This window comes from Burkholderia sp. KL41 (assembly GCF_057005415.2).
Genome location: NZ_CM174447.1, coordinates 2289884 through 2347554 on the forward strand (window position 1 = coordinate 2289884; position 57671 = coordinate 2347554).

The 57671-nt window shown below is 66.5% G+C and carries 48 protein-coding genes and 1 pseudogene (2 of these 49 running past the window's edge); 26 read left to right on the forward strand and 23 right to left on the reverse strand.

What is annotated here, in order from left to right:
- The 6 genes from aepY to PQB87_RS27695 form a co-directional block, all read left to right on the forward strand.
- Window positions 1–851, forward strand: partial view of a phosphonopyruvate decarboxylase gene (aepY, locus tag PQB87_RS27670; RefSeq protein ID WP_489242985.1) — the 3' portion only. The gene continues 331 nt to the left of window position 1, outside the view; the window shows 851 of its 1182 coding nt (coding positions 332–1182); its start codon lies beyond the left edge, outside the window; its stop codon occupies window positions 849–851.
- Window positions 851–1915 (forward strand): 2-aminoethylphosphonate aminotransferase, encoded by a 1065-nt coding sequence (locus tag PQB87_RS27675; RefSeq protein WP_059683152.1) that lies wholly within the window; start codon window positions 851–853, stop codon window positions 1913–1915. The genes aepY and PQB87_RS27675 overlap by 1 nt, the downstream gene beginning before the upstream one ends.
- A 226-nt stretch (window positions 1916–2141) precedes the next feature.
- Window positions 2142–3095, forward strand: coding sequence for a LysR family transcriptional regulator (locus PQB87_RS27680; RefSeq protein WP_059485101.1), 954 nt, complete (start codon window positions 2142–2144; stop codon window positions 3093–3095).
- 63 nt (window positions 3096–3158) lie between these two features.
- Window positions 3159–4568 carry an FAD-dependent tricarballylate dehydrogenase TcuA gene (gene tcuA, locus PQB87_RS27685; protein ID WP_489242986.1) on the forward strand — a complete coding sequence of 470 codons (1410 nt, stop codon included), beginning with the start codon at window positions 3159–3161 and terminating at the stop codon, window positions 4566–4568.
- A complete protein-coding gene (tcuB, locus tag PQB87_RS27690; RefSeq protein ID WP_489242987.1) occupies window positions 4555–5769 on the forward strand; it encodes a tricarballylate utilization 4Fe-4S protein TcuB in 1215 nt (404 codons plus the stop codon). The genes tcuA and tcuB overlap by 14 nt, the downstream gene beginning before the upstream one ends.
- Window positions 5770–5827: 58 nt before the next feature.
- Window positions 5828–7147: an MFS transporter gene (locus PQB87_RS27695; RefSeq protein ID WP_059683145.1), complete on the forward strand. Its 1320-nt coding sequence runs from the start codon at window positions 5828–5830 to the stop codon at window positions 7145–7147.
- Window positions 7148–7286: 139 nt separating this feature from the next.
- On the opposite strand, the gene PQB87_RS27700 is transcribed toward PQB87_RS27695, so the two are convergent.
- Window positions 7287–8624, reverse strand: coding sequence for a hypothetical protein (locus PQB87_RS27700; protein ID WP_489242988.1), 1338 nt, complete (start codon window positions 8622–8624; stop codon window positions 7287–7289).
- Window positions 8625–8961: 337 nt separating this feature from the next.
- Between PQB87_RS27700 and PQB87_RS27705 the strand changes: the two genes are divergently transcribed.
- The 3 genes from PQB87_RS27705 (at window position 8962) to PQB87_RS27715 (ending at window position 10659) form a co-directional block, all read left to right on the forward strand.
- Window positions 8962–9348 (forward strand): hypothetical protein, encoded by a 387-nt coding sequence (locus tag PQB87_RS27705; protein ID WP_489242989.1) that lies wholly within the window; start codon window positions 8962–8964, stop codon window positions 9346–9348.
- A gap of 8 nt (window positions 9349–9356) precedes the next feature.
- Window positions 9357–9758 carry a hypothetical protein gene (locus PQB87_RS27710; protein WP_489242990.1) on the forward strand — a complete coding sequence of 134 codons (402 nt, stop codon included), beginning with the start codon at window positions 9357–9359 and terminating at the stop codon, window positions 9756–9758.
- Window positions 9759–9870: 112 nt separating this feature from the next.
- Window positions 9871–10659, forward strand: coding sequence for a PA3715 family protein (locus tag PQB87_RS27715; RefSeq protein WP_489244294.1), 789 nt, complete (start codon window positions 9871–9873; stop codon window positions 10657–10659).
- A gap of 9 nt (window positions 10660–10668) precedes the next feature.
- Here PQB87_RS27715 and PQB87_RS27720 read toward each other — a convergent pair.
- The 3 genes and pseudogenes from PQB87_RS27720 to PQB87_RS27730 form a co-directional block, all read right to left on the reverse strand.
- Window positions 10669–10803: pseudogene (locus PQB87_RS27720) on the reverse strand (carboxymuconolactone decarboxylase family protein); the annotation flags it as partial.
- A gap of 107 nt (window positions 10804–10910) precedes the next feature.
- Window positions 10911–12065 carry an acyltransferase family protein gene (locus PQB87_RS27725; protein ID WP_489242991.1) on the reverse strand — a complete coding sequence of 385 codons (1155 nt, stop codon included), beginning with the start codon at window positions 12063–12065 and terminating at the stop codon, window positions 10911–10913.
- A 111-nt stretch (window positions 12066–12176) separates the two neighbouring features.
- Window positions 12177–15482 (reverse strand): DEAD/DEAH box helicase, encoded by a 3306-nt coding sequence (locus PQB87_RS27730; RefSeq protein ID WP_489242992.1) that lies wholly within the window; start codon window positions 15480–15482, stop codon window positions 12177–12179.
- 215 nt (window positions 15483–15697) lie between these two features.
- Between PQB87_RS27730 and pip the strand changes: the two genes are divergently transcribed.
- Entirely contained in the window at window positions 15698–16630 is a 933-nt protein-coding gene (pip, locus tag PQB87_RS27735) for a prolyl aminopeptidase (protein ID WP_059683142.1), read from the forward strand.
- A gap of 75 nt (window positions 16631–16705) precedes the next feature.
- Here the strand turns inward: pip and PQB87_RS27740 are convergent, their stop codons facing one another.
- The 7 genes from PQB87_RS27740 to PQB87_RS27770 all read right to left on the reverse strand — a co-directional run bounded on the left by PQB87_RS27740 (window position 16706) and on the right by PQB87_RS27770 (window position 27944).
- Window positions 16706–16978: a hypothetical protein gene (locus PQB87_RS27740; protein WP_027791308.1), complete on the reverse strand. Its 273-nt coding sequence runs from the start codon at window positions 16976–16978 to the stop codon at window positions 16706–16708.
- A 184-nt stretch (window positions 16979–17162) separates the two neighbouring features.
- Window positions 17163–18212, reverse strand: a complete 1050-nt coding sequence (locus PQB87_RS27745; RefSeq protein WP_153489716.1) for a transglutaminase family protein — start codon at window positions 18210–18212, stop codon at window positions 17163–17165.
- Window positions 18206–20812: a circularly permuted type 2 ATP-grasp protein gene (locus PQB87_RS27750; RefSeq protein ID WP_048026059.1), complete on the reverse strand. Its 2607-nt coding sequence runs from the start codon at window positions 20810–20812 to the stop codon at window positions 18206–18208. Before PQB87_RS27750 ends, PQB87_RS27745 begins: the two co-directional genes overlap by 7 nt.
- Before the next feature lie 214 nt (window positions 20813–21026).
- Window positions 21027–24440 carry a transglutaminase family protein gene (locus tag PQB87_RS27755; RefSeq protein ID WP_489242993.1) on the reverse strand — a complete coding sequence of 1138 codons (3414 nt, stop codon included), beginning with the start codon at window positions 24438–24440 and terminating at the stop codon, window positions 21027–21029.
- Window positions 24441–24536: 96 nt separating this feature from the next.
- Window positions 24537–25514, reverse strand: a complete 978-nt coding sequence (locus PQB87_RS27760) for a transglutaminase family protein (protein ID WP_059683134.1) — start codon at window positions 25512–25514, stop codon at window positions 24537–24539.
- A gap of 8 nt (window positions 25515–25522) precedes the next feature.
- Complete coding sequence (locus PQB87_RS27765) at window positions 25523–26464, reverse strand: alpha-E domain-containing protein (protein ID WP_059683132.1); 942 nt, start codon at window positions 26462–26464, stop codon at window positions 25523–25525.
- A 64-nt stretch (window positions 26465–26528) separates the two neighbouring features.
- On the reverse strand, window positions 26529–27944 hold the full coding sequence (locus tag PQB87_RS27770) for a circularly permuted type 2 ATP-grasp protein (protein ID WP_059683130.1): 1416 nt from the start codon (window positions 27942–27944) through the stop codon (window positions 26529–26531).
- Between the two features lie 588 nt (window positions 27945–28532).
- Between PQB87_RS27770 and PQB87_RS27775 the strand changes: the two genes are divergently transcribed.
- From PQB87_RS27775 to PQB87_RS27815, 9 genes are all read left to right on the forward strand, one after another.
- Window positions 28533–29531: a LysR substrate-binding domain-containing protein gene (locus tag PQB87_RS27775; protein ID WP_489242994.1), complete on the forward strand. Its 999-nt coding sequence runs from the start codon at window positions 28533–28535 to the stop codon at window positions 29529–29531.
- 727 nt (window positions 29532–30258) lie between these two features.
- On the forward strand, window positions 30259–30669 hold the full coding sequence (locus PQB87_RS27780) for a hypothetical protein (protein WP_059683124.1): 411 nt from the start codon (window positions 30259–30261) through the stop codon (window positions 30667–30669).
- Window positions 30670–30732: 63 nt separating this feature from the next.
- Window positions 30733–31524: a hypothetical protein gene (locus tag PQB87_RS27785; RefSeq protein WP_489242995.1), complete on the forward strand. Its 792-nt coding sequence runs from the start codon at window positions 30733–30735 to the stop codon at window positions 31522–31524.
- A 105-nt stretch (window positions 31525–31629) separates the two neighbouring features.
- Window positions 31630–33996, forward strand: coding sequence for a poly-beta-1,6 N-acetyl-D-glucosamine export porin PgaA (gene pgaA, locus PQB87_RS27790; protein WP_489242996.1), 2367 nt, complete (start codon window positions 31630–31632; stop codon window positions 33994–33996).
- Between the two features lie 15 nt (window positions 33997–34011).
- Complete coding sequence (pgaB, locus tag PQB87_RS27795) at window positions 34012–36102, forward strand: poly-beta-1,6-N-acetyl-D-glucosamine N-deacetylase PgaB (protein ID WP_489242997.1); 2091 nt, start codon at window positions 34012–34014, stop codon at window positions 36100–36102.
- Window positions 36099–37370, forward strand: a complete 1272-nt coding sequence (pgaC, locus tag PQB87_RS27800; protein ID WP_489242998.1) for a poly-beta-1,6-N-acetyl-D-glucosamine synthase — start codon at window positions 36099–36101, stop codon at window positions 37368–37370. The genes pgaB and pgaC overlap by 4 nt, the downstream gene beginning before the upstream one ends.
- A complete protein-coding gene (locus PQB87_RS27805) occupies window positions 37348–37836 on the forward strand; it encodes a hypothetical protein (RefSeq protein WP_059683115.1) in 489 nt (162 codons plus the stop codon). Before pgaC ends, PQB87_RS27805 begins: the two co-directional genes overlap by 23 nt.
- Before the next feature lie 124 nt (window positions 37837–37960).
- Window positions 37961–39790 carry a glutamine--fructose-6-phosphate transaminase (isomerizing) gene (glmS, locus tag PQB87_RS27810; RefSeq protein ID WP_489242999.1) on the forward strand — a complete coding sequence of 610 codons (1830 nt, stop codon included), beginning with the start codon at window positions 37961–37963 and terminating at the stop codon, window positions 39788–39790.
- Window positions 39787–41052: a hypothetical protein gene (locus tag PQB87_RS27815; RefSeq protein ID WP_489243000.1), complete on the forward strand. Its 1266-nt coding sequence runs from the start codon at window positions 39787–39789 to the stop codon at window positions 41050–41052. Before glmS ends, PQB87_RS27815 begins: the two co-directional genes overlap by 4 nt.
- 46 nt (window positions 41053–41098) lie before the next feature.
- On the opposite strand, the gene PQB87_RS27820 is transcribed toward PQB87_RS27815, so the two are convergent.
- Complete coding sequence (locus tag PQB87_RS27820; RefSeq protein WP_489243001.1) at window positions 41099–41296, reverse strand: hypothetical protein; 198 nt, start codon at window positions 41294–41296, stop codon at window positions 41099–41101.
- A gap of 146 nt (window positions 41297–41442) precedes the next feature.
- Here PQB87_RS27820 and PQB87_RS27825 point away from each other — a divergent pair, with 146 nt between their 5' ends.
- Together PQB87_RS27825 and PQB87_RS27830 are read left to right on the forward strand one after the other, a co-directional pair.
- Complete coding sequence (locus tag PQB87_RS27825) at window positions 41443–42279, forward strand: c-type cytochrome (RefSeq protein ID WP_489243002.1); 837 nt, start codon at window positions 41443–41445, stop codon at window positions 42277–42279.
- 29 nt (window positions 42280–42308) lie between these two features.
- Window positions 42309–42791, forward strand: coding sequence for a GNAT family N-acetyltransferase (locus PQB87_RS27830; protein WP_153489725.1), 483 nt, complete (start codon window positions 42309–42311; stop codon window positions 42789–42791).
- Window positions 42792–42878: 87 nt separating this feature from the next.
- Here PQB87_RS27830 and PQB87_RS27835 read toward each other — a convergent pair whose 3' ends face one another.
- From PQB87_RS27835 to PQB87_RS27845, 3 genes are read right to left on the reverse strand one after another with little or no spacing between them, the layout of a single operon-like run.
- Window positions 42879–44144, reverse strand: coding sequence for a Zn-dependent hydrolase (locus tag PQB87_RS27835; protein WP_301860387.1), 1266 nt, complete (start codon window positions 44142–44144; stop codon window positions 42879–42881).
- A complete protein-coding gene (locus PQB87_RS27840; RefSeq protein WP_021160901.1) occupies window positions 44137–44661 on the reverse strand; it encodes an L-2-amino-thiazoline-4-carboxylic acid hydrolase in 525 nt (174 codons plus the stop codon). The genes PQB87_RS27835 and PQB87_RS27840 overlap by 8 nt, the downstream gene beginning before the upstream one ends.
- A 54-nt stretch (window positions 44662–44715) precedes the next feature.
- Window positions 44716–45882 carry a branched-chain amino acid ABC transporter substrate-binding protein gene (locus PQB87_RS27845; protein ID WP_489243003.1) on the reverse strand — a complete coding sequence of 389 codons (1167 nt, stop codon included), beginning with the start codon at window positions 45880–45882 and terminating at the stop codon, window positions 44716–44718.
- A gap of 177 nt (window positions 45883–46059) precedes the next feature.
- On the opposite strand from PQB87_RS27845, the gene PQB87_RS27850 reads away from it, so the two are divergent.
- The 5 genes from PQB87_RS27850 to ahpF all read left to right on the forward strand — a co-directional run bounded on the left by PQB87_RS27850 (window position 46060) and on the right by ahpF (window position 50315).
- The gene (locus PQB87_RS27850; protein ID WP_048026027.1) at window positions 46060–46956 is read left to right on the forward strand and encodes a LysR substrate-binding domain-containing protein; all 897 of its coding nucleotides are present in this window, start codon (window positions 46060–46062) and stop codon (window positions 46954–46956) included.
- A 125-nt stretch (window positions 46957–47081) separates the two neighbouring features.
- Window positions 47082–47300 (forward strand): ribbon-helix-helix protein, CopG family, encoded by a 219-nt coding sequence (locus PQB87_RS27855; RefSeq protein WP_048026026.1) that lies wholly within the window; start codon window positions 47082–47084, stop codon window positions 47298–47300.
- Entirely contained in the window at window positions 47294–47659 is a 366-nt protein-coding gene (locus tag PQB87_RS27860; protein ID WP_489243004.1) for a type II toxin-antitoxin system VapC family toxin, read from the forward strand. The genes PQB87_RS27855 and PQB87_RS27860 overlap by 7 nt, the downstream gene beginning before the upstream one ends.
- Window positions 47660–48024: 365 nt before the next feature.
- Window positions 48025–48588 carry an alkyl hydroperoxide reductase subunit C gene (ahpC, locus tag PQB87_RS27865; RefSeq protein WP_006488685.1) on the forward strand — a complete coding sequence of 188 codons (564 nt, stop codon included), beginning with the start codon at window positions 48025–48027 and terminating at the stop codon, window positions 48586–48588.
- Window positions 48589–48716: 128 nt separating this feature from the next.
- Window positions 48717–50315, forward strand: a complete 1599-nt coding sequence (ahpF, locus tag PQB87_RS27870) for an alkyl hydroperoxide reductase subunit F (protein ID WP_059552487.1) — start codon at window positions 48717–48719, stop codon at window positions 50313–50315.
- Window positions 50316–50410: 95 nt separating this feature from the next.
- On the opposite strand, the gene PQB87_RS27875 is transcribed toward ahpF, so the two are convergent.
- The 8 genes from PQB87_RS27875 to PQB87_RS27910 all read right to left on the reverse strand — a co-directional run.
- The gene (locus PQB87_RS27875; protein WP_489243005.1) at window positions 50411–51169 is read right to left on the reverse strand and encodes an extensin; all 759 of its coding nucleotides are present in this window, start codon (window positions 51167–51169) and stop codon (window positions 50411–50413) included.
- A gap of 160 nt (window positions 51170–51329) precedes the next feature.
- Window positions 51330–51884 carry a carboxymuconolactone decarboxylase family protein gene (locus PQB87_RS27880; protein WP_060315218.1) on the reverse strand — a complete coding sequence of 185 codons (555 nt, stop codon included), beginning with the start codon at window positions 51882–51884 and terminating at the stop codon, window positions 51330–51332.
- 29 nt (window positions 51885–51913) lie between these two features.
- Window positions 51914–53248, reverse strand: a complete 1335-nt coding sequence (locus PQB87_RS27885; protein WP_489243006.1) for an aspartate aminotransferase family protein — start codon at window positions 53246–53248, stop codon at window positions 51914–51916.
- A gap of 15 nt (window positions 53249–53263) precedes the next feature.
- Entirely contained in the window at window positions 53264–54313 is a 1050-nt protein-coding gene (locus PQB87_RS27890; RefSeq protein ID WP_489244296.1) for a C45 family autoproteolytic acyltransferase/hydrolase, read from the reverse strand.
- Window positions 54314–54333: 20 nt separating this feature from the next.
- Complete coding sequence (glnQ, locus tag PQB87_RS27895; RefSeq protein ID WP_021160891.1) at window positions 54334–55062, reverse strand: glutamine ABC transporter ATP-binding protein GlnQ; 729 nt, start codon at window positions 55060–55062, stop codon at window positions 54334–54336.
- Entirely contained in the window at window positions 55059–55766 is a 708-nt protein-coding gene (gene glnP, locus PQB87_RS27900) for a glutamine ABC transporter permease GlnP (RefSeq protein WP_021160890.1), read from the reverse strand. Before glnP ends, glnQ begins: the two co-directional genes overlap by 4 nt.
- A gap of 15 nt (window positions 55767–55781) precedes the next feature.
- On the reverse strand, window positions 55782–56534 hold the full coding sequence (gene glnH / locus PQB87_RS27905; RefSeq protein WP_059683087.1) for a glutamine ABC transporter substrate-binding protein GlnH: 753 nt from the start codon (window positions 56532–56534) through the stop codon (window positions 55782–55784).
- 510 nt (window positions 56535–57044) lie between these two features.
- Window positions 57045–57671: the end of an ABC transporter ATP-binding protein/permease gene (locus PQB87_RS27910; protein WP_111942105.1), read on the reverse strand. 2913 nt of this gene lie beyond the right edge of the window; the window shows 627 of its 3540 coding nt (coding positions 2914–3540); the start codon falls outside the window, past its right edge; the stop codon is at window positions 57045–57047.

Sequence of the window (57671 nt, forward strand, 5' to 3'; positions counted from 1 at the left end):
CGCTGATGGGCCCGATCACGCCCGCGATGCTCGACACGATGGAGATCCCGTGGGAGACGTTCCCGACCGACCCCGAACAGGTCGGCCCGGCACTCGACCGCGCGATCGCGCACATGGACGCGACGGGCCGCCCGTACGCGCTCGTGATGCAGAAAGGCAGCGTCGCGCCGTATGAGCTGAAGGCAAACCCGGCGGCCAAGCCGCGCGCGCATGTCGTCGCGCAATCGTCGACGCGCGCCGCGTCGGCCGAAGCCTGGCCGACCCGCCAGGACGCGCTGCAGCGCGTGATCGCGCACACGCCGGTCGATTCGACCGTCGTGCTCGCATCGACCGGCTTCTGCGGCCGCGAACTCTACGCAATCGACGATCGCCCGAACCAGTTGTACATGGTCGGTTCGATGGGCTGCGTGACGCCGCTCGCGCTCGGCCTCGCGCTCGCGCGCCCCGACCTGAAGGTCGTTGCGGTCGACGGCGACGGCGCCGCGCTGATGCGCATGGGCGCGTTCGCGACGCTCGGCACCTACGGCCCGGCGAACCTCACGCACGTGCTGCTCGACAACGGCGCGCACGAATCGACGGGCGGCCAGGCAACGGTGTCGCAGCACGTGTCGTTCGCGGGTGTCGCGGCGGCATGCGGCTACGCGTCGGCGGTCGAAGGCGACACGCTCGACGTGCTCGATACGGCGCTGGCCGGGTCGAGCGACGGTGCGCAGTTCGTGCGCCTGGCGATCCGCACCGGCGTGCCCGACGGCCTGCCCCGCCCGACCGTCACGCCGGTCGAGGTCAAGACCCGTCTGATGCGGCACATCGGCGCCGCGCAGACCGAAGCCCACGTTGAAGGAGCCCATTGATGCTGCTGCTGAACCCCGGCCCGGTCACGCTCACCGAACGCGTGCGCCGCAGCCTGCTGCAACCTGACCTGTGCCATCGCGAAAGCGAATTCTTCGATCTGCAGGACGAAGCACGTGCGCGCCTCGTTGCCGCGTACGAGCTCGATCCGGCCGAATGGGCCGCCGTGCTGATGACGGGTTCGGGCACGGCCGCCGTGGAAAGCATGATCGCGGCACTCGTGCCGCAGGACGGCAAGCTGCTGGTGATCGAGAACGGCGTATACGGTGAACGGATCACGCAGATCGCGACGCAGTACGGGATCGCGCATGAGGTGCTGAAGCATGAGTGGATGCAGGCGCCCGATCTCGCGCAGATCGCCGCACGGCTCGATGCGGGTGGGTACTCGCATGTCGCCGTGATTCATCACGAGACGACGACGGGCCGGCTGAACGATCTCGGCGCGATTGCCGGGGTGTGCCGTTCGCGCGGCGTGAAAATGCTCGTCGACGGCGTCAGCAGCTTCGGCGCGGAAGCGATCGACTTCGCCGGCGGCGACATCGACGCGGTGGCCGCGACCGCGAACAAGTGCCTGCACGGCGTGCCGGGCGCGGCGTTCGTGATCGTGCGCCGCAGCGCGCTCGCGAAGGCTGCAAGCCGCACTTACTACCTCGATCTCGGTCGCCTGGCAAAGCTGCAGGATCAGCGCAATACGCCGTTCACGCCTTCCGTGCATGCGTATTACGCGCTCGTCGAGGCGCTGCGCGAGTTTGACGAGGCTGGCGGCTGGCGTGCGCGTCATGCGCATTACAAGGCGCTCGCCGATCAGGCGCAGGCCGGGCTGGCGGCGCGCGGGATGCCGCTCGTGCTGCCGGAAGGTGAATCGTCGGTCGTGCTGCGCGCGTATCGGCTGCCCCAGGGGGTGACCTACGAGACGTTGCATGACGGCTTGAAGGCACGCGGTTTCGTGATCTACGCGGGGCAAGGCGGGCTGTCGAAGGAACTGTTCCGGATTTCGACGATGGGCGCGATTCAGGCGGCTGATGTCGATCGGTTGCTGGAAGGGTTCACGGCGCTGACGCGGTAAGCGGCGCTCGTACCTTCGTCCATGAAAGGCCCTTCTCGGAAGGGCCTTTTTTATTCTTTGCGGATTTTTCGGAACCTCCGGACGGTTGAGCCCGCAACCATTACGAGGCTTGAGCCGAGCGACTGCCTCAAAGGCGCACGCGCGGTAAAACCCCGACCTCGAAGCGGAGGATTGTCCGCCGACGTTCTGTCAAAATACCCGCTTGATCCTCCTGACCGACCGCGGAATGGAACTCAGACAATTACGCTATTTTCTCAGCGTCGTGGAACATGGAAGCATGGGCAAGGCAGCGCTGGAACTCGGCGTGGTGACCTCGGCATTGAGTCAGCAGATCAGCCGTCTCGAAGGCGAACTGTCCACGCGTCTGCTGCAACGCACCTCGTCGGGCGTCGTCCCGACCGACGCAGGTTTGGCGTTCTGGCGTCAGGCGCAACTCGCGCTGCGTCATATCGACGACGCCGCGCTTGCTGCACGCTCGGCCCGCCTGTCGGGCCATGTCAGCGTCGGCATGGCGCCGAGCACGGCGAGCGTGATGGGTGTCGCATTCATGCAGGCCATGCGCGCGCGCTATCCCGACGTACGGTTGCACATGGTCGAAAGTCTCTCCGGCTATCTGGCGTCCATGTTGAGCGCGCGTCAGATCGATCTCGCCGTGCTGTTCCGCGAGGAGTCCGCGCAACGCTGGAGCGTGATGCCGCTGCTGGACGAGCGGCTGTTCCTGATCGGCGCGGGCGATCTCGATGGCATGCCGACGAGCGCATCCGTCCGGCTGAAAAATCTCGGCAGGCTTCCGCTGATTCTCCCCAGCGGCACGCACGGGCTGCGTTCGCTGCTGTTGTCCGCATTCAGGCGCGCCGAGTACGAGCCGAACATCGTCGCCGAAGTCGACGGCCTCGCGCTCCTGATGGACTTCGTCCGCGCCGGCATCGGCGCGACGATACAGCCGGGCGCGGCGCTCGCAAGGCCCGAGAACGTGATACTGACGAGCGTGCCCGTCGCCGAGAAATACGCCACGCGCCCCAACATGCTCGCCAGCATCTCCGATGACGAACTGTCTCCCGCCGGTCTCGCCGCGCGCGTGGTGCTCGCCGATGTCGCCCGTCAACTGGTGCGGGAAGGCCGCTGGCCCGGCGCACGGCTGCGGGAACCTCAGCCTTCACAAAAAGTGAACACCCGTTGACGGCTGGCTGGTAGCGGCGCGGACACGAGGCCTTTACGATTTGCCCAAAAGGAGGCAAGTCTGATGGTCGATGTGCTCGTAATCGGAGGAGGCAATGCCGCGCTGTGTGCCTCATTGATGGCGCGCGAAGCGGGCGCCTCGGTCCTGCTTCTCGAATCCGCGCCGCGCGAATGGCGCGGCGGCAACTCGCAACACACGCGCAATCTGCGCTGCATGCACGATGCGCCCCAGGACGTTCTCGTCGAGGCCTATCCGGAAGAGGAATTCTGGCAGGACCTGTTGAAAGTCACCGGCGGCATCACGAACGAGCATCTCGCACGGCTGACGATCCGCGCGTCGTCGTCGTGCCGGCCGTGGATGCGGAAGCACGGCGTGCGCTTCCAGCCGCCGCTGTCCGGTGCGCTGCACGTGGCACGCACCAATGCGTTCTTCATGGGCGGCGGCAAGGCGCTCGTCAACGCGTATTACCGCAGCGCCGAAGCACTCGGTGTCGATATCCGCTATGAAACACCCGTCGATTCGCTTGAACTCGACGGCAGCCGCTTCATCGCAGCGCGCAGCGGCCGCCAGCGCTTCGAGGCGCGCGCCTGCGTGCTGGCGGCAGGCGGCTTTGAATCAAATCGCGAATGGCTGCGCGAAGCGTGGGGGCAAAACGAGCGCGGCGAATGGCCCGCCGACAACTTCCTGATTCGCGGCACGCGCTTCAACCAGGGCGTGCTCATCAAGCATATGGCCGACGTCGGTGCCGACATGATCGGCGACCCGTCGCAGTCGCATTGCGTCGCCATCGATGCACGCGCCCCACTGTATGACGGCGGCATCTGCACGCGCATCGACTGCGTGTCGCTGGGCGTCGTGGTGAATCGTGACGCCGAGCGCTTCTACGACGAAGGCGAGGATTTCTGGCCGAAGCGCTATGCAATCTGGGGACGGCTCGTTGCGCATCAGCCGGCGCAGATCGGCTATTCGATCATCGACTCGAAAGCAATCGGCCGCTTCATGCCGCCGGTGTTTCCGGGGGAAAAGGCCGACACGCTGCCGGAACTCGCGCGCAAGCTCGGGCTGCCGGAAGCACGCTTCATGGAAACGCTCACGCGCTACAACGATTCGTGCCGCGACGGCACCTTCGATCACACCGCACTCGACGACTGCCACACCGAAGGGCTCGAGCCGCCCAAGACGCATTGGGCGCGTCGCATCGAGACGCCGCCGTTCTACGGTTATGCGTTGCGGCCAGGCATCACGTTCACGTATCTCGGACTGAAGACCAACGACCGCGCGCAGGTTCACTTCGGCGGCACCGCCAGTGAGAACCTGTTCGTGGCCGGCGAAATGATGGCCGGCAACGTTCTCGGCAAGGGCTATACAGCGGGCGTCGGCATGTCGATCGGCACGGCCTTCGGGCGCATTGCCGGGACGCAGGCCGCGCGCGCCGCACTCAAAACAACGGAGGCAACCCGTGCAGCAGTCTGACCCGCTCGCGCCCGAACACGCGCGCACGGCCTTTTCGGTCGATACGAAAAAAACGCCACGCGACAGCATGGCGCGCGTGATTCCCATTGTGCCGATGAGCACCAGCGAAACCGAAGTCGCCCGGCAGATGCAGATCTGCAACGCCTGCCGCTACTGCGAGGGCTTCTGTGCCGTGTTCCCTGCCATGACGCGCCGCCTGGAATTCGGCAAGGCGGACGTCAACTATCTGGCGAATCTCTGCCACAACTGCGGAGCGTGCTATCACGCATGCCAATACGCGCCGCCGCACGAGTTCGGGGTGAACGTGCCGAAAGCGATGGCCGAAGTCCGGCTCGAAACCTACACCGAGTACGCGTTTCCCGCGTCGTTCGGCGCGCTGTACAAGCGCAACGGCTTGACTGTGTCGGTCGCGCTGGCGGCCGGACTCGCGCTGTTTCTGCTGCTCGGTACGGCATTGCACGGCGGCTTGTCCGGCGATGTCGCGCCCGCGAACTTCTACGCGATCTTCCCGCACAACCTGCTCGCGGCGATGTTCGGCATCGTTTTCCTGTTCGCCATTCTCGCGCTCGGTATGGGCGTCACGCGCTTCTGGCGCGACGTGTCGGAAGGAACGGCGAGCGCGAGCGCGCCGGCCGTCGCGGAAGCGGCCAGGAACGCACTGACGCTCAAGTACCTGGACGGCGGCCACGGCGACGGCTGCAACGAAGAGAACGATACGTTCACGCTGGCGCGGCGCCGTTTCCATCACCTGACGTTCTACGGCTTCATTCTGTGCTTTGCGGCGACCGCCGTCGCGACGCTCTATCACTACGCCTTCGGCCTGGAAGCGCCGTATTCGTTTCTGAGCGCGCCGGTGCTGCTGGGAACCGCAGGCGGCATCGGACTGATTGCGGGGCCAGCGGGACTGCTGTGGCTGAACCTGAAACGCGTTCCGGAGCGCGGCGATGCCCGTCAGCGTCCGATGGACCGCGGCTTCATCGCGCTCCTGCTTCTGACGAGCACATCCGGTCTCGCGCTGCTCGCCCTCCGCACGACCTCGGCGATGCCGTCGCTGCTCGCCATTCATCTCGGCATCGTGATGGCGCTGTTCGCCACGCTGCCTTACGGCAAGTTCGCGCACGGCATCTTCCGATCGGCGGCGCTGCTCAAATCGTCGATCGAGAAGCGTCAACGCAACACACTGAGCCTCGGTTCGGATTAGCCCGTTACCCGGGTGCGCGTTGCGCGCCCATCACTATAGACAAGAAGCAGGAGACGCAATGAACCGTACCGAACCGATCGCCGCTACGCCCGGCGTTTCGCGCACGACAAGGGCCGCCGCCGTGTTGCGTGTGACGAGCGGCAACTTCATCGAACAGTTCGATTTCTTTCTGTTCGGTTTCTACGCGACCTCGATCTCGAAGATCTTCTTTCCGTCTACCAGCGAGTTCGCGTCGCTGATGCTCACCTTCGCGGTGTTCGGCGCGGGCTTTCTGATGCGTCCGCTCGGTGCAATCTTTCTCGGTGCGTATATCGACAAGGTCGGACGGCGCACCGGGCTGATCGTTACGCTGTCGATCATGGCGAGCGGTACCATTCTGATTGCCTGTGTGCCCGGGTACGCGACCATCGGCCTGCTCGCGCCGGCGCTCGTGCTGCTCGGGCGTCTGTTGCAGGGTTTTTCCGCAGGAGCCGAACTCGGCGGCGTATCCGTCTATCTTGCGGAAATGGCAACGCCCGGCAACAAAGGGTTCTACACGAGCTGGCAGTCGGCGAGCCAGCAGGTGGCCATCGTCGTGGCGGCGGCCATCGGTTACAGTCTGAACGAGTGGTTGTCCGCACAGCAGATCGCCGCATGGGGCTGGCGCGTGCCGTTCTTTATCGGCTGTGCGATCGTGCCGTTCCTGTTCGTGTTGCGCCGCTCGCTGCAGGAGACCGCGGCGTTCGAAGCGCGGCGGCATCATCCGCAGGCACGCGAAATTTTTGCGATGCTGCTCGGCAACTGGCGCACCGTGATCGGCGGCATGCTGCTGACGGCCATGACCACCACCACCTTCTATCTCATCACGGTCTATACACCGACCTTCGGCAAGTCGGTACTGAAGCTGTCCACCTCGGACAGCTTGATCGTGACGCTGCTGGTGGCTGCATCGAATTTCATCTGGCTTCCGATCGGCGGCACGATCTCCGACCGCATCGGCCGCAAGCCGTTGCTGCTCGCCATTTCCGTACTGGCGATCTTCACGGCTTATCCGGCGCTGTCCTGGCTTGCCGATGCGCCGAGCTTTGCGCGCATGCTGATCGTGCTGCTGTGGTTCTCGTTCTTCTTCGGCATGTATAACGGCGCGATGGTCGCCGCGCTCACCGAAGTGATGCCGGTCGAAGTGCGCGTCGCCGGTTTCTCGCTGGCGTTCAGTCTCGCGACGGCGCTGTTCGGCGGCTTTACGCCGGCGGTATCGACGTATCTGATTCAGGTTCTGCACGACAAGGCCGCACCCGGCTACTGGCTGAGCTTCGCCGCGCTCTGCGGCTTGTGCGCGACGCTCGGGCTGTACCGTCGCCGCGCGGACAGCAACGCGTCGGCGGCATCATCGGCCTGATAGCGATTGCATCGGCGCGAGTCGGTCACCCCGGCTTCGCGCCGGACTTTCGTTTTTCCAGCGGTGGCAAGAACGGGCGACGCGGTCCGGCTTGCGCAGCAACACAGGCCACTCCGTCTTGCCGTAAGAGCGGCGTCGGTCAAACGTCCGAATCACCGCTCTCGTACTGATGCGGGGGGCTATTTCCGAGGGTCCAGTGTTCGTCCGTCAACGGCGCTGGTTCGAATACGCCGATGTCTTCGAGCACGGCCGCCAGGCGGCTCGCATTCGGCGGGTTTTTTCGGGTCGCCTCAAAGTAAGCGGTACCCAGGCCGAAAGGCACTGTTTTTTTACGAACGCCCGTCGCGCTATTGGACAACGGAAACGGACCCGTGCCGAAATGGGCTGCCAGTCTCCGCAGGGTTTCGTCAATTTCGGAATGCGGAAAACGGATGACGCTCCCACCACCCGGCTTCCGGGTATCGATGGCATCCTGCCCGAGGTGATACTCGAATTGACGCCCTCGCTTCCGCGTCTCACATTCAATCCATTCATACACCTCTCCGCCCCCCGGGCGCCGGGTCTGTGGGCCGACAGGTTCGTGCCGCCGCGTCGCGCTGCCCGCCGCGTCGCTATCGCCGCCCAGGTCATAGCCGACCATGAACAATGCTGCCTCCAGGGCGCGCAGACGCCGCGTTCTGGATTCGATCCGCGTCGCAAATGCACTGCTGCGTGTGCATTCGTGATCGGCAATTGCCGTCAGCAGCCAACTCGCGAGCATGTTCCATTTTGCGTAGACTCGCCCGCTGGTCAGCCGGGGGAAAGCCAATCGAGCTCGACCCGCACAGCGCTCGGGCGGGTTTATTGCGTTCGGTGCGCTTTTGGCCGGCGCCCACGCAAGGTCCAGCCCTTCCGGCACCTCCGTCAGGCCCGTCGCCCGGCAGAACTGCACGACCGCTCGCCCCAGCGCAGCCGCCACGCGACTGTCATAGATTACGAAGTCGTCGCATACCAGTGAATAGACCTTGCTCATACCCGACGTGAAGCGCAAATCCCCGTCTGCAAGCAACGGATTCTCCGTGTCGCCCGCGTTGATCGCGTCACGCGTTCTGCTGATGATGTGACACAGCTCGCTTTTATGGTCGTTGAGCCATTTCCTGTTGCCGTTCGTGACACCACCCCAAATCATCACACCGAGCGCCGCGCGGTGAACACGCTCGTTGTTGCCGACGGCCAGCCCCGCATTGAGTTCCTTTTGCAGTGTCTCGAGCGCATGCAGGCTCGAATCGAACGAACTGCCGGCACGAATGCCATACCCGGACAGGTCGCCATACGTCCAGTGATAGCGCTCGTACGCATCAAACAGGTTTTCACAGGCCCAGTGCGTCCTGGTACGGCGCGATGTATAAGCGTGCTTAAAGGTGTCGTCGTCCAGACGCCTACTCATCCACGTCACGAATTTCCCGACTTGCCCCCGGATGTAATCGTTTTGTTTCATCTTGTTGGTCCTGTTGAGTGATGGCTGCCGCCGCCCACGGCGCGATTCGAGTGTGCAAAAACCCCCTTCGGTAATAACGGCAGCGGATACGCGATCCTGAATACGTCATCGCGCAACGGTCCGCACGTCGCCGTCCACGTGAAAGGGTCTGCGCTACACTTGCGAAGCTTTCGGCGGAACGCAGAAAAATGACAATCCAGAATCACCTGCCAGCCATACTGACCTATGTTGATGATCCGGAGGACAAGCAGCGAGCGGCCTCCAGATTGGCGATATCCACGCTCGGATTTGCGCACGTCTGAACGCGCAGTCGCCGCGCCGCAGTGTCCGCCGCGCGATGAGCAAGAAGCCGGACTACGTCGAGCACGTGGGCCACACGCAGGGCGTCCGCTGGTTCAAAGTCCGAGATACGGTCATGCTGCGCAGCGAGGAACGCATGTATGTCAACACCGCGATTGCCCTGTGCGCATTGCAGCGCGTTGCGGCACATCAGTTGCCGGACGTCGTCTTCGCAGAATTGGAGCACAAGTTCGTGCAGGCCCGAACGACGCTCGACCTCAGCACCGACGACCTCGCGCGGCAAGGAAGCTCATGGGAAGCGAAGTCCATGAAGATCGAGAGCACGCAGCCGTTGATTTTTCCGTCGATTGGCCCCGAAATCCATCGATGTCTGACGGACGCCCTGCTGCATGACAGGAAGGACCGCCACCCTATTCCCAAATAAAGGAAACCATGGAAGCCAGGCGCATATTTGAAGGCAATACTCTGCCTACCGTGGAGCAGGGTGTTGGCATGATCTCGATCGACACCATTGAACGCCAGTGGGATCTTGTCCACTGCGAACCGAAGACTAACCGCATGGTTTTAGTCTCCCGTTCCAGGGAGGTCGGGATCGTCGGCAAAATGGCCATCCGCGATGACGGGAAGTTCTGTCTTGTGTTTGAAATCTGGGCGACGATTGATCCCAATTTCGGTCTCTGCGAGATACAACAGTGGCATATCGATCGTTCCGAATATCAGGCACGCTTGGCCGAGCTGCAGCACGCACTCAAGGCCAACGGTTATTTGGCCTGTTCGCAGGCGAAGCTCAACGCGGTAGCCAGGCGGTTCAACGAGCCGTCCGCGGGACGCTAGACTTCGATACACCGGCTGAGCGAGTTCATCAATTCGTTGCATCGACGGGTTGAATCCGCCGTCAGTAAGCGACATCCACGACATCAATGAAGAACCTCTTTCCATCGTGACCGTGAGAATCCTCCATTTCGCCCCGTTGCTGGCGCTCGCCGCCTCCCCCATCGTTCACGCCGCCGACAGCCAGCCTTGCGACGACGACACCGTGACTGCCGTCGCCCGCTGGGCCGGCATCGCGAGCGCCCGCATCGCCACACGTGACGCGGACCGGCTCGTCGTCGCGGCGGCCTGCAAGGTCATGCCGAATGCGCCCGGAACGACAATCGCGGCCGTCGCGTTCGATTCGCTGCCGAAGAGCAGGAACCCGGACGAAAGCAGGAAGTTGCAGGTCGTCGCGCTCATTGAAGGCGGCAAGGTTGTTGCGGCCGAGCGGTCGGTGGTCGAAGAGGATGCGATCACCGCGGTCGACCCAAACAGCTATCGCATCGACACCGCACCATACCGGCTGTCGCCCGATGTCCGCGCATTCGGCGTCGTGTTCACGAGCAGCGCAAATGTACCGCACTGCGCCGAGGCTTATGCGGAAAACGAGCTGACGCTGTGGGTTCGAGAAGGCAATCGTATTCGTCCCGTGTTCGGAACGAACCTGAACGGCTGGACCATCGTCAAAGGCAGTCCCTGCGGCCCCGAAATCGGCGACACGCTCACGGAATCGGCGCACATGACGATCGCCGTCGAAAGGACCTCGAGCCACGGCTTCGCCGACCTGTCGATCACCGCACGTGTCGATCCGCCGCGGAACAAGGACAAGCGCCAGATCCGCACGACCGTCCGCTACGACGGCAAGTCGTACGGCATCGACATGTTCCGGACCTTCTGGTATCCACCTTCCGTAATGAAATAACGTGGCGCGTCAGCGCGCGTTCGACAGGTCGTTGTATGCATCCATCACGCGCCAGGAAAACGCCAGCGCCGCACCGGCGTTCATCGCCACGGCTACGCCCAGTGCTTCCGTCAGCTCCGCTTTCGATACGCCGAGTTCGATCGCCGGCGTCGCCTTGCAGGCGGCGGCATCCGGCGATGCCAGAAATTGGCATCTGGATCATGGCCGATCCACGCGGCGACGTTGGTTCGATCGAGCGGCCGGGCACTGCCTTATTTGACGACCGCATTCGTCTCGATGCACTCCGGTGACGCCGGCCTGAGCAGCGCTTCCTCCCGCCCCCGCCGCATCTCACGCGCCGTATACCGGTCCTTCAACCGCAGGAACGGTTTCTCGACGAGGAAATAACTGGCCGTCGCCGCCATCAGCGCCCACACGATCCCAAGCGGAAACGCATGCGCAACCGGCAGATCCGGATTCGCGAACGGCTGCTGCCACAGATAGAGGCTGAACGAGATCGTGCCGACGAACACGACAGGCTGCGCACGCAACCATCGCGCACACCAGAATTCGCTGCGGAAATTCAGCACGACGATCACGATCGCGATCAGCGCGGCCTCGAGCGTCACGCCGTACGTCGCATTCCAGAAGCCACCGAACCGATGCTCGGCGAGCGGGCCGCCGATCAGCACGACCACGATGATCGCCGTCACGATGCGCGTCCCGCCGCGCCACGAGCGAATCCACGCTTCGAGCCGTTCGCGGTTGAGCGACGCATAACAACCGATCAGGATCGGATCGACGCCCGTGTGAAGCATCATCCCGAGTTGCCCGCGCAGCGCGGGCGCCACGAAGTACGTGACGGCGCGCACCAGCGGCACGACCAGGATCAGCGCGGCCAGCCAGCGCGTTCCGCCTCGGCGCATGCCGTACACGAACAGCAGCGGCCAGAACCAGTAGAACTGTTCCTCGAGCGCGAGCGACCAGAAATGGCCGAGATACCACGCACCGTCCGGATGCAGCGTGTTGTCGCCGGTCAGCCCGAACCACGCCGAGTAGTTCCACAGGTGCAGCGCCGCATACAGCCACTGCCGGCGGTCGACGTCGAACCAGCCGGCGAAGGCCACGATCGCGACCGCAGCGAGATAGACGTAGCAGGCCGGCCAGATCCGCAGCGCGCGACGCACGTAGAACGACGTCAGCGCGATGCCGCCCGTGCGCGCGAATTCGGCGCGCAACACATTGGTGATCAGGAAGCCGCTGAGGACGAAGAAGATCAGCACGCCGAGCCGGCCGTCGGCGATCAGCCGCAACGGCGCGTACCAGCCCGTGTAGCCGCCGGGCAGCACGTGCTCGGCGTGTCCGACCACGACCATCGCCACCGCGACGGCGCGCAATCCGGTCAACTGCGTGACGCGATGGTTCATCGGCTGGTTTCCGTCGGCACGGTGGATGGGCAGCAGACCGGCGCCGCCCCCGCTTCGGCACGCCGATATGCCGCCGGGATTTTGTATGAAAAATATCGGAATGAAATTGCTTCAAAAATCCGGGGGCACCACGCTGCCTGAACGCCGTTCCATCACCCGGCCGCCCACCGCCCGAAAACCGGGCGGTTGAACGTTCTGCTCCAGCAATGGCTGCGCAACCTCGAAATGCCGCTTCTCTCCCCAAAGCACACGATCACCGACGACATAAAGGTATTTCTTCGCGCGCGTAACGGCGACGTTCAACAAGTTCGCCTCCGCCGATGCCCAGTTCATCGCACCTTCGTGCCGCGAATCGCAACCGAGCACGAAAAAGACCACTTCGCTTTCCTTCCCCTGAAACGTGTGTACCGTTCCCACACACTTCCTGATCCATTCCGCCAGGTCGGTCGGCACGGGTTTTCTGGTGCCTGCCAGCGCACGCTCCCAACGTTCGCGGTCGCTCAATAGATCGACGAGCCCGTGCTTGACCTGCCTGAACGGGGTGATGATGAACACGTCGGGCATCGTACTCGCACCCGCTTCATCCATCGCTTGCCGGTAAAGTCGCGTCAGCGCGTCGAATACCCGCTCGCCCTGTTCCGCGACGTACTTCGATCCCGCCTCCGCCGCGCCACGCACGTCCCACCAGGCGCTGGCGCCCAGTACGGGATGCGGCGCAGGCAGATACGCATCGGTCGACCACGTCTTCTGCTCATGCAACATGCGCCCGCCATATGCGATCGCATTCGCGATGTTGAACATAGGATCGTGGCAGCGCCGATGGATAATCAACGGCACACCGATGAACTGTTCGGGTATCGTCGGATTTCTCACGCCGAATGCACACACACGGTCCGCCAGTGTCTGGACGGAATGATGGTCAACCGCGTAGCGCGCGCGGCGCGTGCCGAGCCAGTGGTCGCCGAGGTTCGCGAGTAATTGCGTCGACTGCGTGACGACCGGCGGAATTTGCTGCGGATCGCCAACGACCACGACCCGTTGCGCGCGCATCAACGCCCCTACGGCAGCCTGTGGCACCGCTTGCCCGGCCTCGTCGATCACCAGCCAGCCCAGCCCTTCAGGCCCGACACCGGCAAATTGCTTGCGAATCGACGCGAACGTGCTTGACACGACTGGCGTCAGCATGAAAAACCACTGCCATAGTGTGCTCGCACCGCTTATCGGCGGACGCGACAGCAGGTTCGACAATGCGTAAACGAGTTCATTGAAGCGTGGCTGTTCCGCGTGAACGGTCAGGAAAAACGCCTCGTGCAATGCCATCGCCGAAGCAAATAGTTCGTTTCTCAGTGCATTGAGGGCTTCCGTTTGCCAGAACGCACGTTTCTGACTACGGGCCCGCTCGATTTCCGCGCCGAACGCGAGGTCTTCACCGCTCCAGAGCGGAACATCGTATTTCGCTTGTATCTGCTCGGCTTCCCTGAAATCGTCGCTAACCCTGCGCAATACGGTCGCGGCTTGAGTCGCCGCGATCCAGCCGCGATACGCGTCGCGCCGGAGCCATTTTGACGCCCAGCGCAGCCACGACGGGCCAAGCCGACGCTCGAACTGCCGCGCATCCTCGTGGAACCGATCGATGTGCGTGTCGAGCATCCGGCGCTGCCGCTCCAGCCCGCACCGGCTGAACGGCGCGATGGCCGGGCAGCATTCAACGACTTGCGGCCACGCCACTTCAATCGCGTTCAGATACGCATCAAGCTGATCGAGCTCATGCTGTGCGAACTCGAATTGTTTCAGCGCAGCGTCGAAATTGCGCTGGGCAGTCTGGAACGGAACGCGTTCGACGCCCCCCTTGCGCCAGTGATGCAAGTAGCGCCAGTAAGTCGTCGCACCGACCGCATCCCAACTCGAAAAATCGACGTCGCTGTTGGAAAGGAACAAGTCGCCAGGCTTGTCGTCGGGCGTTGCCGCATAGTTGTTGAAGATGTTGCTGAACAACCAGCGATTGGCGCGCTTGCCGAGCGCAGCCGCAACCAGCCCCCACACCGGCTCCTTGAGCTTCCACGGCTTCGACGTGTGACTGCCCGCGTATTTCGTCGCAACCGGGCCGAAGTAGGACAGCCGGCTTCGCAAGCCCGCATCGACGTGACGGCTCTGCGGCAATTCGAGCGACAGATTCTCGACCGCCCCGTTGTTGGTGGATGCAACGACGATTTCAAAGCCCGTCAACGCGGGCAAAAGCGCGGGAACCTGATAGCCTTTCCCGCCGAAATCGACTGTGACGCTTTCCCCCGACAGGCCGGCCCGCCAATCCGGCAATGCGGCCAGCGCGGACGCGCGCTCGACGACCAGATGCGCGATCAGATCGCGCAACAGCGTTGTCTTGCCGGTTCCAGGCGGACCGTTGACGGCAAGGATGTCGCCGACGCGCAGCATCTTCATCTTGTTCAGCGAATACTGCTGCATCAGCGACTGCACGTGTGCGGGCGCCGACGGCCAGCGCCCGGCGATACCATGCATTGGACGCAGTGAATCGGCGATTTCCCGCTGGCCGGCCGGATACGCATCGAGGTCCGTCTTCGATGAATCTCGAGCAGCCAAATAAGCAAGCAACGCACGCGGCGGCGATTCGGAATCGAGCGTTCGCCGCGCGTCTGCCAGATCCCGCACGTAAAAACTGTTCAGGATAGGCAGGACGTCGCCCGGGTCGTCCTCTTGCGCATCGCCCTCTGCCGCATCCGGCTCGTCGGGCACGGCTTGCGGTACCGCGCAGTCCGTGCGAGGCACCGCAAGCCGCTCTCGCACCGGCCTGCCGTGGTTGCCAGCCTTGATCGCCATCCATGCGACCAGCCCGTCGCCCGGCTCCAAGCCGGCCCATGTTTGCAGACGCCGCGCCATCTCGATCAGCATGTCGCAGTCGATCTCGGTCATACCGCCACCGAGCAGCATGTCGAACTCCCGCTTGAGCATTGCGGCGTCCGCGTCGAATGCGACCGCGGTGAGATCCGTCAATTCGCCCTCACGCAGCCGTCCGAGGGCCCACGGCAACGCGGAAACGCTCAACGCGTCGCCGCTCGATCGCCCGCCTGCTCCGATCGATAATTTGGCGAAGCATGTCAGCCCCTCGGGCGCCATCTCTTCGTCGCGGATCCGTTCGATGACAGTCCGCGCCGTCGCGCGCTCGGCCACATGCGCTTCGATCAGACGTGTCGCGAGCGATACGTCGAACGGCACGAGGTACAGTTCACCTGGTTGTCCGATCGCGGCGTCCCAGCACTCGCGCGCGGTCTCGTCGGCATGTATGCAGATCGTATCCTGGCGACGCCTGCGTGCCTGTTCAAGTTGATCGTCGAGATCGTAGCTATTGAAAAATTCGACGCTATGCCAGTAGTCGAGCACCGCCTCCATTTCGCGAATCATTTCGGCCCTGTTATGTATTTTTTTGACAGAACCCGCAGATTAGCGCAAACGCTCGGATCCACGCACGGCGCCGGCCAGCATGCAATCCGGCGCCAGCGCATCGCCCCGCCTGTCGCCGCGGCACCGCATCAAAACGACGAAACGACCGGTATGCCGCATCACCCGCAGAATATTTCGCGCATAATTCCTGCCACCCTTCCTTACGGTCCCCTCCCATGTACCCACCGATCGAACCCTACGCCCACGGCCATCTCGACACCGGCGACGGCCACCGCATCTACTGGGAGCGCTGCGGCAACCCCGCCGGCAAGCCCGCCGTGTTCCTGCACGGCGGCCCCGGCGCCGGCTGCAGCGCCGACCATCGCCGCCTGTTCGATCCGGAGCGCTACGACATCCTGCTGTTCGACCAGCGCGGCTGCGGGCGTTCGACGCCGCATGCGAGCCTCGAGAACAACACGACGTGGCATCTGGTTGCCGACATCGAACGCCTGCGCGAGATGGTCGGCGCGGAAAAGTGGCTCGTGTTCGGCGGCTCGTGGGGCAGCGCACTGTCGATCGCGTATGCGGAAACGCACCCGGAGCGCGTGAGCGCGCTGGTCGTGCGCGGCATCTTCACGATGCGCCGCGCGGAAGTGCTGTGGTACTACCAGGAAGGCGCGTCGTGGCTGTTCCCCGATCTGTGGGAAGCCTTCCTTGCGCCGATTCCGGAAGCGGAGCGCGGCGACCTGGTGGCCGCCTACCATCGCCGGCTGACCGGCAACGACGAAGCCGCGAAGCTCGAAGCCGCGCGCGCATGGAGCATCTGGGAAGGCCGCACGATCACGCTGCTGCCCGACCCCGCACTCGCCGCGCACTTCGCGGACGGCCACTACGCACTCGCGTTCGCGCGCATCGAGAATCATTACTTCGTGAACCAGGGCTTCGTCGAGGAAGGCCAGCTGCTGCGTGACGCGCATCGCCTCGCCGGCATTCCGGGCGTGATCGTGCAGGGCCGCTATGACGTCGCGACGCCTGCTCGCACCGCATGGGAGCTGTCGAAGGCCTGGCCGGATGCGACGTTCGAGATCGTGCCCGGTGCCGGGCATGCGTACAACGAACCGGGGATCCTGGAGGCGCTGATCGCGGCCACGGACCGGTTCGCGGCGTAACCGACACGACGGGATGCGATGCGGCGTGTGCGGCCATGCCTGCCGGCACACGCTGCGCCGCGCCGCATCGTGCGATCAAAGCGCGGTTTCGACGATCGCCCTGCCGCTGATCGCCCGCTCGACGAGCTGCTCGTCGCCGACCTTGCGGATCGCGTCGTCGAGCAGCCCTTCCGGCGCTTCGGTCGCCACCTTCAGCAAGCCCGACAGGCCCCGCGCGTCGAGCACCACCAGCGTCTCCATCGAATCCGCACGGCTCACGAGCACGCGGCGCCACGCCGGCCCCGCGCCGAAGCTCGCACAAAGCGCAATCGTCTCGCTGCCGAGCGTGTAGTCGAAGGTCTTGATCATGATCCGCCGCCGTTGCAAGGGATTGGCGATGCGCGACGGTGCGGCGCCGTGACGCCGACGCACCCGCGCGTGCCGCCGGCGCCCGAATCAAGCCAGATCCGTTCGCCGGCATGGCCATGCTAGGCGTGCAGTATTAACGAAGACTTAAACCGCCATGCGCGCGGGCACGCGGCATCGGGCGACATTACGGCGTGTCGAGCGGCTCCACCGTCACACCGACCTTCAGCTCCTGATCCGCACCGCCGCCGCGGATCACACCGCGCAGCGGCGTCACGTCCGCGTAGTCGCGGCCGATCGACAGCATCACGTAGTCGTCGCCCGGCGCGCGATCGTTGGTCGGATCGAGTTGCAGCCAGCCGTTGTCCTCGGGCCATGCCGGGTCGTACACCTCGACCCACGCATGCGACGCGTCGGCGCCGATCAGCCGCGGCTGCCCAGGCGGCGGCTGCGTCAGCAGGTAGCCGCTCACGTAACGCGCGGCCAGCCCGAGCGAGCGCAGCGCGCCGATCATCACGTGCGCGAAATCCTGGCACACGCCCTTGCGCAAGCGCAGCGCATCGAGCGCCGATGTCGTGATGTCGGTGCTGTTCGGCGTATAGGCGAAATCGGCATGCACGCGCCGCATCAGGTCCCAGGCAGCCTGCACGAGCGGCCGTTGCGGCGTGAAGCTCGCGGCCGCATACGCGGCGAGTTCGGCGTCGCACGCGACATGCGGCGACGTGAACACGAATTCGCTCGCGGCGTCGTAAGGCTGCCCTGCGCGAAACCGCAGGCGGTCGCGCACGGCTTCCCACGCAGTCGCCTGTTTCGCGTCGGGATGCGCGATGGCGGGCGGCGGCGCGCCGCGCGCACCGCGCGACCACACGGGCGGCGTCACGCGTACCGTGCTGCGGCTGCGCACGAGCAGCGCGTCATGTGGCAGGTTCAACGCGAACGATGCGCGCGCGTTGCCGAATGCGTCGATCTCGGTACAGACCGATTCCGGCGCGGGATCGATGTCGAGCGCGAACGACAGCACTTGCTGGCGCGGCGTCGCGAGCGGTTGCAGCCGTGCCTGGTGCTGCGCCGATTCGACGCGCGCCGCGTAACGGTATTCGGTGTCGTGCGTGACGCGCAGCAACCGGCCCGGCGCGACGTCGGCGGTCGTCGCTTTCGCGGCCGATGCCGATGCCGATGCGTTCCGTGCATCGCCGGAACCGGGTGGGGCTTTCCCCGCGCCTTTCGTCGTCACCATAACGTCCTGCCCGCCTCGCGTACGTGGCTGAAATAGCGCTCGCCGATCCGGTTCGACAGTTCCCAGACCGCCTTCGCCGTCGTGTCGAGCGCTTCGAGCAGCTTGCCGTGCCGGCCACCGTCGGTGGTTTCACACAGCTCGTGCAGCGACCACGCGGGCACGTCCGGAACCGTCTCGGCCAGTTCGGACAACGCATAACCTTCGCTGCGCTCGACCTTCGTCAGCCGGCCCCGCAGCGCCTGCACGACCCAGCCGAGCGAGCGCGGATTGTCGGTATCGAGCACGACGAGCGACAGCAGCGGCGCGACATCGAAGCCGCGCTGGAAACGCGAACGGAACGTGATCGTGCTGTCGAACAGCTCCAGCACGAGTTCGAAGCCGTCCTGCCGGTGCACCGCGCCTTCGTCGAACGCGCACTTCAGCACGCTGCACAGGAAGTCCAGCCGGTCGATCTGCCGGCCGATCGACAGCAGCCGCCAGCCGTCGTCGCGCGTCATGTTGTCGGTCTGCGCGCCCGTGATCGCGCCGAGCAGCAGGCCGAGGCGCTCCAGCAACTGCAGCGCGTCGTTGCCGATCTGCTCCTCGGCTTCCGGCTGGCCCGCGCTGTCCGCGAACAGCTGGGTCGCGTCGTCGATCAGGCGCCACTGGTCGCTCGACAGGCGTTCGCGGATCGCGGCAGCCGCGCCACGCATCCCGAACAGGCACGACGCAATGCCCGACGTGCGATCCGCGCCGCGCGTGAGCGACGTCGCGAGCGCATGCTGGAACGCACGCGGCGCATCGACGGCGTTCGGTGCATCGGCCGCGATCAGGCCCGTGTCGCGGCACAGCGTGTCGAGCAGCTCCAGGTGCGCGGGGCTGTCGACGTCGTCCTCGCCGCGCAGCCGTTCGAGCGCCGCGCGCGCGAGCCGCATCAGGTTGGTCGCGCGCTCGGTGTAACGGCCCAGCCAGAACAGGTTCTCGGCCGCGCGGCTCGCGATCGCGCGCGGCCGTTCGACGAGGTCGTCGGGGCCGAGATGCGTCTGCAGCAGCGTCGTCGAATCGACGATGCCTTCGGTCATCACCCATGTATCGACGGTGCTGCCGCCGCGCGGCATCGGCGCATTGAACAGCGTGTCGCGCGTGCCGACCCGTGACAGCCCGCCCGGCAGGAGCCGCCAGCGCTGCGCACCGTCGGCGAGCGCGAAGACGCGCAGCAGCACCGGCTTCGGCACGATGCGCGCGCCGCCGTGGCCGTCGGGCGCGTCCTGACGCGGCCAGGTCGGCGCCTGCGACAGCGGCAGGTCGGCCTGCACCGTGTAGTGTTCGGGCCGCGCGAGGATCCGCGCGCGCCACTCGGCCAGCTGCGCCTGCGTGAGCCGCGCGCCGATCACCGGCTCGAGCGGGCCGCCGGGCTGCACCTCGGGTGGATAGGATGCCTTCACGATGGCGCGCGCGAGTTGCGGCAACGCGTCGTCGCACGCGGCCGCCTCGCCGCACCACCACGAATGCACGGCAGGCAGCGTCAGCGTTTCGCCGAGCAGCCCTTCCGCGAGACGCGGCATGAAGCCTAGCATCGCCGGCGATTCGAGGAAGCCCGAGCCCGGCGCGTTCGCGAGCAGCACGTTGCCCGCGCGCACGGCCTGCAGCAGCCCCGGCACGCCGAGCATCGAATCGGGCCGCAGTTCGAGCGGATCGAGCCATGCGTCGTCGACACGCCGCAGGATGCCGTGCACGGGTTCGAGGCCGCTCAGCGTCTTCAGGAATACGCGGTTGTCGCGCGCGGTCAGGTCGCCGCCCTCGACGAGCGTGAGGCCGAGGTAGCGCGCGAGATACGCGTGCTCGAAATACGTCGCGCTGTGCGGCCCCGGCGTCAGCAGCACGATCCGCGAGTTCTTGCGGGCCGGGCTGAGCGCCTGCATGCTCTGCAGCAGCGCGCGGTACGCGGACGCGAGCCGCTGCACGCGCAGCCCGCGAAACCCGCGCGGAAAGAGCCGCGACACGATCAGCCGGTTTTCGAGCAGGTAGCCGAGGCCGGCCGCGCCCTGCGTGTGCTGCGCGACGATCCGCCACTGCCCGTCCGGGCCACGCGCGAGATCGAACGCGACCACGTGCAGCCAGGTGTCGCCCGGCACGCTCGCGCCGCGCATCGCGCGCAGGTAGCCGGGGTGCCCGGTGACGAGCGCGGGCGGCAGCAGCCCGCGCTCGAGGATCGTCTGCGGGCCGTACAGGTCGGCCAGCGTCGCGTTGAGCAGCCGCACGCGCTGCAGCACGCCGCGCTCGATCGCGACCCAGTCCTCGGGCGTGACGATCAGCGGCAGCAGGTCGAGCGACCACGGGCCGGCCGCGCCGTCGCCGGCGCGCTGCTCGTGCAGCTGGTAGAACAGGCCGTTCTCGCGCATGCGCCGGTGCAGCGCGTCGGCGCGGCGATCGAGGTCGGCCACGCCGTCGCTGCCGATCGATGTGAAGAAACTGCGCCATGCGGGCGCGAGCGCAGGCGCGTTCAGGCCGGCCGCGCTGCCACGCAGTTCGTCGTAGCGGCCGGCGGCCGCCGGCGCCGCGAGCGCGGCGGCCAGTTCCGCGGCATCCGGCTGCGCGCCGGTATCGAAAAGCGTGGGCATCGCGTCGAGGGCGGCGAGATGGTCGGTGTTTATGGGCGGCACGGTGTCGTTCCGTCGTCAGGGCGCGGCCGCGCACGCGCGCCGCCGAACCGGCGGCGATACGCGGCGTGCGGCCGCAATCTGCCCGCATCCTAGCATTCCGGCGGAACCGCCATCACCCCATTCGCCGGGAGACCGCCCACCGCGCATCGTCGTCCGCCTCGTCATCGTCCGGTCACGGCCGCCGCAAATCGAGCGTGAACGGGAATTCGCGGCTCGGCGCGGCGGGCGCGACCTCCATCCGCCCCGGCGTATGCCCCATCTCGACGAAGCGTGCGAGCCGGCGGCTCTCCGCTTCGTAGGCATTGACCGGGAACGTCGCGTAGTTGCGTCCGCCCGGATGCGCGACGTGGTAGCGGCAGCCGCCGAGCGAGCGCTGCAGCCACGTATCGACGATGTCGAACGTGAGCGGCGCGTGCACGCCGATGGTCGGATGCAGCGCGGACGGCGGCGACCACGCCTTGTAGCGCACCCCCGCGACGTATTCGCCGACGGTGCCGGTCGGCTGCAGCGGCAACGCGCGGCCGTTGACGGTCACGACGTGGCGGTTGTCGTTCAGCCCCGTCACGCGCACTTCGAGCCGTTCGACCGACGAATCGACGTAGCGCACCGTGCCGCCGGGCGCCCCCTCCTCGCCCATCACGTGCCACGGTTCCAGCGCGCCGCGCAGCGACAGCTGCATGCCGTTCACCGCGATCTGGCCGAACAGCGGGAAGCGGAATTCGAAGTGCGGCGCGAACCACGCGGGATCGAACGCGAAACCGGCGTCGCGCAGCTCGGCCAGCACGTCGTCGAAATCCATCTGAAGAAACTCGGGCAGCATGAAGCGGTCGTGCAGCGCGGTGCCCCAGCGCGTGAGCGGCGTCGTGTACGGCGCGGCCCAGAAACGCGCGACCAGCGCGCGCAGCAGCAATTGCTGCACGATGCTCATCCGTGCATGCGGCGGCATCTCGAACGCACGCAGTTCGAGCAGGCCGAGCCGGCCGGTCGACGAGTCGGGCGAATACAGCTTGTCGATACAGAATTCGCTGCGGTGCGTGTTGCCCGTCACGTCGATCAGCAGGTTGCGCAGCACGCGGTCGACCAGCCAAGGCGGCATGTCCTGCCCGAACAGCAGCTTGTTGCGCTGGATCTCGGCGAACGCGATGTCGAGCTCGTAGAGCTGGTCGTTGCGCGCCTCGTCGACGCGCGGCGCCTGGCTGGTCGGCCCGATGAACAGCCCGGAGAACAGGTAGGACAGCGACGGATGGTTGTGCCAGTACGCGATCAGGCTCGCGAGCAGGTCCGGGCGGCGCAGGAACGGGCTGTCGGCCGGCGTCGCGCCGCCGAGCACGAAGTGGTTGCCGCCGCCGGTGCCGACGTGGCGGCCGTCGACCATGAACTTCTCGCTGCACAGCCGCGACTGCCACGCGGCGTCGTACAGGAATTCGGTGTGGTCGACGAGCTCGTCGAAGTTGGCGGCCGGATGGATGTTCACCTCGATCACGCCGGGGTCGGGCGTCACCTGCAGCAGCTTCAGCCGCGCGTCGCGCGGCGGCGGATAGCCTTCGAGCACGAGCTTCACGCCCAGCGCGTGCGCGGTCAGCTCGATCGCGCCGAGCAGGTCGAGATAATCCTCGAGCGCGGCAAGCGGCGGCATGAACAGGTACAGGATGCCGTTGCGCACTTCGACGCACAGCGCGGTGCGCGTAATCCACGCGGCCGATTCGAAGCGCTCGGGAACGCGACCCGGGTCGCGCGCGGCAGGCCGACCGTTCCCGGCCGCGCCGTCGTTGCGCCACTGCATCACGGTCTGCGCGGACGCCTCGCGATGCACGCCGGACAGGTAGCGCGGCGCATCGGCCGGCCCCGCGTAGCGCGCGCGGATCGCGGCGGCTTCCGGCAGCGCGTCGCGCGGCGCGAACGGATCGCGCTCGACGAGATACGGATAGTCGGCGCGGCTGGCCCACGGCAGCGAATCGAGCGGCAGCCGATAGCCCATCGGCGAATCGCCGGGCACGAGGTACATCCGCTCGTCGCGGAAGAACCACGGCCCCGTCTGCCAGCGCGGCCCGTCGAGGCCCGGCGCCGTGTCCACGCGCTTGACCGGCAGCACGTAGCCGACCACGCTGTCGAGCTGCTGCTCGAACACCTTGCGCAGCCGCGCGCGTTCGAGCTCGTCGTCGAGGCGCGAGTCGAACGGGTCGACGTTGACCGGCAGCCGGCGCTCGCGCCACAGGTAGTACCACACGTCCTCGTAGCCGGGCCGGATGAATTCGCCGGTCAGGTTCAGCCGCGCGGCCAGCGCATCGATGAAGCGCTTCGCGTCGTCGGTCGTATACGCGGACGGCTCGCGCTCGTCGGCGAACAGCGACGGGTCGTGCCACACGGGCTGGCCGTCGGCACGCCAGAAGATCGACAGCGCCCAGCGCGGCAGCTGCTCGCCCGGATACCACTTGCCCTGCCCGAAATGCAGGAAGCCGCCGTCGCCGTACTCGGCGCGCAGCCGCTGCACGAGTTCGGTCGCGTAACCACGCTTGGTCGGGCCGAGCGCGTCGGTGTTCCACTCGGCACCGTCGCGATCGTCGATCGACACGAAGGTCGGCTCGCCGCCCTGGGTGAGCCGCACGTCGCCGGCCTCGAGTGCGCCGTCGACCTGCGAGCCGAGCGCCAGCACGGCGTCCCATTGCGAATCCGTATACGGCTTCGTCACGCGCGGCGATTCGTACACGCGCGTCACGGTCATCTCGTGCTCGAACGACACCTCGCACTCGTCGATCAGCCCCTCGACCGGCGCGGCGCTCGTCGGCTGCGGCGTGCAGGCCAGCGGAATGTGGCCCTCGCCCGCGAGCAGGCCCGAGGTCGGGTCGAAGCCGATCCAGCCGGCGCCCGGCAGGTACACCTCGCACCATGCGTGGAGGTCGGTGAAGTCGACCGACGTGCCGCTCGGGCCGTCGAGCGACTTCACGTCGGGCGTGAGCTGGATCAGGTAGCCCGACACGAAACGCGCGGCGATGCCGAGATGGCGGCACAGCTGCACGAGCAGCCACGCGCTGTCGCGGCACGAGCCGGACGCCAGCTTGAGCGTCTGCTCGGGCGTCTGCACGCCCGGCTCCATCCGCACGAGATAGCCGATGTCGCGCTGCAGTTGCTGGTTCAGCGCAACGAGGAAGTTCACGGTGCCGGCCGGCGTGCGATCGACGCCGTCGACGTACGCGCGGAACAGCGGCGCCGCGCTCGTCTGCGGGTCGCACACGAGATACGGCGCGAGCTCGGTCTTCAGCGCATCGTCATAGCTGAACGGGTATTGCTCCGCGCTCGCCTCCAGAAAGAAGTCGAACGGGTTGTACACCGACATCTCGGCGACGAGATCGATCGTGATCTCGAAGTGCTCGGTGCGCTCCGGAAACACGAGCCGCGCGAGATAGTTCGAGAACGGGTCCTGCTGCCAGTTGATGAAGTGCTGCGCGGGCTCGACCGTCATCGAATACGCGAGGATCGGCGTCCGGCAGTGCGGCGCGGGCCGCAGCCGCACGACCTGCGGGCCGAGGTTGACGAGCCGGTCGTAGCGATAGCGGGTGGTGTGATGCAGCGCGACGTGGATGGACATGGGAGCTCGGTTCGGGTTGGGCCGGCCGCGCGCCGCGTCGCGTTGAACGCGACGCGGCGGCCCGGCCTGGCGGATTCGGCGAAAGCGCGCGTCGGGTCAGACGAGCTCGGGTGTCTGCACGACGCTGATCTCCACGCCGACGGCCGTCGCGCCGAGCCCCGTCACCGGCTGCGCGTCGCGAAAGTCGAGGCCGACCGCGATGCGCACGTAGCGCTCGTCCGGGCAGCGATTCATGAACGGATCGAAGCCGACCCAGCCGAGCCCTTCGACATAGGCCTCGGCCCACGCATGGCCGGCCGGCTGCTGCATCAACCCGGCCGCTTGCGGCTGCGCACCGAGCGCCGGCTGCGGCAGCCCCTGCGATTGCGCGGCGTGCGACGCGCCGAGCACCTGCTGCATGCCCTCGCCGCTCTGCAGCGCGAGCGCTTCTTCCTCCTCGTCGTCACCCACGTTCTGCTTCGCGTCGGCGATGCGCTGCATCGCGCTGTCCGCGAGCACGTAGCCGGAGATATAGCGCGCGGGAATCTTCAGCACGCGCGCGGCCGCGATGAACGCATGCGCATGGTCGCGGCTCGTGCCCTCGCCGCTTTGCAGCGCGGTTTCCGCGTCGACGGGCGCGTCGGCGGCCAGGTTCGGCGCATACGCGATGCGGTCATGCACTTCCGTCATCAGCCAGTGCAATGCGTCGAGGCCGCGCGGGTCGATGGGCAGCGCTTCCGTGAGCTCGCGCACGGTGTCGCCGGCCTTCGTGAGCGCGGTCTCGCGTTCGAAGATCCACGGCGGCGCATAGCCTTCGGGATTGCCGAGAATGCCGGCGCGGTCCTGCGTCTCGACGACGCCGGCCGCGATGACGACGATCTCGGCCTTCGCGCCGCGCTCGTGCCGCACGAGGTCGATGCGGTTGCCGAGCCCGTCGGCATAGGACAGCGACGGCTCGACGCCGTCGATCGTGACCTGCCATGCGCGCACCGTCTGCCCGGGGCCTGATTGCGGGCGCAGCCGCAGCCGTTGCAGCGCATGGGTGGCTTGATCGTCGAACTGATAACGCGAGATGTGTCGAATGGCGAGTCGCATGGCAAGTCTCAGTCGAAGTTGTAAGCCTGGGCGATTTCGATCCCGAGGCTGTTGTTGCGGCCGATGAAGTCGGTCAGGAATTCGTGCAGGCCGCTCTTGAAGATCCGCTCGACCGACGTATCGGACAGCATCTGCAGGATCTTCGTGGCCGTGTCGTGACACGGGTGTGTCACGCCGTAATCCTTTGCGAGCAGGTTCAGGCTCGACACGACGCGCCCGTAGCAATAGCGCAGCGAACGCGGCATGCGGCCGTTCAGGATCAGGTAGTCGGCGATGTTCATCGGCTTGTACTGCACGTCGTACACCCAGCGGTACGAACGGTGCGCGGCGACGCAGCGCAGGATCGTCTCCCACTGGTAGTTGTCGAGGATCGTGCCGACGTGCGACACCGACGGCAGCAGCAGGTGGTACTTCACGTCGATGATCCGCGCGGTGTTGTCCGCACGCTCGATGAATGCGCCGATCTGCGCGAAATCGAAGATCTCGTTGCGCAGCATCGTGCTGTAGAAGCTGCCGAGGATCAGCGCGGTTTCGCGCTTCACTTCGTCGAGCACGGCCGGCAGCTCGCTTTCCGGCACCGGCTGCGCGAGCGCGCGGCGCAGCGCGAGCCATGCGCCGTTCACGCTCTCCCACGCCTCGCGCGTGAGCGCCGTGCGCACCATCCGCGCATTCGAGCGCGCGGCCTCGATGCACGACAGCACGCTCGACGGGTTGTCGCGGTCGCGCAGCAGGTAGTCGGTCACGGTATCGGCCGCATACGCGTCGTATTTCTGCCGGTAACCTTCATCCGTGCCCGAGCTGACGAGCACCGACGACCATTCGGCCGGCGCGTCGGACGTGCGCGTGAGCGCCATCCGCAGCCCGGCATCGACGATGCGCGCGATATTCTCCGCGCGCTCGATATAGCGGTACATCCAGTAGAGACCGCTTGCAGTACGTCCCAGAAGCATCTCGTGTCCACTCCGTCTTCGTTCGGTTCGCGCGCCGGCTCCGGCGCGCGCGGTAGCATCCGGCTCAGTCGGCCAGCACCCAGGTGTCCTTGGTGCCGCCGCCCTGGCTCGAGTTGACGACGAGCGATCCCTCCTTCAGCGCGACCCGCGTGAGCCCGCCCGGGGTGATGCGGATCCGGTCCGACACCAGCACGAACGGCCGCAGGTCGACGTGGCGCGGCGCCAGGCCGGCGTCGGTCAGGATCGGCGTCGTGGACAGCGCGAGCGTCGGTTGCGCGATGTAGTTCGCGGGGCGCGCGCGCAGCTTCGCGGCGAACGCCTCGAGCTCGGCCTTCGACGCGCACGGCCCGACCAGCATCCCGTAGCCGCCCGAGCCGTGCACTTCCTTCACGACCAGTTCGTCGAGATGGTCGAGCACGTACTTCAGGCTGTCGGCCTCGCCGCAGCGCCAGGTCGGCACGTTCTCCAGCAGCGCCTTGCGGCCCGTGTAGAACTCGACGATCTCCGGCATGTACGAGTAGATCGCCTTGTCGTCGGCGATGCCCGTGCCGGGCGCGTTCGCGATCGTGATGTTGCCCGCGCGGTAGACGTCCATGATCCCCGCGACGCCGAGCACCGAATCGGGGCGGAACGTGAGCGGATCGAGGAACGCGTCGTCGACGCGGCGGTACAGCACGTCGATCGGCTGGAAACCTTCGGTCGTGCGCATCGCGACGCGGCCGTCGATCACCTGCAGGTCGCTGCCTTCGACGAGATGCACGCCCATCTGGTCGGCGAGGAACGAATGTTCGTAGTACGCCGAGTTGTGGATGCCCGGCGTGAGCACGGCGACGGTCGGGTTGTCGGCGTTGCCGCCCGGCGGGCATACGGCCGCGAGCGACTGGCGCAGCATCTGCGGATAGGTTTCGACCGGGCGCACCTTGACCTGCTGGAACAGCTCCGGAAAGAGCTGCATCATCGTCTCGCGGTTTTCCAGCATGTACGACACGCCGGACGGCGTGCGCGCGTTGTCTTCCAGCACGTAGAACTCGTTTTCGCCGGTGCGCACGATGTCGACGCCGATGATGTGCGTGTAAACGTTGCCGGGCGGCCGGAAGTCGATCATCTCCGGGATGAACGCTTCGTTGTGCGCGATCAGGTGCTTCGGCACGATGCCGGCGCGCACGATTTCCTGACGATGGTAGATGTCGTCGAGGAAGGCGTTGAGCGCCATCACGCGCTGCTCGATGCCGAGCGACAGCCGGCTCCATTCCGTGCCCGAGATGATGCGCGGGACGATGTCGAACGGAATCAGCCGCTCGGCGGCCTCCGCGTCGCCGTAGACGGCGAATGTGATGCCCGTCTTGCGGAACACGCCTTCCGCGTCGTGGGCTTTCTGGGCGAGGCTCGCGGGATTCTGCGTGTCGAGCCACTGCTTCAGGCGCGCGTAAGGCGCCCTTACCATGTCGCCGGATTGCAGCATTTCATCGAATGGCTTCATCGATCTTTTCTCCATCGATCGTTTTCCCCGGCATTGCGCATGCCGGACCGGCGTTACGACTGCGTTGCAAGGAACGTGCCTTGCGGGCTCCCTCGATAATCCCCCCTTTTTGCGCCGCGCCAGGCACGCCCGGGCGATATTGCGCACCACGGTGGTGCAGCGCCCGGCGCGACGTGCGACGACGGTGCGTCGCAGGCGCGCACGGCCGATGCTGCGCCGCGTCTTCCGAACATAGTTCCCCCGCGTGTCATGAATGTGCAATCTGCACTGCACAAAAAAAACGGCGCGACCGGGCACCGGGCCGCCACAATGGAGGCGGGCCGGCACGCACACGGCGCAACCGGCCCTGCGGGGAAGTACCGTCTGCGGTGCGCCGGCAGTTCGATGCTGTGAACTGTCCGGTTAGCCGGATCCGGCACCTCAACGCTATGCAGCCGTAATCCCGCCGACAACGCCCATGCATATTTCGACTGACACCGATCGAAAAAAAACATCGGGCCGACCCACGCGAGGCGCGGTACGCTAGAAAATTGGTGCAGCACGGGGTGCCGCCCTTCAGGCACCCGACTATAAAAAGCGAAGATCGAAATGGAAGCAAAGTGGCTGGAAGATTTCCTGAGCCTTGCGGATACCAAGAGTTTTTCCCGGGCCGCACGTCACCGGCACCTCACGCAGTCGGCATTCAGCAGACGAATTGCCGCGCTCGAAACCTGGATGGACGCGAAGCTGGTCGACCGGAGCATCAACCCGATCACGCTGACGCCGGCCGGCCAGATGTTCCGCGGGCTCGCCGCGGACATCCTGCGCAGCATGTATGCGGCGCGCAATCTCGTGAACGGCTACGACCAGTTCGCGGCCAGCGATCAGGTCGTGCGTTTCGCGGTCGCGCATACGCTCGTCTTCACGCTGTTCCCCGAATGGCTCAAGCAGCTCAACGGCGAAGTCGGCCACGTGACCGCACGCGTGAACGCGGTGAACGTGCCGGAAGGCGTGCAGCAGCTCGTCGAAGGTGAATGCGACCTGCTGCTCGGCTATCACCATCCGCAGTTGCCGATCGTGCTCGACCCGAACCACTTCCCGTTCGTCAGCCTCGGCGTCGAACGGATCCTGCCCGTATCGACGCCCGATGCGCGCGGCAAGCCCGTGTTCCAGCTGCCGGGCACACCCGACGCACCGCTGCCGCTGCTCGCGTATTCGTCGGGCGCGTTCCTCGGCAACATCGTCGAGATGCTGCTGCTGAACGCAACCGAGCCGTACGTGGTGCACCGGTGCTTCGAGACGCACATGTCCGAGGCGTTGAAGGGCATGGTCGTGGCCGGGCACGGGATCGGCTGGCTGCCGGAAAGCTGCGTTGCGAAGGAACTCGCGGAAGGTACGCTCGTATGCGCGGGTTCCGGCGACTGGATCACCGAACTCGAAATCCGTCTGTATCGGTCGGCCCGCAAGCGCGGGCTCGCGGCCGAGCAACTGTGGACGTACATCATGAACCGGCCGCGCGCAACGGTCGAAGGTGCCGTCGCCGCGGACGAACCGGCATCCGCGCCGGCGACGCGCATCGCGCGGCGCAGCGCGGGCGCCGGCCGCTGATCTTCGCGATGGTGATTGCGTTCGCGTTCGCGTCGTGTCCGGCGACGACGCGAACGCAACCGCGAATTTCAACCACGCGGTGCGCGCATGTATCCGCGTCGCTTCCCGGCGAACGCGACCCGCTTTTCCGATAGCAAACCGCGATCCCGCCGTCGCCCGAAAAATAACGCGACAGACCGGTAATCGTTATCAGTGGAATCGCAAACGTTTGCAATTCACGACTTGATTTTTTTACATCCGGCACGATGCCCGGATATATTCCGTCTTATTATCAGGACAGAAATAACCTGTTACAGAACAAATTAAAAGTTTCGATTCAGCCGTAACAATCTAAAATACCAGCAACGTCACGCCACCCTTTTATTTCGCTCGACCTGTACCCGAATCGACCTCGATTCGCCGCAAACACAGCCGCAAACATTTCTTTTATCAGTCGTTATCTTTCGGCACGAAGGTCGATACAACAGACGTGATTCAATACGAGCAGGATCATCGCTACCGAATAGCAATATTCATATTCGGCAATATCGACTTTCTTCAGTATTAAGAGAGTCAAACAAATCCGTCCTTATCCTATGTAAATAGGATATTTCACCGCCGTCCCATTCGGGCCACACGCGATTGTTGGTTCGTAATCCATCGTGTATCAATAGCGTGTCGCAAAAAGAACGCTGGCAAATTTGACTCGGAATAAATACTCGTCATTGATTCCGGAACGGAGGTTGCAATGCCTTCCTCGTTTCAACAGCACGCTCGCCCTTTCCTGAGTGCCGCCCTCTCCGCGCTCTGCATGAATGCAACGGCCCAGACGCCTGCGTCGGGTCCGGGCGACGGGCGCTACGTGATCTCGTATATCTGCGGCGACGCGCAGATCGACGGCACGGCGCCGCTGCCTCCCGACGGCCGGCCGTACAACCTGGGCGTGTCGTTTGCTTCGGCCGGCACCGGGCAGCCGCTTGCGAATGTGCAGGTGCGTCTGCGGCGCCACGGGCGCGTGCTCGTCGAATTCAACGCGTCCGGGTCGCGCTGCCTGTTCAGCGTGCCCGACGCCAGTTACCGGATCGAGGGGACGTACCGGGGAGCCACCCAGTTCGCGATCGTGGAAACGGGGGCACTCACCACGCAGTTGCGATGGTAAGTCCCGCCTGACCCCGCCCCGATCACGCCATTCACCGCCGCGCATCGAATCGAGGAGCATTGCATGCTTCCTGCCGAACGACCGGACCGCTCGCCCGCCCCCCAGCCGAAACCCTCCTGGGGCCCGGGAAAGAACGCAGCACTCAGCTTCGTCGCGTTTGCCACGATCTTCGGCCTCTTCGCGTATGCCGAGCGAGACACGACCGTCGGCCACCCGAGCGTGGCGCACGACATCTCCGGCGCAATCGGAACCGCGGTCGGGAAGTATCGCAACGCGATCGTGACCCTGGCCTCCCGCGCGAGCGCGTCGTCCGGCACATCCGTCGCGCCCGTGCCGGGGTCGACACGCGCGCAGGCCACACCGCCCGCGCCGCGATGGCGGGCAGCGTCGGCTGCACCCGCGGTATCGACCGTGCCGCCCGCCACGCTCGCGGTCGCACCGGAAACCGCGCCGCGCCCCGCTTCCCGCGCCGTCGCGACGCACCGGCGGCCGCCCCATGCGCCACCCGTGACACTCGCGGCCGGTACGCAGCAGGCAACCGCCTCCGGTCGCGCCGCCACGCGGCACGGCGTCACGCATCGGCCGCCGCATGCGGACACGCTGGCAGGCACGGACAAGCGGATGGACTTCGCGCCCAAACCCCGGGCGTACCGCACCGCCCCCACGCGCATGCAGACGGCGAGTGTCACGCACGCGGAGCTGGAAAGCGCGCGTGCGCTGGCGAAGGCGCGCTCGTGCGCGGTGATCGACGAATGGAACTGTGTCGAGCAAAACGCGAGCCGGGCGCTCGCGATCGACCCGACGAACAGCGAATCGCGTGCCTTGCTCGGCCAGGCGATCCGTAACCGGCTGTGAGCCGGCGCCGCATTGCCGGGCACTCGCAGCCCGGCCGCGCGACACGCGACGACATGCGTCGTCACGCGTGTCACCGATGTGATCGTTTCGAAAGGAGGACACCTCGTGGCCAACAATCATCAACAATCCTGCACGGCCGTCGCTCCGTCCAACCGGCGGATCCTCCTGCATGCGCCGCTGGTATTGCTGCTCGTCGCGTCCGGCCCCTGCTTCTCCGCCGAAGGCGATACGGAGTCGGGCCGCATCAGTGAAATCGCCGGGTCCGCCGACGCACCGGATCGGAGGCCGCCCGACGTGCCAGCACAGGGTTCGCCCGCGCCGGATGTGCAACCGCCGAATGCGCGGACGCTGATCGCGCAGGCATCGAGTGCGCAGATGCCCGACGCGTCAACGCCCGCCGCTTCACAGCCCGCTTCACAGCCCGATCCGCAGCCCAGTTCGCAAACGCCCGGGGCGCCGACGTCGAGCGCGTCGACACCGGGCATGCCGGCGCCGAACGCACAGGCCCCCGGCGCACAGCCGCCAGCCTCCCAGGTACCCGAAGCCCAGGCGCCGAACGCGCAGATACCCGACCTCCGCACCGCCGATCCGGCCACGGTCCGCAATGACGTGTTCGGCCTCGCGTCGAGCGGCGGCGCGGTCAAGGCGCTGGAGGAAGCGAAAGCGCGCCCCGACGTGTTCTCCGCGGTCGATCTCGCGCGGCTCGAGGAACTGTCGATCCGCCAGCAGGTGCGCGGCGGACGCGACAAGTCGCGCTCGATGACGAGCGCCGACCGCTTCGACGGGATCGACAGCGCGCTCGCCGCCGCGGACGACCTCGACAAGCGGATGCCGTCCACGCCCGAGTATTCGCCGGTCAGGACGGCGCTCGCCGGCGACCGGACGGTAGCGCTGGCGGCACGCGGCGAGATGAAGCAGGCCGTCGCGACGTTCGAGACGATTCCGCCGGACGCGGAGATCTCGATCGACGCACTGGCGGCCGTCGGCGACGCGTACCTGTACCTGAGCGAACCGGGCAAGGCCAACGTGGTATACCAGCGCGCGCTGAAGCAGGCGACCGCGCCGCAGGCCGACATCGCGACGCGCGGCTTCCAGTACGGCGCACGCACGCGCCCGATCGAATTGCGCGAGGGGCTGTTCTGGTCGTACGTCGACCAGGGACGCGCGGCCGATGCGAACCTGGCGCTCGAGGACATGGGCAAATCGCTGCCGCCGGCCAAGGACGTGCGCACCTGGGGGCCGGAAAACGACGACTACCTGCGCTACTACCGGCTGCGCGCGCAATACCTGATCTATACGGGCCGGGTGGACGAAGGAATCGCCTCGCTGGAAAAGCTCGAGAAGGAAGTGCCGTTCAACGCGGAAGTCCGCGCCGCGCATGCCGACGCGGTCTCGGGCCAGTCGCACCCGCGCCAGGCGATCGCGATGTATCGCGCGTCGCTGACCGACCACCCGGACAGCGTCGAGATGCTCGCGGGGCTCGGCCGCGCATCGCTGACGGCAGACGATTACGCGAGCGCGAGGAACGTCGACCAGACCCTGGGCAACACGTTCCCGGACAGCGGCGCCGTGCGCGGGTTCAAGCGCGACTACAAGGCGTACCGCAGCCCCGTGTTCACGACCGACCTGAGCTTCGAGCACGGCAACAGCGCACTGGCCGACAACAGCTTCACGTCGGACAGCTATGTGTATTCCCAACCGTTCGGCGACAACTGGCGTGTCTTCTCGCATACGTTCTTCGGCCATGCCCAAACCGACGGCGGCAACATCAGCCGCACGCGCACGGGCGTCGGCGGCGACTACCGGCACGGCCCGCTCACCGTGCTGGGCGAAGTCACGCGCTCGTTCGGCGCGGACGGCCGAACCGGCGGCCGCGGGTCGATCGCGTACGCGCTGAACGACTACTGGACGGTTGGCGCCGGGCTCGACACCAACGACAACTCGCTGCCGTGGAAGGCGTATGCGGCGCACATCTGGGGCCGCTCCGCGAACGTCTCGATCGTGTATCGCCAGAGCGACCGCCGCGAAGTCAAGCTGAGCTACGGCGTGAGCCGCTACAGCGATTCGAACCTGCACCAGGAGATTTCCGCGACCGCCACGCAGCGCGTGTACACGTCCGCCACCCAGCTCGTCAACGTGTCGCTGGACCTCGGCACCGACAGCAACACGCGGCAGGACGCCCCCTACTTCAACCCGGGCCGCGACTATGCGGCCGCGGCGACCGTCATGCACCAGCTGACGCTGTGGAAGAAGGGCGACATGTCGCTGCAGCAGCGCCTGTCGGCGTCAGGCGGTGTTTACAACGAGCGCGGCTTCGGCACGAGCCCGCTGTGGACCGCGCGCCTCGAGCACGCGTGGACGTTCAAGCACGACATCACGCTGACCTACGGCGTCGAGGTCAGCAGCCACGCATACGACGGCCAGCGCGAGCGCTCCGAAACCGGCTTCCTGTCGGTCAACCTGCCGTTCTAGCAAGGAGATCGGACAATGCAATCCAGACGGACCTTCATGTGCGGATGCCTCGGCAGTTTCGCCGCCTGTTCGCTGTTCCCGAGCGTGACTCATGCCAGGATGATCGACCTGCTGCCGCCTTCCGACCCGGCCGACGGCAAGACATTTCGCGTGATCTGCCTGCATGACGTGCGCGACAACCTGCTCGCGACGTTCTCGTCGTCGACGATGGTCGATCCGTTCGCGGTCGACACCGGCACGCTGACCGCGATCTTCTCGTGGCTGCAGACCAACAACTACCACACCATCACGGTCAAGCAGATCGAAGCGTCACGACACGGCGGCAAGCCGCTGCCGCCGCGCGCGGTGTTGCTCACGTTCGACGACGGCTACAGCAGCCACTACACGAAAGTCCTGCCGCTGCTCGAGCGCTTCAAGTATCCGGCCGTGATGGGCATCGTCACCGCCTGGATCGACGCGCCGCTGGATACGCCGATCAGGATCAGCGACAAGATCCAGATGCCGCGCGACTACTTCATGACGTGGGACCAGGTGAAGAAGGTCGGCCAGTCGGAATTCGTCGAGCTCGGCTGCCACACGCACAACCTTCATCACGGCGCGGTCGCGAATCCGCAAGGCAACGAATTGCCGGCGACCACGTCGCACCTCTACCTGCAGGACCAGAAACGCTATGAAACCGACGCCGAATTCGAAGCGCGCGTGCACGACGACCTGCAGACATGCGTGCGGCAGATCCGCGAACGCACCGGCATCGTCGCACGCTCGATGGTCTGGCCATACGGCGCGGAAAACCAGCCCGTGCGCAAGATCTCGACGTCGCTCGGCATGGACATCCAGTTCAGCCTCGATGCCGGCCCGAATACGCCGGACGTGCCGCTCGACCGGTTGCGGCGGATCCTGATGATGTACGACGTCGACATCGGCGGGTTCGAGCGGTCGATGCGCGAGCCGGCCTCCAACCGCGGCGACGTCGACATTCCCGAGCGCGTCGTGCAGGTCGATCTCGACCAGGTCTACGATCCCGATCCGGCTCGCCAGGAAGCGAATCTCGGCAAGCTGATCGAGCGCATCTACCGGATGCAGCCGAAATCGGTGTACCTGCAGGCGTTCGCCGACCCGAAGGGCACGGGTGTCGCGGAATCGCTGTATTTCCCGAACCGGCACCTGCCGATGCGCGGCGACCTGTTCTCGCGCGCCGCCTGGCAGCTCAACACGCGCTCGAACGTGCAGGTGTATGCGTGGATGCCGGTGCTCGCGTTCCGACCGCGGGCGGACCAGCATCGCGGCCTCGAAGCCGTCAGCGCATACGGCGGCGCGCCGGCGCGCGAGAACGGCTCGCGCGTGTACCGCCTGAGCCCGTTCGACCCCGAAGCGCGGCTGTTCATCGAGCAGATCTACGAGGATCTCGGCAAGTACGCGTCGTTCAGCGGCATCCTGTTCAGCGACGACGCCGTGCTCGACGATTACGAAGACGCCGGCCGGCACGCGCTGAGCACGTATGCGCAATGGGGCCTGCCGGCCGACATCGGCAAGATCCGCGCGACACCCGACCTGATGAAGCGCTGGACGCGGCAGAAGAGCCGCTACCTGATCGACCTGACGCGCCAGCTGGAACAGATCGTGCTCGCGAACCAGAACGCCGGCGACGTGCTGACGGCGCGCAACATCTTCGCGCTGCCGGTGCTGAAGCCGGAATCGGAAGCGTGGTTCGCGCAGAACTACGACGACTTCCTCGCCACCTACGACTTCGTCGCGCTGATGGCGATGCCGTACATGGAACAGGCGCAGGACCCCGAGCGCTGGATGGACCAGCTCGTCGACGCCGTCCGCGCGAAACAGCTCGGCACCAGGCGCACCGTGTTCGAACTGCAGTCGTACGACTGGCACGCGCGCAAGGACATCGGCAGCACCGCGCTGCTCGCGCAGATGCGGCGCCTGCGCAGCAAGGGCGCGGTGAACTTCGGCTACTACCCGGACAACTTCCTGAACAACCAGCCGGATCTCGACACGATGCGCGACGTGATGTCGCTGAAGTCGCGCCTCGATCCGACCTCGATCAACGCGCTGATGCAGATGCAGAAAACACAGGGGACGAAGACGCCATGACCAGCCACAGCATCATCCAGCGCCTGCAGGATTTCGTCTTCTACTACCCGTTCTTCATGTCGTACCTGTGGATGATCGGCGGCGTCGTCCATTACTTCCTGCTCGAGGAGGGGCGCGTGCTGTCGACGCGCACGATCGCGGCGAGCGGGATCCCGAAGATCTCGATCGTCGTGCCGTGCTTCAACGAGGCGGCGAACGCGCGCAGCGTGATCCGACACCTGGACGGGATGCAGTACCCGAACTACGACATCATCGCGGTCAACGACGGCAGCCGGGATCGCACCGGCGAGATCCTCAACGAGCTGGCCGTCGAGATCCCGCGGCTGCTCGTGATCCATCACGCGCGCAACGAAGGCAAGGCGGTCGGGCTCACGACCGCGGCCGCGGTATCGAACGCGGAATACCTGCTGTGCATCGACGGCGATTCGCTGCTCGCGCACGATGCGATCGGCTGGATGCTCGAGCACTTCCTGACCGACCCGGGCGTCGGCGCCGTGACCGGCAACCCGCGCATCCGCACGCGCACGTCGCTGCTCGGCCGCATGCAGGTCGGCGAATTCTCGTCGATCGTCGGGCTGATCAAGCGCACGCAGCAGGTGTACGGCCGCATCTTCACGGTGTCGGGCGTCGTCACGATGTTCCGCAAGACCGCGCTCGCCGACGTCGGCTACTGGAGCGCGGACATGCTGACCGAGGACATCGACATCAGCTGGAAGCTGCAATGCCGCGACTGGCGCGTCGTATACGAGCCGCACGCGCTCAGCTGGATCCTGATGCCCGAGACGCTGATGGGGCTCTACCGGCAGCGGCTGCGCTGGTCGAAAGGCGGCATCCAGGTGCTGCTGAAATATGCGGGCACGCTCGCGCGGCCGACCCAGATGATGATGTGGCCGCTGTTCGTCGAGTACCTGATCGGCATCGCGTGGGCCTATTCGATGTCGTTCATCCTGCTGCTCGCGCTGGTGGACGTCGTCTATCCGCTGCCGCTGAGCTGGCACGTATCGGTCGTGCCGCACTGGCACGGGATGTTGCTGGTTGCGACCTGCATCCTGCAACTGATCATCGGCAGCATGATCGATCGTCAGTATGACGAAAAACTCCTGATGTACTTCCTGGACACCATCTGGTACCCCGTTGCTTTCTGGCTGATCAGCATGATCACTACCGTCGTCGCCCTGCCGGCCGTCGTGCTGCGGGGCCGCGGCAAGCGGGCCGTGTGGGTCAGCCCCGACCGAGGCATTCAACATGAAGAACGCGCCGATTATTGACCTCTCCCTGCGCACGCCGCGCGAAATGATCGCCGAACGCGGCCGCGTCGCCGGGCTCGCGCAGGTCGTCTGGTTCCGTCTCGTGCGGCCCGCGCTGGTGGGCGCCGTATGGGCGTCGATCTGCATCTATACGTATCGCTACCTGCTGCCGTTCAACCCGGCCGAGATGCCGATCGAACAGATGGTGTTCTACGCGACCAGCATCGCGATCATCGCGGGCACCATCGTCATGTGGCTGATCGCCGGGCGCGTCGTGCATCCGCTGGCGTTCCGGCTGCGCGTGTCGAAGATGCTGCGGCGTTCGGCCAGCGCGAAGGTGCGCTCGGTGCCGCCGACCGTGCTGGCCAGCGCCCGTCGGCGCGGCGCGCGCCGCACGACGCGCATTCTCGTCGCGTCGCACGACGCGAACGGCTCGATCTCAGGCATCGAATGGGTCGCCCACGCGGGGCCGCCGCCCCGCGAGTAGGTCAGCGGAGCCGCGCCGCGCACGGGACCGCATCGGTGCCGCGCGGCGCCACTCCTGAAGCCGCACTGCCGCGCTGTGCCGGCAGGCCGGCAACCTTTTGCAGTTTTTGCGGACGAGGTGAATCATGTGCGGAATCGTCGGAGCAAGCGGCCTGAACAATCAGGTGCCGCAACTGGTCAATGCGCTGAGCCGGCTCGAGTATCGCGGCTACGATTCGTGCGGCATCGCCGTGCAGGACGACGGCCGCCTGCGCAGCGAGCGCACGCTGCGGCGCGTGACCGACCTGCAGGCCCGCGTGCTGACGCTGGGCCTCGAGGCGCAGACCTGCATCGCGCATACGCGCTGGGCGACACACGGCGCACCGTCGGAAATGAACGCGCATCCGATCATGTCCGGCGACACGATCGCGGTCGTGCACAACGGCATCATCGAGAACCACGACGCGCTGCGCGCGGAGTTGCGCGAGCGCGGCTATACGTTTCGCGGCCAGACCGACACCGAGGTGATCGCGCACCTGATCCACAGCCTCTATCGCGACGACCTGTTCGACGCGGTCGTGCGCGCGGTGAAGCGGCTGCACGGCGCGTATGCGATCGCCGTGCTGAGCGCGCGCGAGCCGCAGCGCCTCGTCGCCGCGCGCGCGGGCTCGCCGCTCGTGATCGGCATCGGTGCCGAACAGAACTACCTCGCGTCGGATTGCGCGGCCCTCGGCGACCTGACCGACCGCTTCGTTTACCTGGAGGACGGCGACGTCGCGCTGATCACGCCGGAGCGCATCGCCGTGGTCGACTCGGGCGGGCACGACGCCCAGCGCCCGCTGTGCCAGGTGAAGGCGCGCGAAGGCGACGCCGCGCTCGGCCCGTATCAGCACTTCATGCAGAAGGAGATCTTCGAGCAGCCGAAGGCGATCGACAACACGCTCGACGGCATCGACACGATCTCGCCGGCGCTGTTCGACGCGACCGACGGCGCGCGCGCGCGACTGTCGAGAGTCAGGAGCGTGCTGCTGCTCGGCTGCGGCACCAGCTACTACGCGGGCCTGACCGCGAAATACTGGCTCGAGTCGATCGCGGGCGTGCCCGCCCAGGTCGAGATCGCCAGCGAATTCCGCTACCGCGACACGGTGGCCGATCCGCGCACGCTCGTCGTCGGCATTTCGCAATCGGGCGAAACCGCCGACACGATCGGCGCGATCGAACGGGCGCGCGACATGGGCCAGGAACTGTCGATGGCGATCTGCAACGTGGCGACCAGCACGATCGCGCGCAACGCGCCGCTGCGGTTCCTGACACGGGCCGGCATCGAGCTCGGCGTCGCGTCGACCAAGGCGTTCACGACGCAACTCGTCGCGCTGTTCGTGCTGACGCTGACGCTCGCGCAGCTGCGCGGCCGGCTCGACGCGGCGCAGGTCGCGCTGCACCTGAAGCAGTTGCGTGCGCTGCCCGAGCGCATCGGCCACGCGCTCGCGCTCGCGCTCGAAACGCAGATCATGGGCTGGGCCGCGAAGTTCGCGCGTACCGAAAACGCGCTGTTCCTCGGGCGCGGCATTCATTTTCCGATCGCGCTGGAAGGCGCACTGAAGCTCAAGGAGGTGTCGTACATCCACGCCGAAGGTTATGCGGCCGGCGAACTGAAGCACGGCCCGCTCGCGCTCGTCACGAGCGCGATGCCGGTCGTCACGATCGCGCCGGACGACCGCCTGTTCCAGAAGCTGAAGTCCAACATGGCCGAGGTGCGCGCGCGCGGCGGGCGGCTCTACGTGCTGGCGGGCAGCGCACTCGAGATCGACGCCGACCGCGACACGCACCTGATCCGCGTGCGCGAATCGAGCGACCTGCTGTCGCCGATCGTCAACGTGATCCCGCTGCAACTGCTCGCGTATCACGTCGGCTGCGCGCGCGGCGCCGACGTCGACAAGCCGCGCAACCTCGCGAAATCGGTGACCGTCGAATGAGGTGGCGAGCGCGCCCGGCGCAGGCGGTCGCGCGGTGCGTCGCGGCCGCGCTGTGCGGCGCAAACTGCATCGTCACGGCGCCGCCGGCCGTCGCCGCCACGCCGGCCGTGCATACGGTCGCCGTGCCGGCCGCCCCGGCCCCCCACCCGGCCGCCGATCCACGCAGCTTCATGCACGGCATCGGCGTGGCCGACGCCGGCAACGGCAAGCGCTGGGTGTTCTTCAGCAGCTCGGGCGTCGTGCCGCGCGGCGCGATGCGCAACGGCAACTGGCCGCATGACGTGTACGTCGGCGAATGGCTGCCCGGCGCGTCGCACCTGCTGCACGTCCATACGTTCATCAGCCGCCCCGAGGCGCAGGAACCCGTGTCGATCGCGCAGAACGCGCGCGGCGACATCTTCGTCACGTTCGAGGACGGCTGGAACGCGCCGCAGGAAGTCAGCCAGCGCTACGGCGTGTACCGCCGCGACCTGAAGCCGATCAAGCCCTACCCGAACGACGTCGAATCGGGCGGCCACTCGGGGCACGTCGCCACGGCTGCCGACCGCTTCGTCGTGTTCTATTCCGCCGACTGGATCGACGGCGGCGGCGTCGACAACCTCGGCACCGGCAACGGCGTCTACGTGAAGACCTACGACGCGGCCGGGCGCGTGCTGAACCACGTCGCGGTCGCGCCGCACCGCCGCGAGTGGTGGCCCGTGGTCGCGGGCTCGCCGCATGTCGCGCTGCTCGTGTGGCAGAAGTTCATCGAAGGCAGCACGAACGCGACGCTCGAATACGCGATGTTCGACCCTGTCACCGCGAAGCTCGACAAGCCGGAGACGCTGAACGACGCGATCCAGTACTACGTTTACGCGTCGGCGTATGTGCCGGAGATCGACCGCTTCATCGTCGTCACGACGACGGCGGACGATCGCGGCGTCGCGATGCTGATCGCGCCGGACGGCCGCCGCACGGCGACGCTCGACTGCCTGCCGGCGTCGGTGCGCGAATCGGGCATCGGGGTGTCCGGCACGCATGCGTACGTGCCGATCCGCGACGGGCGGCTGCTGACGCTGGCACTCGGGCCGGCGGACATCGCGGTCGGCGGCGTGCAGCGTTCGCCGATTCCGTGGGGCATGACGGGCATCGCCGGTTTCCCGGCGCGCGGCAGCGCGATGCATTTCGTGTCGCTGACGCCGTCGGGCACGCGCGAAGCCGATTTCGAGCCGGCGCATGACACGCCGATGCCGAAACGCGCAGTGCCTTGTTCGAGTCATTGAAGCGACGACGCGCAAGTGGCGCGCGGCGCATGCCGGATGAGTGCGGTCAGTCCGCGTTTTCGCGCTCCAGTCCAAACCGCGCCACGCAATGCCACACCCATTTGGCCGTCTGATAGTCGAGTGTGCCGTCGCGCGCGCGGCCGAGCACGGCCGGCGTCACGATGCGGTCGATGGCGATGCGTTCGATCGCGCCCGCGGCCCGACGTCGGTTGCGGCTGGCCGCACCCGGTGCGTGACGAAGCACGATACACCGTCGCGCGGAACCGGTCACCCGCCCCGCGCCGCAGTCGCCAGCGCCGCGCGTACCGGATAGACTGTCGCCCGATTCCTTCCATCGGCCGCGGCGCCCCGCCTCCTGCCGCCGCCGGAACGCCCCTTCCCGGAGAACGAATGCTGAAGCGCCAGTGGTTTTCGCTCGTGCTGCTGACGGTTTGCCTGCTCGGACAACGCGCGTCGGCCCAGTCCACGCTCGAACTCGACACCGACGGCACGGCCCGTACCCTCACCCGGCAGACGCTGCTCGCACGCCCCGACGCGACGGACATCCGTGTGCCGCGCGACATCGCGTATGGCCGGCCGATGACGTTCCGTGCGGTGCCGTTCGCCGCGCTGCTCGGCGACACGCCGATGCCCGCCGACGGCGTGCTCGAAACGCGCGCCGCCGACGGTTTCGCCGCGCAACTGCCGCTGGATCTCGTGCGCCGCCGTGCGCCGGCCCGCGCCGTTCCGTGGCTCGCGATCGAGGACCGGGCCCATCCGTGGCCGAAGCTGCCCGGCAAGCAGGTCAGCGCGGGGCCGTTTTATCTGGTGTGGCTCGGGCCGGACGCCGCGTCGGTGCGCGGCGAGCAGTGGCCGTACCAGATCGTGCGCGTCGCGATCGAATCGTCGCCGCTCGCGCGCTGGCCGTCGCTTGCCGTGGATGCCGCGTTGCCTGCCGACGATCCGGCCCGTGCGGGGCAGCACCTGTTCGTCACGCAATGCCTCGCGTGCCACCGGCTCGACGGCGCGGGCAGCAGCCATGCCGGCCCCGACCTGAACACGCCGATGAACCCGGTCGACTACTTCCAGCCGGCCGCGCTGCGCCGCTACATCCGCAACCCGGCATCGGTGCGCGACTGGCCGGGCCGCGTCATGCCCGCGTTTCCGCCCGACCAGTTGAGCGACCGGGAACTCGAACAGATCGTTGCGTATCTCGCGTATATGGCGCGGCGCAAGGCCGCTCGATAACGCGCGGCCCGATTGCACGAGGAACGTTGATGACTTCAGGCGACCCGCTGTTCACCATCGCATCGATCGACGCCGCGCAGACGCACCCGCTCCGGGCAGCGATCCTGCTGAACGGCGACCTGAACGCCTGCGAACTGGCCGGCGACCATGCACCGACGACGCTGCATGTCGGCGTGCGCGACGACCGGTCGAACATCGTGGCGGTCGCGTCGCTCTGCGAGGAGCCGCGCGACGACGATCCGGCACGGCCCGCGTGGCGGCTTCGCGGAATGGCCGTTCATCCTGCCGTGCGCGGCATGGGCTTCGGGCGCGTGCTGGTGCAGGTATGCGTGCGGCATGCGCAAGCGCACGGGGCCGCGCTCGTGTGGTGTACTGCACGCGAAGTGGCGTACCGGTTCTATGAAAAGCTCGGGTTTGCGGCCGATGGTGAGATGGTGACGATGCCGGGGCGCACCGATACTGCGTTTTACGTGATGCGCCGATACATCGATCGGCATTCGCCGGCGGCCTGACGCGAATTTCGCGTGCGCGGCGCCCAGCCGAAACCGGCGCGGCCCGGCGCACACCCTGCCGCCGGGCCGCTGCCGTCGCGCTCGGGCTCAGGCCTCTTGCGCGCTCCGCAACACCGCACGCAACAGCACATCCGCCCCCGCCGCCGCCCACTCGGGCGTAATCGCTTCGGCCTCGTTGTGGCTCAACCCGTCGACGCACGGCACGAAGATCATCCCGGTCGGCGCGACGCGCGCGACATAACACGCGTCATGACCCGCGCCGGACACGATGTCCATGTGCGACAGCCCGAGCGCCCGTGCCGCGTCACGCACCGCGTCGATGCAGCGCGGCGCGAACGGGATCGGCGCATACGTGAAAATCTGCTCGATCTGCGCACCGAGGCCCGTTTCATCGGCCACACGCGCAAGTTCGGCACGCAGCGCCGCGTCCAGTTCGTCGAGCACCGCATCGTCCGGATGACGAAACTCGACCGTGAAGAAGCAGCCGCCCGGCACCGTGTTGCGCGAGTTCGGCCGCGCCTCGATCATCCCGACCGTCGCGCGTGCGTCCGGCGCGTAACGACGGCCGAGCACCTCGATGAACGCGATCATCCGCGCGGCGCCGACCAGCGCATCACGGCGGACCTCCATCGGCGTCGTGCCCGCGTGCGCGTCGACGCCGGTGAGCGTCACTTCGTACCAGCGCTGCCCCTGCCCGCCCGTCACGACACCGATCGTCTTGCTGGCCCGTTCGAGAATCGGGCCCTGCTCGATATGCAGTTCATACGCCGCGTGCACCGGATAACCGCCGACGGGTTCGGTGCCCGCGTAGCCGATCCGCGCCAGTTCCTCGCCGATCGTCCTGCCCGCGCCGTCGGTGCGCGACAGCCCGTATTCGAGCGTATAGACCCCCGAGAACACGCCGGCCGACACCATCGCCGGTGCAAAGCGCGAGCCTTCCTCGTTGGTCCAGATCACGACGTCGATCGGGCGCTCGGTCTCGAGGCCCGCGTCGTTCAGCGCGCGCACGACCTCGAGCCCGCCGAGCACGCCGTAGATGCCGTCGTAGCGGCCGCCCGTCGGCTGCGAATCGGCGTGCGAGCCCGTCATGACCGGCGCGGCGTCGGGATTGCGCCCCGGGCGGCGTGCGAACACGTTGCCCATCCGGTCCACGCGCACCGTGCAGCCGGCGTCCTGCGCCCATTGCACGAACAGGTCGCGCGACTCGCGATCGAGGTCGGTCAGCGCAAGACGGCAGACGCCGCCCTTCGGCGTCGCGCCGATCTGCGCCATCCGCTCGAGCGACGCCCACAGGCGGTCGCCGTCGACGCGCGGCGCGCTCGCGATATCCACGTTGCGGTGATCGTCACGCATCGCCGTTCTCCGGCGCCGATTGCAGTGCGTAACGGAAATCGCAGCGCTTGCCGCCCTGCATGATCGTGCTCGTGCGCGTGAGCGCGATGTCCGGCGCATAACCCTGGATGAAATGGCTGTCGCGCGCGCAGCTCAGCAGATGCCCGATCTCGCCGAGCCCCATCGCGTGATACATCTCCGCGTAGCTGCAGCGATGCACGTCGTAGTCGTAGTGCGCGTCGTCCGCGCGCCGCACCTCGACGTCGAGCGCATCGTCCTTCTCCCACAGCACCTGCAGCGCGATGAACGACTTCACGCTCGTGCCGCCCGGCTCCTGCGCGGCGAACGTGCGGCCGGCGTCGACGGCCGCGCCGCGCACGGCTTCCGCGATCACGGCCTGCGCGCGCTCGGCGCCGAACTCGCGCTTCATGATCTCGTAGATCGGCTTGATGATTTCCGCTTCGATGCGGCGCCGCGCGAGGATCCCGAGGCGCGTGTCCTCGGGGGCGGCGGCGGATGTCTGGGTCGCTTCGGTCATGGGGATCGTCCGGGTCGTTTTATCGATGTGTCGCGCTGTGTTGCGCCGTCTTGTTTACTTGGTCGCGGTGCGCGAGCCGCCGAGCACGTCGACGACGGTCCACTTGCCGCCGCGCACCTGGTAGATCGTGAAGGCCGGGTCCTTCAGGTTGCCTTCGCCGTCGAACGCGATCCGCCCCGTCACGCCGGGCCGGTCGATCGCACGCACCGCCGCGACCAGCTTCGCCGGCTGCGTCGTGCCGGCCTTCTGCGCGGCTGCGATCAGCGTGGCCGCCGCGTCGTATGCGAACGGCGCATGCAGTTCGATCGGCGCACGGAAGCGCGCCTGGTATTGCGTGTCGAATGCCTTGCCGCCCGGCATCCGGTCGAGCGGCAGGCCCGGTTCGAGCGCCGTCACGCCGTCGCCGTCCTTGCCCGCGAGCGACAGGAAGGTCTGGCTCACGAAGCCGCCCGCGCCGAGCAGCGGCGCGTTCACGCCGAGCTGGCGCATCCGGCGCGCGATCGGCGCGGCTTGTGCATCGAGGCCGCCGAAGAACACGAGATCCGCGCGCTTGCCCTTGATGGCGGTCAGCACGCCGCTGAAATCGGTCGTCTTGTCGTTCACGTACTGGCGATCGACGATCGCCCCGCCGTTCGCCTGCACGCCCTTGATGAACTGGTCGGCGAGCCCCGCGCCGAACGACGTGCGATCGTCGATCACCGCGATACGCTTCGCCTTCAGCGTCTTCACCGCATACGCGCCCGTGAAGTTGCCGCCCGCATCGTCGTGACCCATGATGCGGAACGCCGTCGCATAACCCTGCTGCGTGTATTGATGGCCGGTGGACGCCGGCGCGATCTGCGGGATGCCCGCGTCGCGGTAGACGCGCGATGCCGGCACGCTGCAGCCCGTGTTCCAGTGGCCGACGACGCCGATCACGTGCTGGTCGACGAGCTGCTGCGCGACCGCGACGGCCGTGCGCGGATCCGATTGATCGTCGGCCGCGACGAGCCTGTAGACGACCGGCTTGCCGCCGATGGTCGGATGCTTCGCGTTCGCATCGTCGATCGCGAGTTGCGCGCCGTTCTGCAGGTCCTTGCCGATCCGTGCGGACGGGCCGGTGAGCGGCGCGGCGAGACCGATCAGGACCGTCTGCGGCGCGGATTGCGCGAAGGCGGGAACGGAAGCGACCAGGGCGGCCGCCGAGAATGCGAGGCTGGCGTGGAGGAAAGCGATTTTCATGTGCGGGGATCGGTGGATCGAATCAAAACATGAAAAATATTAAATATTGAGCACCCAAACCCCAAATACCCAATTGTTGGATGCTTATACCGTTGGCGACACATTAACCTATATCACTGTAAATACAGGATATTTTTGTGTTGTCGCTCACCCTGATTTTTCGATAAAATTCGACACATGAAAAATATCGAACAATTGCCGCACGATCCACCGCTGCGCGCGGTGCGTGCGTTCGAAGCCTTCGCGCGCCTCGGGTCGGTGACCGCCGCCGCGGGCGAGCTCGACATCACGCCGTCGGCGGTCAGCCATCAGCTGCAGCTGCTCGAGGCGTTCATCCAGACGCCGCTGACGGTGCGCGAGGGCCGGCTGCTCGCGCTCACCGACGAAGGCCGCGATTATTACCGCTCGATCAGCGCCGCGTTCTCGGTGCTGCGCAGCGCGACGCGCTTCGTGCGCGACCGCTCGTCGCTGCGGCAGATCACCGTCAGCCTGATTCCGTTGCTCGGCATCGGCTGGTTCATTCCGCGGCTGCATGCGTTCCTGGCCGACAACACGGACGTCGACGTCACCGTGTTGTACGCGCATCACCGCAACTACCGCAGCGATGCGTCGGACCTGTCGATCCGCTTCGGCACCGGCGACTGGCCCGGCTATCGCTGCGAACGCCTGCTGCCGGGCGCGATGGTGCCGATGTGCAGCCCGTCGTTCCTGAAGCGCCACGGGCCGTTCCGCACGCCGGCCGATCTCGCGCGCGCCCCGCTCGTGCACGACGAGGATCGCAGCACGTGGGTCAACTGGCTGCAGGGCGCCGGGGTGCGGCATGTGTCGCACGCGGTGGGGCCGATGTTCGAGGACGGCCAGTTGACGCTGAGCGCCGCGCGCGCGGATCTCGGCGCGGCATTGCTGCGCGCGCCGCTGGTCGAACGCGAACTGGCGAATGGCGAGCTCGTGAAACTGTTCGATCACGCGCTCGACGACGGGCGCGATTACTACCTGTGCACGCGCGAGGACGCGGACATGCCGGACGGGGCGCGGCGGCTGGCGGAGTGGCTGAGGAAGATGGCGGGGATGTGAGCGACGTGCCTGCTCGCGTTACCGGGCAACGGTTGACGCGAACGCAGCACCCACCGCACCCGCCCGAGTCTTGCAAGCGCCGGATCAGGTATATATGATATCCATATCATATATCGGAGGCTGTCATGAGCCGGATTCTGGTGGATCTGTCAGATGGCCAGCTCGACGAGTTGGCCGCCATCGTCGAGACTGAACGTCGTCCCCGCGCCGCGATCATTCGCGACGCGATTGATGCCTACATTGCCCTGCACAAACGCCCGCTCGCCGACGACGCATTCGGTCTCTGGAAAGATCGCACGGTCGACGGCCTGGCGTATCAGGAGGAAATGCGCTCGGAATGGTAAAAGCCCTGTTCGACACCAACATCCTGATCGACTACCTGGGCGGCGTGGAATCGGCCCGCGTCGAACTGGCCCGCTACTCCTATCGTGCGATCAGCATCATCTCGTGGATGGAGGTTCTTGTCGGCACGTCCGCACATGACGAAGCCACGACTCGCGCGTGGCTCTCGTCATTCGATGTCATCGTGCTCGACAGCACGATTGCGAATCGCGCCGTGACCATTCGCCAGGAGCGCCACATCCGCCTGCCCGACGCGATCGTCTGGGCATCGGCGCAAGTCAACGGCCTGCTGCTTGTGTCGCGCAACACGAAGGACTTCCCCGCCACCGAACCCGGCATTCGAATGCCGTATCGGATCTGAGCCAATACGCGCGGTAATCATGCAGATGCGTCAGCGCGACGCATTTGCCCTCACGCGCTTCTGCAACAAGCATCGCGTGTTCGTCGACGGAAAATCGGCCCGTTCGCCGAGCACGCCGCAGCCGAATCGCTCGTCACCCTGCTTTGCATCGGGATCGTGAAGGTATCGATCCACGCGACTGCACATCTTCCCCCTCACGCTTGCTTCGAATGGATGCCCATCGCCCGGCGCCCCCGCCCAATCAAGGGCCGGAAGCAGATAGAAATTCCCGATGCCCCGGATTGAAACAAGCAATTTCACAAGCTCAGGGTGAACCCGGATACTGGCAACACTCCACTCACCACTGAAGCAAAGGAACTCTCCAGATGCCGATCATCAACACCCAAATCAAGCCGTTCAAGGCAACCGCTTACCACAACGGCGACTTCGTGCCCGTCTCGGAAGAGAACTTCAAGGGCAAGTGGTCCGTCGTCGTGTTCTACCCGGCCGACTTCACGTTCGTCTGCCCGACCGAGCTGGGCGACCTCGCCGACCGTTACGCGGAATTCCAGAAGCTGGGTGTCGAAATCTACGGCGTGTCGACCGACACGCACTTCACGCACAAGGCATGGCACGACACGTCGGACACGATCGGCAAGATCAAGTACCCGATGATCGGCGACCCGACGCTCACGCTGTCGCGCAACTTCGACGTGCTGATCGAGGAAGAAGGGATGGCACTGCGCGGCACGTTCGTGATCAACCCGGAAGGCGAGATCAAGCTGTGCGAAATCCACGACAACGGCATCGGCCGCGACGCAGGCGAACTGCTTCGCAAGGTGCAGGCTGCGCAATACATCGCGGCGCACCCGGGTGAAGTGTGCCCGGCCAAGTGGACGCCGGGCGCGGAAACGCTGACCCCGTCGCTCGACCTGATCGGCAAGATCTGACGATCGCTCCGCGCGCCTCGCACGAGGCGCGCGAGACACACGAAGACGGGCCGCCGCCGCATGCGGCCCGCGCCCTCCTCCGGCACGACGTGCCCGACCAGAATCATCAATACGGAATCCGAAACGCCATGCTCGACGCCAATCTCAAGAACCAACTGAAAGCGTACCTCGAAAAAATCACGCGCCCGATCGAACTCGTCGCTTCGCTCGACGACGGCGCGAAATCGCAGGAACTGCTGGCGCTGCTGAACGAGATTGCGTCGCTGACGGATCGCGTGACCGTGACCGAACGCCGCGACGACACCGAGCGCAAGCCGTCGTTCTCGATCGGCGAGCCCGGCAAGCCGGCCGGCATCCGCTTCGCCGGCATCCCGATGGGCCACGAATTCACGTCGCTCGTGCTCGCGCTGCTGCAGACGGGCGGCCACCCGATCAAGCTCGACGACGACGTGGTCGAACAGATCCGCGCGCTCGACGGCGACTACGCGTTCGAAACGTATTTCTCGCTGTCGTGCCAGAACTGCCCGGAAGTCGTGCAGGCGCTGAACGTGATGTCGCTGATCAACCCGCGCATCCGCCACGTCGCGATCGACGGCGCGCTGTTCCAGGATGAAGTCGAGTCGCGCCAGATCATGGCCGTACCGACGATGTTCCTGAACGGCGCCTCGTTCGGCCAGGGCCGCAGCAGCGTGAAGGAAATCCTCGCGAAACTCGATACGGGCGCCAGCGCACGTGCCGCGAAGTCGCTCGAGAACAAGCCGGTGTTCGATACGCTGATCGTCGGCGGCGGCCCGGCGGGCGCGGCAGCCGCCATCTACTCGGCACGCAAGGGCATTGCGACGGGCGTCGTCGCCGAGCGTTTCGGCGGCCAGGTGCTCGACACGATGGCAATCGAAAACTTCGTGTCGGTGCAGGAAACCGAAGGGCCGAAGTTCGCGACCGCGCTCGAGCAGCACGTGAAGCAGTACGACGTCGACATCATGGACGTGCAGCGTGCCGACGCGCTGATTCCGGGCGACGTGCACCAGATCCGCCTCGCGAACGGCGCGGTGCTGAAGGCAAAGACGATCGTCCTCGCGACCGGCGCACGCTGGCGCGAAATCAACGTGCCCGGCGAGCGTGAATACCGCAACCGTGGTGTCGCGTACTGCCCGCATTGCGACGGCCCGCTGTTCAAGGGCAAGCGCGTCGCGGTGGTCGGCGGCGGCAACTCGGGCGTCGAGGCCGCGATCGACCTCGCCGGCATCGTGAAGGCCGTCACGCTGATCGAATACGGTGCGCAACTGCGCGCGGACGAAGTGCTGCAGCGCAAGCTGCGCAGCCTGCCGAACGTCACGATCGTCACGCAGGCGCAAACGATCGAGCTCACCGGCGACGGCAGCAAGCTGAACGGCCTCGTCTACAAGGATCTGCGCTCGGGCGACACGCAGCGCATCGATCTGGAAGGCGTGTTCGTGCAGATCGGCCTCGTGCCGAACACCGAATGGCTGAAGGGTACGGTCGAACTGTCGAAGCACGGCGAGATCGTCGTCGATGCGCGCGGCGCGACGTCGGTGCCGGGCGTGTTCGCGGCCGGCGACGTGACGACGGTCCCGTTCAAGCAGATCGTGATCGCGGTGGGTGAAGGCGCGAAGGCATCGCTCGGCGCGTTCGACCACCTGATCCGGCAGGACGTCGCACCGGTTGCCGCCGCGCAACCGCAGGCCGAGGAAGCGGTCGCCGCGTAACGCGCGTCGCACATCGGCACAACAGTTTGTCTCTCTTGGCCCCGCATGCTTTGGTCGGCGTGCGGGGTCCTTTTTTATTTCGAAGCCGATCGCGCTTACTTGGTCGCGGCCGGATCGCCGTTCGCCGACGCGGGTGTCGTCGGCTTGAAGTTGCTCGACTGCCTGACCAGTTGCTCGGTCATCGCAGCGGCAACCGGATTCGCGCCCGACGACGAACCGCCCTGCCGGTACGAACCGGCGCTCGACGACATCGATGATGTCGACGACACCGGCGGCGGCGGCAACGACGGGTCGAGCTTCGCCGATTCCCTCACGAGCGCGGCCGTCTCCGGCGTTTCGGATTTCGTGGCGGAAGGCGCCGCGAACGCGTGGCGTTCGAGACCGTCGCGCTTGCGCGGCGCGCGTTGCGTGACCTGCGCGGGGGCACCCGGCTGGGCAGGTTTCGCAGCCGGCGCTGCGGCCGGCGGGGTCGAATCCTGCGCGTCGATGGTCACGACATTGACCTTCGGCGGCGCTTTCTCGCTGACGACAGGAACGGCGGGGACGGATGCGGATGCGGGTGCGGCACTGACACGCGCGGGTGCTGGTGCTGGTGCCGGGGCGGGCGGCTGCGGGGAAACGGCTGCCTGCTTCGATGCCGTATCGGCCCGGGCTGCCGGGGCCGGCGGCGCGATGGCGCCCTGCACCGCGTGATCGTTGTTCGCGGGTGCCACGGCCGCCGGCGCTGCCGAATCGCCGATGCCGGCGTCTTCGATCGCACGGTGGTCCGCGCGCAGGAGCATCACGTAGGCAGTGCCGGCCGCGGCTACCAGGAGCCCACCGGCGATCATCAAGGTCTTGCGGGTACTCGTCATGCTTGTTCACCGATCATGTCGACGTGAACAAGCCATCATACGCGGCGATCGCCCGCCGATCCCGCATGAATACATTTGGTTGCATTGTGCCGGGAGCAGGTCGTCACGATGTTCGTCAGACGTATCGCCGCCCCGCTCCGGCACGGCCGGAACGCCGCCCTTACTCCGGAAACGGCAATTCGGTCTGCCCGTCCGCACGCATGCCGAACGTGTTCAGCGTCATCGCGACGAGCGCGTAGTAGCCGAGCAATGCAACGAGATTCACGACGGTTTCGTGGCCGAAGCGTGCTTGCGCCCGCGCGAACGTCGCGTCGCTCACGCGCCGCGTGTCGTACAACTCGCTCGCGAACGCGTGGATCAGCGCATCGTCGTCCGATTCGAATGCGGGCGCGACGCCGAGCCGAATGGCGTCGGCCGTCGCGGCCGGCACCCCCGCTTCGAGCGCGATCGGATGGTGGATGTGCCACTCGGCCTGCGAGCGCCAGCGCGCGGCCGTCACGAGAATCGCGAGTTCCGACAGGCGCAGCGGCAGGCCCGTGCGATAGCGGCAGAACGCGCCGAGCTTCTGTGCGTGCTGGGCCAGTTCGGGGCTCGCGATCCAGCCGAGAAACGGCCCGTTCAGGTTGCCGCGCGGGCCGCTGAGGATGTCGGCCAGCACGGCCTTCTGGGCGTCGGTGGCCGACGCGGGATCGAACGGCGGCAGTCTGTCTGTCATGGTCATGTCCCGATGATGTGCGGATGCGCTCACGCGCCGGCAGACGCGAGCGCCGCGTCGATCGCGCCCGACAGCCGCTCGACGATCGTGTCGATCTGCTGCGCGGTGCAAATGAAAGGCGGCGCAACGAGGATGTGATCGCCGTGAACGCCGTCGATCGTCCCGCCCATCGGATACACCATCAACCCGCGCTGCATCGCTTCGCGCTTGACCGCCGCGTGCAGCTTCCGCGCGGGATCGAACGTCGCCTTCGTGTCGCGATCGCGCACGAGCTCGACGCCGACGAACAGCCCGCGGCCGCGCACGTCACCCACATGCGGATGCGCGCCGTAATACTCGCGCAGCGACGCACGCAACTGCTCGCCGCGCGCCTTCACGTTGTCGAGCAGCTTCTCTTCGGCAATCACGCGCTGCACTTCGAGCGCGGCCGCGCACGCGGTCGCATGGCCGAGGTACGTGTGGCCGTGCTGGAAGAAACCCGAGCCGTCGACGATCGTCCGGTAGATGCGGTCGCTCACCAGCGTCGCGCCGATCGGCTGGTAGCCCGCGCCGAGCCCTTTCGCGATCGTCAGCAGATCGGGCGCGACGCCGTCTTCGTCGCACGCGTACAGGTAGCCCGTGCGGCCCATCCCCGACATGATCTCGTCGAGGATCAGCAGCACGCCGTACTTGTCGCACACCGCGCGAATCTTCTTCAGGTACGTGCGCACCGGCGGCACCGCGCCGGCCGTCGCGCCCACCACCGTCTCCGCGACGAACGCCGCGACGTTGTCCGCGCCGAGCTCGACGATCTTCTGCTCGAGCTCGTCCGCGAGGCGCTGCGCATACGCTTCGTCGGTTTCGCCCGCCTGCCGGTCGCGATAGGCAAAGCACGGGCTCACGTGGTGCGCCTCGATCAGCAGCGGCAGGAACGGCTCGCGCCGCCACGCATTTCCGCCGATCGCGAGCGCGCCGAGCGTGTTGCCGTGATAGCTCTGGCGTCGCGCGATGAAATGGCGGCGCTGCGGCTCGCCCTTCTCGACGAAATACTGGCGCGCGAGCTTCAGCGCGGCCTCGACCGCCTCGGAGCCGCCCGACACGAAATACACGTGTTCGAGGCCGGCCGGCGCGGCTTCGACGAGCCGGTCGGCGAGTTCCTCGGCCACGTCGGTCGTGAAGAACGACGTGTGCGCGTAGGCCAGTTGCTGCGCTTGCCGCTTGATCGCGTCGATCACGCGCTGGTTGCTGTGGCCGAGACACGAAACGGCCGCGCCGCCGCACGCGTCGATATAGCGTTTGCCGGTCGAGTCGATGATCTCGATGCCGTCGCCTGCGACGGCGACGGGCAAGGTGGCGCGCGGAGCGCGATGGAAAACGGTCGTCATGCGTTGCCTCATGGATCAGGATGCGTCGTGCGCGCGTCCGGACGGCACGATGCGCGTCGCGAAACGCTGCGTGCCTTGTTGGTGAATGGTGACGTCGATCGACGCCGCGCCGATCGCGAACACCGCCGTGGCCAGCGTATTTTCGTCGTCGGGGTCCGCAGGATCGTCGCGGTAGATCGGCAACCCTTCCGGTGCACGGTCGCCGAGCACGCGCAGCAGCGCGGCTTCATCGATCGCGTGGATACCAGGAACGAGCGCGTCGACGCGGCGCTGGCGGTCGGCCGACGATTGCGTGACGATCTGCGCCTCTGCTTCAGAGCCCGGATGCACGAGATGGTTCGCGTGCCCGGCCAGCGTCGCCACGTCGACGACCGAGCAGCGCGCGGCACTCGCCTCGATGCTCAGCAGCCGCGTGTCACCGGTCGCGCCGAGCGTATGGTGAAAGCCGCTCGCGCGCGCATTCCCGCGCAGCACGTCGGCGGCCTTGTCGAGCGACACCGCATCGAGCACGGCGCGCGCCAGGATCATGCGCGGCACGCCCGGCGCGGGCGTCTTGATCCGCAGGTTGTTGATCGCCTGCACGATGCCGGCCCGGTTCGCGGCGAAGGTGTGCCCCGGCAGCGAGCCCGGGTAATAGAAACTGACGAAGCCCGGCTTGCCCACGGGCTGCACGTCGACGAGCAGGCAGCGTTCGCGCAGGAACGGATCGCCGTCCTCGTTGTGCGCGATCCAGCGCGTGCCGGCCGCGTCGCGCGCGGCCAGCGTCGTGCAGCCGTCCGGCGCGTTGTGGATCAGCTCGCCGCGGCAGTTCCACAGGAAGATGTCCCCGGCCGGCCAGCCGACACCCGCCGCGATCCCGTCCAGTTCCGCGACGAGATCGGGGTACGCGGCCAGCGCCGCCTGCCGCAACGCATCGACGAACGGATGGCCGCGCCAGCGGCGCACGGCCTGCCACGCGCTGCTCTGCTGCATGTACGCGTCGAACACAGGACTGGCGAGCTCGCCGAGGCGCACGCCGATGTCGAACGGTGCACCGGCGATGACGGGGGTAAGGGAAAGCGGCAGGTCGGCCATTTCGGTTTCGTTCAGGACACGTGTTTCAGGAATTCCTTCAGGCGCGGGGTCGGCGGCCGGTCGATCAGGTCGACCGGATGGCCGTCCTCGGCAATGCCGCCCTGATCCATGAACAGCAGGCGCGTGCCGACCCGTTTCGCGAAGCCGATCTCGTGCGTGACGACGATCATCGTCATCCCTTCGTTGGCGAGATCCTGCATCACTTTCAGCACTTCGTGGCGCAATTCCGGATCGAGCGCCGACGTCGGCTCGTCGAACAGCATCAGCCGCGGCCGGATCGCGAGCGCACGCGCGATCGCGACGCGCTGCTGCTGGCCGCCCGACAGCTCCGACGGGTAATGATTCGCGCGCGATTCGAGGCCGACCTTGTCGAGCAGCGCCATCGCCTGGTCGCGTGCGTCGGCACGTGACGCGCCGCGCACCTGGATCGGCCCGAACATCACGTTCTCGAGCGCGGTCATTTGCGGAAACAGGTTGAACTGCTGGAACACCATGCCGGCTTCGAGCCGGATGTTGCGGATCGTCGTCGCGTTGCCGCGCACGCTCTGGCCGTCGACGAGCAGTTCGCCGCCGGTGATTTTCTCGAGCGCGTTGATACAGCGCAGCATCGTCGACTTGCCCGACCCGGACGGGCCGATCACGACGACCACCTCGCCCGCGTCGATCTTCAGGTCGATGTGCTTCAGCACCGGCACGTGGCCAAAACTCTTCGACACGTTCTGGAATTCGATCATGCTCATAGAATTCTCATCCTCTTTTCGACGAGCCGCAGCGTCAGCGTCATCGCGCCGGTCAGCAGCAGGTAGATGACGGCCACGGCGCTCCAGATCTCGACCGCCTGGAAATTGCCCGCGATGATTTCCTGCCCCTTGCGAGTCAGTTCGCCGACGCCGATCACGATGAACAGCGACGTGTCCTTCAGGCTCACGATGCACTGGTTGCCGAGCGGCGGAATCAGCCGCCGGAACGCCAGCGGCCCGACCACCTTCAGCAGCACGCGCGGCATCGACAACCCCATCGCGAGCCCCGCCTCCGTCAGCCCCTTCGGGATCGACAGCAGCGCGCCGCGCACCACTTCCGCGAGATACGCGCCGGAATTCACCGTGATCGCGATGATCGCGGCCGTCAGGCCGTCGATGCGGATATGCGCGAGCAGCGGCAGCGCGAAGTACAGGAACATCACCTGCACGACGATCGGCGTGCCGCGAATCAACTCTATATAAACCTGGGCGAGCACGTTCATCGCCTTCGGTCCGTATGCGCGGAACATGCCCGCGATCATCCCGACGATGAAACCGCCCACCAGCCCGAAAAATGCGATGAACACCGTCAACCGGACCCCGTCCATCAGGTCCGGCAACGCCGCCCAGATCGCCGACCAATCGAAATTCACTTGTCGCTCCCCGTTCGATTCAAGACCGGCGCGGCCGCCCGGCCGCGCCATGGTGCGCCGTCGCGCTTACATCTTCGGCGGCTCGGCGCCGAACCACTTCTTGTAGATCTGCGCGTAGCGGCCGTCGGCCTTGATCTTCACGAGCGACGCGTTGACCTTCGGCACGAGCGGGCTGCCCTTCGGGAAACCCATCCCGTACTTGTCGCCGCTGACCGGCTGGCCCGCGACCTTCACCTTGCCCTTGCCTTCGTTGTTCACGAAGAACAGCACGTTCGGCGTGTCGTGCATCGCCGCGTCGACCCGGCCGGCTTCGAGCGCGAGGTAGGCCTGGTCGATGTTCGGGAACTGGCGGATCTCCTTCGGCTTCAGGTGCGCCTTGATCCAGTCGATCGTCGCGGTGCCCGTCTTCGCGGCGATCACCTTGCCGTTCAGGTCGTCGATCGACTTGATCGTCGTGTTGCCGGTCTGCACCATCGCCGCGAGACCGCTGTCGTAGTACGGCGCGGAGAAGTCGATCGCCTTCTTGCGCTCCTCCTTGATCGTCATACCCGACAGCGCGACGTCGATGTTCTGCGTCTGCAGCGCCGGGATCAGGCCCGCGAAATCCATCGGCTGGATCGTGTATTTCCAGCCCTGGTCCTTCGCGATCTCCGCCCACAGGTCGAGATCGAAGCCGACATACTTGTCGCCCTGCTTGAACTCGAACGGCATGAACGACGTGTCGGTGCCGACGACGAGCGTCTTGGTATCCGCGTGTGCGAGGCTTGCGCCGAGCGCGGCAACGACCGCGACGGCTTTCAGGAAGGAACGGCGACTCATGGTTTCTCTCCGCATGATTGAGCGATGTGACCGGCCAGCCGGCCGGCGGTAACGACGACATCAAGCCGCACCGCAACATGCGATGTCGAATTAGACCTTAGTGCAACAAGTGTTGTCAACCGCGATACTACGACAACAAAAAAACGCGCAACGGATAAATGCATCGAAACAAACCCGGGGCGCGCGGCGCGGATAAATCGGAGGAATGGGAGGGTGGCGCGGGGCGAAGCACCCGGGCCAAACGGCGACGGCGCCTGAGCGCAGTTGGCGGTGACCGGGCCGGCTTGCTGCCCAGGGCGTCACGCACGGGAGGAGGATGGCGCGGGCGCCCGGACAATCGTCGCGGCCCGCGCATTGGGTTTGTCAGCGTGAAGCGTCGGCGATCGGGTACGGGGCCGTGCCGGGGTGGCGTCCCGCGCGACGCAGGCAACCGCCGGCGTGACTCGACGAATGTTGCGGCATGCGCGCGGAACCGCCGGAAGCGAGGCCCGCGCGCCGATGCGACGTCGCTTACACCGCCACCCCGCTTGCCTGATGCGACACGAGCCGCGCATACGCACCCTGCCGCGCCAGCAGGTCCGCATGCCGTCCGGCCTCGATCACGCGGCCCTGCTCCATCACGAGGATCAGGTCGGCATTACGCACGGTCGACAGCCGGTGCGCGATGATGATCGACGTGCGCTGCGTCATCAGGTCTTCCAGCGCCGCGCGGATCTGCTGCTCGCTGATCGTGTCGAGGTGGGACGTCGCTTCGTCGAGGATCAGCACGGGCGCATCCTTCAGGAACGCACGCGCGATCGCGACGCGCTGGCGCTGGCCGCCCGACAACTGCACGCCGCGCTCGCCGACGCGCGTCGCGAGCCCGTCCGGCAGCCGCGCGACAAATTCGCCGAGCGCCGCATGCTCGATCGCGCGCTGCACGTCCGCGTCGGACGCATCGTTCGCCGCGAGCCGGATGTTCGCCTCCAGCGTGTCGTTGAACAGGTAGGTATCCTGCGCAACCAGCGCGATGTGCTGCCGCAGGTCGTCGAGCCGCAGGTCGCGCAGGTCGACGCCACCGAGCGTCACGCGGCCCTGCTGCGGATCCCAGAAGCGCAGCAGCAGGCTCGCGACCGTCGACTTGCCCGCGCCCGACGC

Bases quoted from the DNA above. Each gene is read 5' to 3' on its own strand.
- PQB87_RS27675 (WP_059683152.1), top strand. From the start codon at position 851: ATGCTGCTGCTGAACCCCGGCCCGGTCACGCTCACCGAACGCGTGCGC.
- PQB87_RS27680 (WP_059485101.1), top strand. From the start codon at position 2,142: ATGGAACTCAGACAATTACGCTATTTTCTCAGCGTCGTGGAACATGGA.
- tcuA (WP_489242986.1), top strand. From the start codon at position 3,159: ATGGTCGATGTGCTCGTAATCGGAGGAGGCAATGCCGCGCTGTGTGCC.
- PQB87_RS27695 (WP_059683145.1), top strand. From the start codon at position 5,828: ATGAACCGTACCGAACCGATCGCCGCTACGCCCGGCGTTTCGCGCACG.
- PQB87_RS27700 (WP_489242988.1), bottom strand. From the start codon at position 8,624: ATGAAACAAAACGATTACATCCGGGGGCAAGTCGGGAAATTCGTGACG.
- PQB87_RS27705 (WP_489242989.1), top strand. From the start codon at position 8,962: ATGAGCAAGAAGCCGGACTACGTCGAGCACGTGGGCCACACGCAGGGC.
- PQB87_RS27710 (WP_489242990.1), top strand. From the start codon at position 9,357: ATGGAAGCCAGGCGCATATTTGAAGGCAATACTCTGCCTACCGTGGAG.
- PQB87_RS27725 (WP_489242991.1), bottom strand. From the start codon at position 12,065: ATGAACCATCGCGTCACGCAGTTGACCGGATTGCGCGCCGTCGCGGTG.
- PQB87_RS27730 (WP_489242992.1), bottom strand. From the start codon at position 15,482: ATGATTCGCGAAATGGAGGCGGTGCTCGACTACTGGCATAGCGTCGAA.
- pip (WP_059683142.1), top strand. From the start codon at position 15,698: ATGTACCCACCGATCGAACCCTACGCCCACGGCCATCTCGACACCGGC.
- PQB87_RS27740 (WP_027791308.1), bottom strand. From the start codon at position 16,978: ATGATCAAGACCTTCGACTACACGCTCGGCAGCGAGACGATTGCGCTT.
- PQB87_RS27745 (WP_153489716.1), bottom strand. From the start codon at position 18,212: ATGGTGACGACGAAAGGCGCGGGGAAAGCCCCACCCGGTTCCGGCGAT.
- PQB87_RS27750 (WP_048026059.1), bottom strand. From the start codon at position 20,812: ATGCCCACGCTTTTCGATACCGGCGCGCAGCCGGATGCCGCGGAACTG.
- PQB87_RS27755 (WP_489242993.1), bottom strand. From the start codon at position 24,440: ATGTCCATCCACGTCGCGCTGCATCACACCACCCGCTATCGCTACGAC.
- PQB87_RS27760 (WP_059683134.1), bottom strand. From the start codon at position 25,514: ATGCGACTCGCCATTCGACACATCTCGCGTTATCAGTTCGACGATCAA.
- PQB87_RS27765 (WP_059683132.1), bottom strand. From the start codon at position 26,464: ATGCTTCTGGGACGTACTGCAAGCGGTCTCTACTGGATGTACCGCTAT.
- PQB87_RS27770 (WP_059683130.1), bottom strand. From the start codon at position 27,944: ATGAAGCCATTCGATGAAATGCTGCAATCCGGCGACATGGTAAGGGCG.
- PQB87_RS27775 (WP_489242994.1), top strand. From the start codon at position 28,533: ATGGAAGCAAAGTGGCTGGAAGATTTCCTGAGCCTTGCGGATACCAAG.
- PQB87_RS27780 (WP_059683124.1), top strand. From the start codon at position 30,259: ATGCCTTCCTCGTTTCAACAGCACGCTCGCCCTTTCCTGAGTGCCGCC.
- PQB87_RS27785 (WP_489242995.1), top strand. From the start codon at position 30,733: ATGCTTCCTGCCGAACGACCGGACCGCTCGCCCGCCCCCCAGCCGAAA.
- pgaB (WP_489242997.1), top strand. From the start codon at position 34,012: ATGCAATCCAGACGGACCTTCATGTGCGGATGCCTCGGCAGTTTCGCC.
- pgaC (WP_489242998.1), top strand. From the start codon at position 36,099: ATGACCAGCCACAGCATCATCCAGCGCCTGCAGGATTTCGTCTTCTAC.
- PQB87_RS27805 (WP_059683115.1), top strand. From the start codon at position 37,348: ATGAAGAACGCGCCGATTATTGACCTCTCCCTGCGCACGCCGCGCGAA.
- glmS (WP_489242999.1), top strand. From the start codon at position 37,961: ATGTGCGGAATCGTCGGAGCAAGCGGCCTGAACAATCAGGTGCCGCAA.
- PQB87_RS27815 (WP_489243000.1), top strand. From the start codon at position 39,787: ATGAGGTGGCGAGCGCGCCCGGCGCAGGCGGTCGCGCGGTGCGTCGCG.
- PQB87_RS27825 (WP_489243002.1), top strand. From the start codon at position 41,443: ATGCTGAAGCGCCAGTGGTTTTCGCTCGTGCTGCTGACGGTTTGCCTG.
- PQB87_RS27830 (WP_153489725.1), top strand. From the start codon at position 42,309: ATGACTTCAGGCGACCCGCTGTTCACCATCGCATCGATCGACGCCGCG.
- PQB87_RS27835 (WP_301860387.1), bottom strand. From the start codon at position 44,144: ATGCGTGACGATCACCGCAACGTGGATATCGCGAGCGCGCCGCGCGTC.
- PQB87_RS27840 (WP_021160901.1), bottom strand. From the start codon at position 44,661: ATGACCGAAGCGACCCAGACATCCGCCGCCGCCCCCGAGGACACGCGC.
- PQB87_RS27845 (WP_489243003.1), bottom strand. From the start codon at position 45,882: ATGAAAATCGCTTTCCTCCACGCCAGCCTCGCATTCTCGGCGGCCGCC.
- PQB87_RS27850 (WP_048026027.1), top strand. From the start codon at position 46,060: ATGAAAAATATCGAACAATTGCCGCACGATCCACCGCTGCGCGCGGTG.
- PQB87_RS27855 (WP_048026026.1), top strand. From the start codon at position 47,082: ATGAGCCGGATTCTGGTGGATCTGTCAGATGGCCAGCTCGACGAGTTG.
- PQB87_RS27860 (WP_489243004.1), top strand. From the start codon at position 47,294: ATGGTAAAAGCCCTGTTCGACACCAACATCCTGATCGACTACCTGGGC.
- ahpC (WP_006488685.1), top strand. From the start codon at position 48,025: ATGCCGATCATCAACACCCAAATCAAGCCGTTCAAGGCAACCGCTTAC.
- ahpF (WP_059552487.1), top strand. From the start codon at position 48,717: ATGCTCGACGCCAATCTCAAGAACCAACTGAAAGCGTACCTCGAAAAA.
- PQB87_RS27875 (WP_489243005.1), bottom strand. From the start codon at position 51,169: ATGACGAGTACCCGCAAGACCTTGATGATCGCCGGTGGGCTCCTGGTA.
- PQB87_RS27880 (WP_060315218.1), bottom strand. From the start codon at position 51,884: ATGACAGACAGACTGCCGCCGTTCGATCCCGCGTCGGCCACCGACGCC.
- PQB87_RS27885 (WP_489243006.1), bottom strand. From the start codon at position 53,248: ATGACGACCGTTTTCCATCGCGCTCCGCGCGCCACCTTGCCCGTCGCC.
- glnQ (WP_021160891.1), bottom strand. From the start codon at position 55,062: ATGAGCATGATCGAATTCCAGAACGTGTCGAAGAGTTTTGGCCACGTG.
- glnP (WP_021160890.1), bottom strand. From the start codon at position 55,766: ATGGCGCGGCCGGGCGGCCGCGCCGGTCTTGAATCGAACGGGGAGCGA.
- glnH (WP_059683087.1), bottom strand. From the start codon at position 56,534: ATGAGTCGCCGTTCCTTCCTGAAAGCCGTCGCGGTCGTTGCCGCGCTC.